A 55,609-nucleotide genomic window follows, 5' to 3' on the forward strand; every position below is an offset into this window, starting at 1 on the left:
AGGTCCCGGTGCGGTAGGCAGCGGTGATGCCGCGCCCGATGTAGGAATCGCTGACGACCGTGCCGTTGGTGGTCGTCACGCAGGAGTTGACCTCTTCCGCGCTGCCCACCCACAGCGCCTGGCCATCGGGATAGGCGAACCGGACGAGGTAGTTGGTCATCGGCCCGCCCACCAACGTGCACATCTTTTCGACGCGATCGGTGGTGACCGGAAGATAGCCCAGGTCGTAGGCCATCGACCTGGCCTGATCGGTCAGCATCCGCGATCCGGCAAGTGACTCCCCACCCGGATCCGAGTTCTGCCCCGGGTAGGCGCAGATCAACGCGCTCATGGGCGTACCGGGCACCAGAGAGTCCTCAACCCCGTCGACGTCGGCGGCAGCCGGCACCCAATGGCCGATCTCGTCGCTGTCCCATCGTTGCGGACATGAGGCCGGCACCGGAGGCGCAGGCTCACCGAGCCTGCCGGAAACCAGGACGACCGTGGCGAGCAGCAGGACCGCCGCCAGGACGATGAGCCAAGGGAGAGGTTTCACACGTTGATGACGTTGCCCGCCCGCCACCGGTTCACCGAACCCCGCCCGCGTCAACCCTGGGGCCTCCGGGCGACCAGCACCTCAGTGTCCAGTCCCTGCTCCCACCGGCCTGCCGGATTGTCGGCGAGCAGCGCCTGTCGAAGCCGCTTGATGAAGGCGGGCAGATCGTCGCCGAGCCTGGCGGGCGAGCTGTAGGAGTAGGAGAGCTGGAGTCCGACCAGCCCGTCCACGTCCCACGTCAGCCGTCGGCTGAATACCCGGGATGTCAGGCTGCTGAAGGGTGAGGCGGCCAGGATGTCGTGGTGGTGCTGACCGGTCGCGTGAAAGCACGTGGCGGCGGTGCGGATGTCGAGGCCGAACTCTTCGCACACCTGCCGCTCTATCGGCTGCCACGGTTGCGCGTCGGGCTGCCACGGCTCGCCCGCCTGTGGCGCGGGGCCGACCAGAGCCACAGCGCCGCGGGGCGGCAGCAGTCCGTCCAGCTCCGTCAGCACGGACCTGCGGTCCATCCAGTGAAACGACCGACCCATGACCACGTGCTTGAACGGCGGCAGTGTCCGCAGCGTGGTCGAGTCGCCGAGCATCCATGCGATGTCGGTGGTGCCGTCGGCGAGCCGCCTGCCCTCCGCGAGCATCTCCTGCGCCGGATCGACAGCGAGTACCGACTTCACCCGCCGGGCCAGCGGGATCGCGATCGTCCCAGGGCCACAGCCGAGGTCCAGGACTCGGCTGTCCGCCCCGAGCGTTTCCGCCAGGTGGTCGATCGCCGCCTGGCCGTGGCCGGGGCGGTAGCTGGCGTAGTACGGCGCAGCGCCGCCGAACAGGTCCTCCACGGAGGGACCATAGACGAGCCCACGAGGAAGCTGCCGATCGAGCGTTTCAGCGGCCGGGAACGGCTCGCTCCAACTCGACCAGGGCCAGCGGGGGACCTTCGTCGAATTCGTGGTCGTGGGTCCTGCCGGTCTCGGAGAAGCCGTTCTTGGCATAGAAGCGGCGCGCTTGGGCGGAGTCACGGAGCGTCCACAGATGCACGTCGTCGTAACCGTCGTCTCGCACTCGGTCCAGGACAGCCGTCAACAGGACCTTCGCGATGCCGCTGCCCCAGACGTCCGGGTGGGCGAAGAAGGTATGGATCTCCGCGATGCCAGGGCGGGAAGTGGAGGCCCCGAATCGGGCGAAGGCCCCCGGCCGATCGTTCAGGCGCGCCAGCAGGATCGAGTCCGCGTCCTCCGCCAGAATGCCGTGCCACTTGGTGCGCCGCTCCTCGACTCCGGCGGCGGCGACCTTCGGCGTGCAGAACGGCCCGTGCGAGACGTCCCAGGACAGGGCGTGGATCTCGCCGAGAACGTCCCCGTCGCCGGGTTCCGCAGGATGGACCGTGATCACATCGGGCATGGCGTCGACACTACAGAGGTACGGGAGAGCACCCTTCCCCGGGAGGTCTGCACGTCAGGCAGGCGGCTCCGGTCGACCTACCCGATCAAGATTGGAAGACGCCCCGGCTCGCGCGCTCTACGACAAGGTGGGCAAGTTTCACAAGGGGCTCATCCTCTCCACCTACCGGCGTGACGAGTCTCGTCTGCGCACGTGAAGTACGCAGGACTTCCCGGTGCGTCTCTGCAGGGAGGGGCATGGCTCTTCAGGATGCGGCGCCTCAGAGGCCAGGAGCACGCGCTGGTTCTACAAGCTCGGCCGACGGCACCCGGGCGACGGTGGTTAAGCAGATTGACGGCCTGCTCCGGGATGCAGCCCTCCGAAGAAGCCAACTGAGGATGGACACGACGAAGGGGCCGACTTGGATGGGGTCGGCCCCTTCGCGTTTACTGCCTCAACCAGGCGCGGAGGATAGGGGATTTGAACCCCTGATAGGTTGCCCTATACACGCTTTCCAAGCGTGCGCCCTCGGCCACTAGGCGAATCCTCCGCGGACGAGCTTACCTGACTCCGAGGGGTACGGAGACCACGTTTTTCTCCGAGCCTGCGGGGATGGAGCGAGCACTGCGGCATGCGGCTAGACTGTCAACGGACCCCTCGCGCGGCGTCATCCTGTGAACCTCCCCAGGGCCGGAAGGCAGCAAGGATAAGCGGGCTCTGGCGGGTGTGCGGGGGGTCTCTTCGTTGAGAGCCCCCTCGCAGGCGGGATGGTCGCATGAGCCTTGCGCTTTACCGCAAGTACCGACCCGGGACCTTCGCCGAGGTCAAGGGTCAGGAACACGTCACGGATCCGCTGCGACAGGCCCTGCGTACGGGCCGGATCAACCACGCCTACCTGTTCAGCGGCCCTCGTGGATGCGGTAAGACCTCCAGCGCCCGCATCCTGGCGCGCTCTCTCAACTGCGAGCAGGGTCCGACGCCCGACCCCTGCGGCGCCTGCGAGTCGTGTGTCGCGCTCGCTCCCACGGGCCCTGGCCACCTCGACGTCATCGAGATCGACGCCGCCTCGCACGGTGGTGTCGACGACGCGCGCGACCTGCGTGAGCGGGCGTTCTTCGCCCCCGTCTCCGCGCGCTACAAGATCTACATCATCGACGAGGCGCACATGGTGACCCGCGAGGGGTTCAATGCGCTGCTCAAGCTCGTCGAGGAGCCTCCGCCGCACCTGAAGTTCATCTTCGCGACGACCGAGCCGGAAAAGGTCATCGGTACGATCAAGTCGCGCACGCACCACTACCCGTTCCGGCTGATGCCGCCCGCGACGTTGCGCGCGCTGCTGGAGGAGATCCTCACCTCGGAGAGCGTGCCCTTCGAGCCGACCGCGCTGCCGCTGGTCGTCAGGGCGGGCGCCGGGTCCGCGCGTGACTCGCTCTCGATCCTCGACCAGCTCCTCGCCGGGGCCGACGACGACGGCATCACCTACGCCAAGGCCGTCTCCCTGCTCGGCTACACCGACGGTGACCTGCTCGACGAGGTCGTCAACGCGTTCGCGGCCCGTGACGGCGGCCAGGTGTTCCACACGGTCAACCGGGTCATCGAGGGCGGCCACGATCCACGCCGCTTCGCCTCCGACCTGCTCGAACGCTTCCGCGACCTGGTGATTCTGGCCAACGTGCCCGAGGCGGCGTCGAGCGGGTTGCTCGACCGGCCGGCCGACGAGCTGGAGCGTCTCGCCCAGCAGGCCGCCTCTATGGGGCCGGCCGAGCTCACGCGCGCCGCCGAGGTGTTCAACGCCGGTCTCACCGAGATGCGTGGCGCCACCTCGCCGCGCCTGCTGCTGGAGCTGATGTGCGCGCGGGTCCTGCTGCCTGGTGCGGCGCAGGGTGAGGAGGCGCTGCTCGCCCGCCTCGAACGCCTCGAACGCGGCGGCGCGGTCGCCCAGATGGCCGCCCGAGCCGCAGCGACTCCGCCGGCGGCTCCCGGCATCCCCGGAGGTTCCGGTACGTCCGCGGGTCCTGCTACGCCGGTGGGTCCCGGTGCCTCCGAGGTGGCGGGCCACGGTCGGGTTGCTGCTTCGCCGGTCGCCGAGGGCGGTACAACGGTGGCTCAGCCATCCGCCCCCTCGCCGGATGCCGGGGATGACTGGCCTACGCCCGTTCGTCCCGGCGCGGGCGGCGGGCAACAGGCCGGCTCCCAGGCAGAGAGCGCGTACGGCGGTGGCGCCGCCCAGCCGTCAGCCGGCGCCGGGGACGGTTCGCAGGACGCTCCGGCCTCGGGCGCTCCCGCCGCAGGGGGACCGGGCGCGATCCAGGCGCAGTGGGCCACCGTACTGGCCGCTCTCAAGCAGCGCAGCATCGTCGTCTGGGCCAACGTGAGCACCAACGCCCAGGTGGTCGGCGTGGAGGGCAACCTGGTGACGCTCGGCTTCACCCAGGTCGGTGCGATGAAGAACTTCACGGGCGGCGGCAAGGACGCCGTCGTGGCCGCCGCGCTCGGCGACGTGCTGGGTGGCACGTGGCGGGTCGAGGCGGTCGTGGGCGGGTCCCCTGTCCCGTCCGCTCCGCGCGGTCCCGCACGTCCGCAGCAGCCCTCTCACGGCGGTGGTCAGGGGCCGACCGGTCCGCAGGGATCGCAGGCCGTGCCCGCCGCGTCCCAGGGCACGCCGGGCTCCCAGGGCCGGACGGCGTCACACGGCGCCTCCCACGGCTCGTCCAACGGCGCCTCCCACGGCGACCAGGGAGCCGCGGCGCAGGATCCCGGCCAACCTCCGGCCGGCCCTTCGTCCGCCCTTCCCGGCCCTCCGACCACCGACGAGTCGTGGCCGGACGCCCCTGACGACCTCGCCCCCGGCGCGCCTCCGTCCCCCGACCCCACCCGTACGGTCGCAGTCGCCCAGCCGGCGGGCGCCGGGCTGGCCGCCGCTCGGTCAGCGGCCAAGGCGGCGGCGCAGGCCGGTCCTCGCGTCCCTTCCCCCCGTGGCGGGGCCGCGGCGTGGCCGGACGCGATCCCCGGCCGCTCCAAGGGCCCGGACGCCGACGAGGTCGACCCGCTCAACGACGCGGACGCCGATGTGGACTCGGTCTCGGGCATGGCGCTGCTGCAGCGCGAGCTCGGCGCCCAGGTGATCGGTGAGATCGACCACACCTGACCGCACCTCTGCGCACAGACGGCTGACTCGCCGAACGGGGGGTCAGAGGAGGAGGCGGGCGCGGGCGGCGGCGGAGCGGGAGTCGGTGGGGGGCAGCGCGGCGAGGCGTTCGAGCACTTCGTAGTCGTCGCGCCCGTTGCAGGTCTGCGCGTACGCCCAAAGGTCGCCGGGTGTGCCGCGCCGCAGCAGGCAGGCCCGTACCTGGGCCTCCAGCTCGTCGCGTTCCCTGCGGATCTCCGGTGACTCCGAGCGCAGCAGCAGGGGGCCGCGGTAGGCGCGGGCCAGCGAGCCCGGATCGCCCGCGGCGAGGTGGCGGCGCAACTCCAGGAAGTCGGCCTCGATCGGGCAGGTCAGCCGGTACGGTTTGGCCGCGATCGCGTTCCCGAACTGGGCCCGCAGCCGGTGGATCTCCGCCCTGATCGTCACGGGGTTGCCGTCGTCGCCGTAGAGCAGGAACGACAGTTGTTCGGCCGTCAGCCCGTGGGGGTGGAGCGCCAGGAGGGCGAGGAGCTCGGCGTGCCGGAGCGACAGGGGGCGTTCGCGGTCGTCGAAGGTGGCGGTGGGCGTGCCTTCGCCGAGGAACGTCATGGTCAGGGTCGGTGGCGTGGTGGCCGGCGAGGGCCGCAGGAGGAAGCCGCTCGAGAAGGGCTCCATCAGGGCGATGGAGCCGTCTTTGAGGAGCATGCGCTGGGTCTGGTTGCCGAGGGGGATGCGCTTGCCTAGGCAGCCCGACGGGTCGCCGGAGATGACGCGGCCGGTGGACGACAGCAGGATGCCGGGCCGCCCGCGCAGCGCTTCGTAGCGGCGCCGGAGGTGTTCGTCGCGTTCGTGCATGCGCAGGGCGAGCTGGGCTTCGGCGAGCTTGGCCGTGGCGGCGACCAGGGCGACGGTGGCGGGGTGAAGGGTGCGGGCGGTGCCGCTGACGTCGACGCAGCCGATGATCTGGCCGGAGTCGGGGTCGCTGATCGGGGCGGCGCTGCACGACCAGACGTGGAGCACGCGCATGAGGTGCTCCTCGGAGTAGACGTGCATGGGCCGGCGGATCGCGAGGGCGGTGCCGATGCCGTTGGTGCCGACGTTGTGCTCGGCCCACTGGTGGCCGTCGGCGAGGCCGATCTGGTCGGCGCGGCGGATGATGGCCGGGTTGCCCCGCCGCCACAACACGCGCCCGTTGTCGTCGGTGACGACCATCACGTGGTCGATCTCGTCGGCCAGGCCGGACAGGGTTTGGACGAGGAGAGGGAGGAGTGGCCGCAGCGGGTGGGCCTGGCGGACGTCCTCGATGTGGGAGGGGTCTAAGACGGAGGGCGCGGTCAACCTCTCCGGGTCGATGTCGGCTTCGAGAGAGCGACGCCACGATGCTGCGATCAGACGGCGTGGGGATTCCGGCCAGTCCTGGCCGGTCGCCACCGCTTCGTGTGCCCCGCGCAGGGCGCGGGAGTATTCGTCGAGACGGGCGTAACTCATCGGTCACTCCAAGTAGTCAGCTCGACTATCCGTCTTGGAGACCCTTCGCGCAACCCGTTCGCGAAGATTGCACAGAGTGATCAGATAGACGCAACCTGTGCGCAACGTTCGCCCCAATAGCGTTCCCGGCCAGCGCGTCGGTTCGCCCGGCGCGAGGCCGGGTCTCGGACGCTGGAGGGGGGCCTGAGACCCGGCCGGACTCGTTCGAAGCATCGATGAACGCCCGGCGGGGGACACGCCGGACAGCGAGCGGATCATCCGGGCAGAGGCCCTGGGACGAAACATGGGGACGCCACCAGTACATGACGCCGCCCAAACACCGTAGGCTCGTGGCAGTCAAGAACGCGGAGCCACGAGGAGCGCACGACGGTGAACCCAGGGGATGTCAACCTGCAGCAGCTGCTGGAGCAGGCACAGCTCATGCAGCAGCAGCTTGTGAGCGCCCAGCAGGAGCTCAACGATGCGCAGATCGAGGGCTCAGCAGGCGGCGGCATGGTCACCGCCGTCGTCAACGGCTCGGGCGAGCTGCTCGAGCTCAAGATCGACCCGAGCGTGATCGACGCCGGCGACGCGCAGGACACCGCTGACACGATCGCCGACCTGGTGATCGCGGCCGTCCGCGACGCCGTGCGCGCGGCCGCCGATCTGCAGCAGGAAAAGCTCGGCCCGCTCGCCCAGGGGCTGGGCGGCGGCGGCCTCGGACAGTTGCCAGGGTTCTAGGCATGTACGAAGGGGTCGTCCAGAATCTGATCGACGAGCTGGGTTTGTTGCCCGGTGTCGGTCCCAAGAGCGCGCAACGGATCGCGTTCCACCTGCTGGCGGCCGACCCGGCCGATGTCAAACGGCTGGCGCACGCGTTGCTGGAGGTCAAGGAGAAGGTCCGTTTCTGCCGCACGTGCGGAAACGTGGCCTCCGAGGAGGAGTGCCGCATCTGCCGCGACGCGCGCCGCGACACCCACGTGATCTGCGTGGTCGAGGAGCCCAAGGACGTCGTGGCGATCGAGAAGACGCGCGAGTTCCGCGGCACCTACCACGTGCTCGGTGGCGCGATCAGCCCGATCGACGGTGTCGGCCCCGACGACCTGCGCATTCGTGAGCTCATGACGCGCCTGGCCGACGGTCGCGTCACCGAGCTCATCCTCGCCACTGACCCCAACCTGGAAGGGGAGGCGACGGCGACCTACCTCGCCCGTCTGGTCAAGCCGATGGGTGTGAAAGTGACACGACTGGCCAGCGGTCTGCCTGTGGGCGGTGACCTCGAATATGCCGACGAGGTCACCTTGGGCCGCGCGTTCGAGGGACGGAGGCTGCTGGATGTCTGACGAGTGGAGCGCGCTGGCGCAAGAGATCTCCGGACACGCACAAGACTACGTCGACGGGCTGACGAGGGTGGCGGGCGGCGAGGGCGGTGACGCCATCTGGTCGCTGCTGCTGGTGGAGGTCGCCCAGGTGAGCCTTGCGGGCGCGAAGCTCGGCGCCAACCGTGACGTGATCCTTTCCGGCAACTACGAGCCGCCGATGAGCGAGGACCCCGACATCGACGGCGTGCGCACGGCGCTGGCCGAGCGGCTCGAGGCGGTCGACGACTACGCCGAGGTGTTCGACCCGTACAAGGACACGGGGGTCACCCCCTACCGGCTGTCCGACGACCTGACGGCGGTCGCCGCCGACCTCATCCACGGGTTGCGCCACTACCACGCGGGCCGCCCGCACGAGGCGCTCTGGTGGTGGCAATATTCCTATTTCAACACCTGGGGCAACCACGCGGGCGCCGCCATGCGGGCGCTGCAGGCGCTGGCCGCGCACTCGCGGCTCGACGTGGCGGAGGAGACCACCGCGGTCTGAAGACATCCACAGAGGGGCATGGCCCATCAGGCGCATGAGACGGCTTCAGTAGACTGGCAGCTCACAGTCCAGACCGGGAGACTTCTTGTGGCCCTCGTTGTGCAAAAGTACGGTGGTTCGTCCGTCGCCGACGCGTCCTGCATCAAGCGGGTCGCGCAACGGATCGTCGCGACGAAAAAAGCCGGCAACGACGTGGCCGTGATCGTCTCCGCGATGGGCGACACGACGGACGAGCTGCTCGATCTGGCCGAGCAGGTGTCGCCGCTGCCTCCGGGCCGCGAGCTCGACATGCTGCTGACCTCGGGTGAGCGCATCTCGATGGCCCTGCTGGCGATGGCGATCGCCAACCTCGGCCACGAGGCCCGCTCGTTCACCGGCTCGCAGGCGGGTCTGATCACCAATTCCGCCCACGGCAAGGCGCGCATCATCGATGTGACGCCGAGCCGCATCAGTGAGGCGATCGACCAGGGCCACATCGCGATCGTGGCGGGCTTCCAGGGTGTCTCGCAGGACACGAAGGACATCACCACGCTGGGCCGCGGCGGCTCCGACACCACGGCGGTGGCCCTGGCGGCGGCGCTCGAGGCCGACGTGTGCGAGATCTACACCGACGTCGACGGCGTCTACACCGCCGATCCGCGCATCGTGCCCGCGGCGCGGCAGATCCCCAGGATCTCCTACGACGAGATGATGGAGATGGCCGCCTGCGGGGCCAAGATCCTGCACCTGCGCTGCGTCGAGTATGCTCGCCGCTTCAGCCTGCCGATTCACGTACGCAGCTCTTTCAGCACCAAGGAAGGCACGTGGGTCGTCTCCGACCCTTACAACGAAGGAACCGAGATGGAGCAGCCGATCATCTCCGGCGTCGCGCACGACCGGAGCGAGGCCAAGATCACTGTTGTCGGGGTGCCCGACAAGGTCGGCGAGGCTGCCTCGATCTTCAAAACGCTGGCCGACGCCGAGATCAACATCGACATGATCGTGCAGAACGTCTCGGCCGCGGCCACCGGTCGCACCGACATCTCCTTCACGCTGCCCACGGCCGACAGCCAGGCCGCGCTGACGGCGCTGAAGAAGATCCAGGAGCGGATCGGTTACGAGTCGCTGCTCTTCGACGACCAGATCGGAAAGGTGTCGCTGATCGGAGCGGGCATGCGCTCGCACCCCGGCGTCACGGCGACGTTCTTCGCGGCCCTCGCCGACGCGGGGGTCAACATCGAGATGATCTCCACGTCGGAGATCCGCATCTCTGTGGTGGTCGGGCAGGACGGTGTCGACGCGGCCGTGGCGGCCGCCCACCGTGCGTTCGATCTCGACGCCGACCAGGTCGAAGCCGTGGTGTATGGAGGTTCAGGACGATGAGCAGCAGGCCCAACCTGGCCCTGATCGGCGCGACCGGCGCCGTGGGCACCGTGATGCGCGACATCGTGTCGACGCGTGAGGACATCTGGGGCGAGATCCGCCTCGTCGCCTCGGCCCGTTCTGCGGGCAAGGTCCTGCGCGTACGCGGCGAGGACGTCGTGGTCCAGGCGCTCGCGCCCGAGGTGTTCGACGGCATCGACGTGGCCATCTTCGACGTGCCCGACGAGGTGTCGGCCGAGTGGGTGCCGATCGCGGCCGCGCGCGGCCCGGTGGTGATCGACAAGTCGGGCACGTTCCGCATGGAGCCCGACGTGCCGCTGGTGGTGCCCGAGGTCAATCCGCTCGACGCGCGCAACCGGCCGCGCAACATCATCTCCACGCCCAACTGCACGACGTTGTCGATGATGGCGGCCATGGGCGCGCTGCACGCCGAGTTCACGCTCACCGAGCTGGTCGTCGCCTCCTACCAGGCGGTGTCGGGCGCCGGCGTGGCCGGTTCCGCGCGGCTCTACGACGAGGTCGAGGCCCTGGCGGGCGACCGCAGTCTCGGTCAGGTGGCCGGCGACGTGAGCAGGGTGCTGGCCGACAAGCTGCCCGGCGAGTCGCCGTTCCCGGCGCCGATCGCGTTCAACGTGGTTCCGTGGGCCGGCTCCTACAAGGACGGCGGCTGGGCCTCCGAGGAGCTCAAGCTCCGCAACGAGTCCCGCAAGATCCTCGGCATCCCCGGCCTCAAGGTCTCCGCGACCTGCGTGCGCGTCCCCGTGGTGACGACTCACTCGCTGGCCGTGCACGCGCGGTTCGAGCGCGAGATCACGGTGGCCGACGCGCATCGTGTGCTGGAGGCGGCGCCGACGGTGGTCCTCATGGACGACCCGGCCAACGGGGTGTTCCCGACGCCGCTCGACGTGGTGGGCAACGACCCGACCTACGTCGGCCGTGTCCGCCAGGCGGTCGACTTCCCCAACACGCTCGACCTGTTCGTGTGCGGCGACAACCTGCGCAAGGGGGCGGCGCTGAACGCGGCGGAGATCGCCGAGCTGGTCGCGTCCGAGAAGTGACCGGATGAGGTGGTGTGACGCCGTGGGTGCCGCACGGCGTCCGCCGCAGGGCACGTCACCGGAAGAGGATGTCCCAGTGGTCGCCTTCGTCGGCGAAGACGGTGCCTGATCCGGATCGGTAGAGCCGGGCGCCGTCGCTGCGGACTCCGGCCGGGTCGCTGACCTTCTTGATGTGCCGGTCGATGCAAGAATTGTGTGAAATATCCAGCTTGTAGCCGTTGCCGTGGCTGTACTGGCCCGGCGCGTGGCCGGTCTCCGTGCCGCCCGTCACCATGATCGGGCAGCCGCTCTCGCGCTTCAGCTGGATGATGCCGGCGACGGTTCCGGCGCGCACGGAGTCGAACGAGGTGCAGTGGTGCCGGTGCTTGCTCGTGCAGTTGCCGGTCGACTTCGTGCGCAGGCCCGAGCTCCGCAGCCAGCCGGCGGCGGTGGCGTGGGTCAGCTGCGCGGCCGCCTGCCGGGGCATCACGCGCGCCAGGTCCACGCTGGCGCGCTTGTGAGCCTTGTGCTGCCGTGCGTGGCGCTTCTTGGCCACCTTGGTGCGTTTTCGTGCCTTGGCGGCCTGTGGCCGGCGTTCGGCGGGCGACAGGTTCGCCCGCGGCTGGGCCGGCCACGGCTGCGCGTGTGTCATGTCCGGCACGTGCCTGCCTTCCGTGAGCCACCGCAGGTCGTCCAGCGGCCAGTTCCGCAGGGCCGCCAGATCGTCACGGTTCATCATGTTCTCGCGCGCCCAGGGTCCGGCGGGAAGCGGCCAGTTCTCGGAGACGCTGGACTGCGTCTCCGCCATGGCCGCCCACAGCGGTTGCGGGAGGGGATCCTCCCACCCGCCGGGCCCGGCCTCGTTGGGCCCGCTTCCTGTCCGCTCCCCATCGGGGTGGGAAGCGGCGGAGGCGGCCGAGGCCAGCGCGATGATGGTGATCTCTATGCCGAGGAGCGCGACTACCATGAGGCGCACTGTTCCACGTATCCACATGTCGATGCCTTTTCGCGGAAATAGCCCTTCCGCCTGAAACGACAATCCCACCATTCACAGGAGATAACTCATGCCGCGGATGCAACTTTGCCGTGGATCGGCGATCACCGTGCGGCTCCATGACCTAACCAGCTTTTCCGACGTACAGTGACGAACGTGTCCGAAGCCCGAAACCGCGGATCGGAGAGCACCCGGGAGCTCATCGTCGAGACGGCGTTGCGGCTGTTCAGGGAGCGCGGCTTCGACGCGACCACCATGCGCGCCATCGCCGCGGAGGCCGGGGTGTCCGTGGGCAACGCCTACTACTACTTCGAGAGCAAGGAGGCGTTGATCCAGGCGTACTACGACCGCGCCCAGGCCGAGCACGAGGCGGCCTGCATGGAGTTCCTGGCGACCGAGGAGGCGTTCGCGGCCCGGTTGAGCGGGGTGCTGCGCGAGTGGGTACGCGTTTCCGAGCCCTACCACGAGTTCGCCGTGAAGTTCTTCAAGCACGCGGCCGAGCCGACCAACCCGCTGAGCCCGTTCAGCGAGCAGTCGTCCCCGGCGCGGGAGGCGTCCATCGCGATCTACCGCCAGGTCGTCGAGGGGTCGCGCGACCGCATGAACGCCGAACTGCGTGAGGAGCTGCCCGAGCTGCTGTGGTTGTTGTCCATGGGGATGGTGCTGTTCTGGGTGCACGACACCTCGCCGGGGTGCGCCCGTACGTACCGGCTGATCGAGGTCACGGTGCCGCTGGTGGACCGGCTGGTCGGGCTGTCGCACCTGCCGGGGCTGCGGGGGATCACGAAGGACTTCATCGCGGCGGTCCACGAACTCCGCGCCTAGCTCCCATACCGAGCGGTTGGTAGGGTTGACGCGTCCAGCTCCCAACCACAGGCGGAACCGAGCCGGAGGCCGTGCATGACGCAGAAGTGGGGCATGACCATTCCCTTCTACGACCGTTCGCTCGCGCGGTCGCAGGAGCTGATCGCGCAGTTGCCCGGGCTCGGCTACACCGACGCCTGGTCGGCCGAGGTCAACGGCGTCGACGGGTTCACGCCGCTGGCGCTGGCCGCGCAGTGGGCGCCGGGGATCAGGCTGGGCAGCGCCATCGTGCCCGTCTCGACGCGCGGCCCGGGGCTGCTGGCCATGTCCGCGGCCACGCTGGCCGATCTGGCGCCCGAACGGTTCGTGCTGGGCATCGGGGCGTCCTCCCCGGCCATCGTCGAGCGGTGGAACGCCGGCACCTTCGACAAGCCGTACGCGCGCACCCGCGACACCCTGCGGTTCCTCAGGAGGGCGCTGGCCGGCGAGAAGGTCTCGGAGGCGTACGAGACGTTCGAGGTCAAGGGGTTCCGGCTGGAGCGGGCTCCGAAGGCGCCGCCGAAGATCGTGCTGGCGGCGCTGCGGCCGGGCATGTTGCGGCTGGCCGCCGCCGAGGCCGACGGCGCCATCACCAACTGGCTCTCCCCGCAGGACGTACGCCGCGTGCGCGCCGAGATCGGCCCCGGCGCCGAGCTGATCGCCCGCCTGTTCGTCTGCGTGAGCGAGGACGCCGCCCAGGTGCGCGAGATGGCCAGGCGGATGCTGGCCGGCTACCTGACCGTCCCGGTCTACGCCGCCTTCCACGACTGGCTGGGGCGCGGCGAGACGTTGCGGCCGATGCACGAGGCCTGGGCGGCCGGCGACCGGCAGGCGGCGCTGAAGGCCATTCCCGACGAGGTGGTCGACGACCTCGTCGTGCACGGCGACGCGGCCACCTGCCGCGCCAGGATCCAGCAGTACGTGGACAACGGGCTCGACACTCCCGTCCTCGCCCCCATCCCCGGTGGCGAGGTCTCCATCGACCAGGCGGTGCGCGACCTGGCTCCCCAGGCGTAGGAGGCGACGTGGACGACGTACTGAGGCTGGACGCGGTCGCCCAGGCGCGGGCGGTCAGGGAGGGACAGGTCTCGGCGCGCGAGCTGGCCGAGGCCGCGATCGCCCGCATCGAGGCCCGCGACGGCGAGCTGAACGCGGTCATCCACCGCCGTTTCGAACGCGCGCTGGCCGAGATCGACGCCATTCCTGCGGGCGCGCCCTTCAGAGGGGTGCCGATCCTGCTCAAGGACCTGGGCTGGCGGCAGGCGGGGGAGCCGTACAGCGCGGGCTCCTCGGTGCGTGACGGCGTCGTGGACGCCCCCGACGGGTACGGCGTCGTCAGCCTGCGCGAGGCCGGGTTCGTCGTGCTCGGGCGGACCAACACCCCGGAGTTCGGCTCCACGGTCACCACGGAGCCGCTGGCGTTCGGGCCCACGCGGAACCCGTACGATCCGGCGTACTCCGCGGGCGGGTCGAGCGGCGGCTCGGCGGCGGCGGTGGCGGCCGGGATGGTGGCGCTGGCCACCGCCAGCGACGGAGGCGGCTCGATCCGCATCCCCGCGTCCATGTGCGGCCTGGTGGGGCTCAAGCCGACGCGCGGGCGGGTCAGCATGGGCCCGGCCATGGGAGAGGGGTGGAGCGGGTTCTCGTGCCCGGGCTTCGTCAGCAGGAGCGTGCGGGACACGGCGGCGGCGCTCGACGTCGTCGCGGGCATGCGTCCCGGCGACCCGTACGACGCCCCGGCGTTGCCGGGCCCGCTGGCCGCGGAGGTGGGGGCGGATCCCGGGCGGTTGCGGATCGGGTTCCTCGCCACGCATCCCAGAGGTGACGTGCCGGAGGCGCCCGAGGTCGCCGAGGCCGTCACGAGGGCCGCGCAGCTGCTGGAGTCGCTGGGCCACGACGTCGCGCCAGGAGGCCCCGAGGCGCTCGCCGAGCCGGACTTCACCCGGCACTTCGGCGCCATCGTGGCCGACCACCTGGCCGCGCAGGTCGCGGGCCTGGGCGTGGCGCGCGGCAAGCCCGTGGACGTGGAGGAGCTGGAGCCGCGTAACGCCGCCATGGTAGGCGCGGCCCAGGGGCACAGCGCGGCCGACCACATCCTGGCCACGCAGTGGATCGACGGCTTCCGCCGGCGCATGTCCGCCTGGTGGGCCGCCGGGCACGATCTGCTGCTGATGCCGTCGCTGGGGGTCGCGCCGTTCCCGCTGGGCTGGATCCCGCCGGACGACCTCAGCGTGAGCCTCGGCAGGACGATGCACGCCGTGTCCTACACCTCGCCGGTCAACGCGACCGGGCAGCCCGCCGTCTCGCTGCCCCTGCACAGGACCGCGGCGGGGCTGCCGGTGGGCGTGCAGCTGGTGGCGGCGGCCGGCCGGGAGGACCTGCTCATCAGGGTGGCCGCGCAGGTCGAGCGGGCTCGCCCGTTCGAGCATGCGGCGCTGGCCTGATCGGCAGGAACTCGTGGCCGCGGCGACGCGTTATGTCGTGAAGAGCCAGGGGTAGGGGGTTGTCATGATGGCTAAGGCAGCACGCGCGGCGGCGGCGTGGCGGACCTACCGCGAGGTGACCAAACCCGGGTCCCCCGCGTTGATGACCAGGGTCCGGGCGATCCCGCGGATGATCGGCGCGGTCATGCGCGGTCAGTACGACGGCATGGGCAAGGGCAAGCTGGGCCTGCTCGCGCTCGGCGTGGTCTACATCCTGTCACCGGTCGACGTCCTGCCCGACTTCCTCATGCTGATCGGCGTCGCCGACGACTTCGGCGTCTTCCTGTGGCTGACCGCCTCCCTGCTGGGCGAGAGCGGGCGCTACGTCCAGCACGAGCGCAGTGTCATCCAGGGCCGCGTCGAGGGCCTCGAACAGGCCTAGATCTCCTCCATCCGCAACCAGGCGCGCGACGGCAGCGGGTGGCCGAAGAGGCGGGCCGCGTTGCCGTACGCGACCCGGGCGATGTCGGCGGGCGGCAGCGTGCCGAGGTTGTGCGCGACCGACTTCTGGGTGTCGGGCCAGGTCGAGTCGGAGTGGGGATAGCCGCTCTCCTGGAGCACGTGGTCGAGGCCGACGGCGAGCCGCACCCCCGACAGCGCGTGGTCGTCGCGCGTGCCGAAGAAGAAGTTGCGGCGCAGCACCTCGCTGGGCTTGAGCCCGCCCTCCCATGACGCCTCACCGGCGACCGGGTGGTCGAGGGCGTAGTCGGCCCGCTCGGCCAGCATCGGCAGCCAGCCGACGCCGCCCTCCACGATGAGGATGCGCAGCGCGGGGAAGCGCAGCGGCAGCCCCGACCAGAGCCAGTCGGCGCAGGCGAACATGGCGCTGGTCGGCATCAGCGTGGTGATGGCCTCAAGGGGCGTGTCGGGGGAGGGCACGGGCGACCACGACGCGTCGCCCGTGTGCAGGGCGACGACGGTGCCGGTCTCCTCGCAGGCCGCGAAGAACGGATCCCAGTGGCCGGAGTGGATCGAGGGCAGCCGCAGCCGGGTCGGGAACTCGGGGAACACCACGGCCTTGAAGCCCTTGGCGGCGTTGGCGCGGATCTCCTTGGCGGCGAGGTCGGGATCGGGCAGCCACGGGAGCTGCAGGCCGATGACGCGCTCGGGGTAGGTGCCGGCCCAGACGTCGATGTGCCACTCGTTCCACGCCTTGACCAGGGCCAGGCCGAGCTCCTGGTCGCGGGTCCTGGCGAACGGCATGCCCGACTGCCCGGCCAGCATGCCGGGGAAGCAGAGCGCGGCCCAGATGCCCGCGACGTCCATGTCCTTGATGCGTGCCTCGATGTCGTGGCAGCCCGGGCGCATGTTGTCGAACCTGACGGGGTCGAGGGTCCACTGCTCGCGCGGCAGCCCCGCGCCGACGTCGATGCCGGCGCACGGGTAGGTGGCCCCGCCGTAGCGCCAGACCTGGTGACCCGCCTCCGTCTCCACGACCTTGGGCGCGACCTCGGCGTATTTCTCCGGCAACCGGTCATCGAACAGGTCGGGCGGCTCGATCAGGTGATCGTCGGCGGAGATGATCACGTAGTCGCGCCGCCTCGGGTCTGGGTCGGGGAGCAGCGGCGTAGTCACGCACGTAACCGTACGACGAGGGGATAACGTCGAACAAGCTGCGACGTATCCGTTGGGTCTCCGAGATCAACACATCGGGAGCCGACTCGTGTCAAGACGCCTCCGTCAACAGGTGGTGGCGCAGCTCGTCGACGGTGTCCTGGGCGAGGCCGAGCACCTGGTCGGCGTACGACTCGACCGAGCCGTGCCGGTGCACGAGGTCGGTCAGGAAGAGCCGCATGGTCTCGGCGGGGGCCAGACCGAACCCGGGCCACGGAGAGGCGCCCGGGTGTCTCCTGCTCCAGTCGGCGAGGAAGCGGTCGGTGGCCAGCCCGGTGAGCGCGTAGTCGGCCACGATGTCGTCCTCGGCGACCCCCGCCAGCGACAGGACCAGCGCGGTGAGCACGCCGGTGCGGTCCTTGCCGGCGGCGCAGTGGATGACGGTGGGGGCGTTGTCGGCCCGCGCGATGGTCTCCAGCGCGTTCCTGAGGTTCGCCACGCCGTCCTCGGCCATCTCCAGGTAGCGGTCGGCGAGGTAACGCTCGATGCCGATCTCCTCGTTGTAGGTGGTGGCGGTGTCCCAGCGGCGGCCCTCGATGGGGAGGTGCTGGTAGCGCAGGCCGTCGGACTCGGGCACGCGGCCGTACTTCTCGATCTCGAACGCGTGCCGCAGGTCGATGACGGCGCGTACGCCCAGGTCGCGGAAGGTCGTGAGATCGTCGCCCGCCAGCCAGCCGAGTGAGTCGGCCCGGTAGAGCCGCTGCCACCGGACGACGCGCCCATCTCTCGTGAAATATCCGCCTACGTCGCGGAAATTGCAGAGGTTGGTGAACTTGATGTGCCGCACTTCACCACCTTAGCGGGGTGCGTTCTCCGCTTCCCCGGCCTGCGACGCCTTCTCCGGCTCCTCCGAGCCCTCCGAGGCCGCCGCCTTCCGCTCGGCCACCTCGCGGCGGATCAGCAGGATCCACCCGCCGACGGCGATGCCGATGAACAACCACCACTGGACGCCGTAGGCCAGGTTGAGCCCGCCGCCGGCGCCCACGTCGGGCTCCGGCACCGGGGCGGGCGCCGCGGCCGGCCGCGGCTGCTGCTCGGTCAGCTCCACGTAGCCGCCCACCAGCGTGTACGGCAGCCCTTTCCCGATCCTGTCGACGTCGATCAGCAGCACCTGGCCAGGAGGCAGCCCTGAGCGCTCGCGGATGCCGCTGGACTCCTCGGTCTCGCCGGGACGCAGCCTGCCGGTGACGGTCACCTGCCCGGCAGGGGGCGGCGGGACCTCGGGCGGGGTGTCGGCGGTGGCGCCCGCCTTGACCCAGCCCCTGTTGACGATCACGGCCGTGCCGGGGCCGGTGACGAGCGGGGTCAGGACGTAGTAGCCGGGCCTGCCCTCCTGGGGGCGCCGGCGGACGAGCAGGGCGTGGGACGGGTCGTACGTGCCCGCCACCGTCACCCTCCTGAACCGGTCGTCCTCGCGGACCGGCCGCCCGGGGGCCGCCAGCCGCTCCAGCGTCACCGGCGCGGCTTCGATGTTGGCGGTGACCCGCTCGCTGTCGGCGGACCGTTCTTCGAACCGCCCGAACTGCCACCGCCCGAGGAACACGAAGGCGGGGATGACCAGCAGCACCACCACGTGGAGCGCGAGCCACCGAGGCGTCAGAAGGAACCGGTACACGCTCTCAAGACTAGGCGCAAGGAGGGGTGCCACCTGCGGCGGGCCGCTCACACAGTCCTGAGTTCGGCTCCCTCGCCGGGGATGGGCGTGACCTCCCGCGGGCCGTTCACCTCGTGGCCGTCGGCGCAGCGGAACTGCAGTTCGACGGGTGCGCCGCACCCGCGGTGGGTGAGCCGGACGGGCGGCCCTTCGTCGTCGGCCAGGTATTTGTCGCCCCAGTGCATGAGCGCGACCATCAGCGGATAGAGGTCGCGGCCCTTGTCGGTGAGCCGGTATTCGTCGCGCTGGCGCTGCCCCGGCTCGCGGTAGGGCTCTTTGCGCAGCAGGCCCTCGTCGACCAGCCGGGCCAGGCGGGCGCTGAGCACCTGGCGGGGGGCGCCGGTGATGGCCTGCATGTCGGCGAAGCGCCGCACGCCGCTGAACGCCTCGCGCAGCACGAGGAAGGTCCACTTCTCCCCGACGATGTCCAGGGTGCGCTCGATCGAGCAGTTGTCCGCTCGGAAACCCATGCGAGACGGCACGTTCATCTCCCTATCATACCTGAGTTCAATTGACAGACTCAGGTGTGACCGGGCAGGCTGAGTTCATGCATGGAACTCAGATCCGTCAGGCCTGCTCCGATGACGAGGAGCGGATCAGGCGCTTCCTGGCGGATTTGTCGCTGCACACGCAGACGCTCCGCTTCTTCACCGGCGTCGCCAACCCCGCCGCCGGGCTGGTGCGCGCGCTGCTCGCGGTGGACGAACGCCGCGACGCCCTCATCGCCACCGCCGAGGACGGGGAGATCATCGGCCATGCCATGAGCTACCAGGGCGAGTGCAGCGACGTGGAGATCGCCGTGGTGGTGGCCGACCGGTGGCAGGGATTCGGGCTCGGGCCGCGGCTGGTCGACATGCTGCTGATGCGGGCCGTCGTACGCGGGGCGAAGACCGTTGGGATGGACGTCCTGGGCGAGAACCGGCGGGTGCTCAGGCTCATCCGCAGGCTCTGGCCGGACGCCGAGATGACCGTCGCCTCCGGGTCCGTGGCGGTGACCGCTATGATCAATCAGGCCGGGCTATTTGCGGAATAACGTTCTGGTGGCACACCATTGACAGCGTGAAGAGTGTCAAGAACGGACGCGACGGCCGGACCCGCATCATCGAGGGTGCCCTTCGCCGGTTCAGCCAGGACGGGGTCTCCGCCACCACGCTGGCCAGCCTCCGCGAGGAAAGCGGCGTGAGCGTCGGCAGCTTCTACCACCACTTCGCCAGCAAAGAACACGTCTTCGGCGTGCTGTACGCCGAGATCCTCACGGCCTACCAGAGCGCCTTTCTCGCCGAGCTGGTCAGCCACGAGGACGCCCGCGACGGCATCGAGGCCGTGGTGGCCTTCCACATGCGCTGGGCGGGCGAGCACCCCGAGCGGGCCAGGCTGCTGGTCAGCGAGCGACCGCCCCGCAAGAACGAGCCTGGCGGCGCCGAGGTGGCCGAGGAGCGCCGCGCGTTCTTCCGCAAGGTCTCCGACTGGTGGCGCCCGCACATGAAGAACGGGCTGCTGCAGCCCGTCCATCCGACCATGTGCTACGTGTTGTGGCTGGGGCCCGCACAGGAGATGTGCCGCCTGTGGTTCGCGGGCGCCCACACGCCGACCGACGAGGAGATCAAGGGCCTGGGCGAGGCGGCCTGGCAGAGCCTGCGCCAGCGACCCGAATAGCGGGCACCCGCCAGTTGCCCCTGCCGAGCGAGATGTCGAGCCGCAGGTCGCCGCGCTGCCTGCGCAGGCCCGGCACGCGTACGCGGGCGAGCACGGCATACCTGCCCTGGTGCGGATAGCCGAACCCGAGCTCGCCCGGCAGCACGCGCAGGTCGTCGCGGTTGCCGCACCGCGGGCAGGTCCACGAGACCAGGTCCATGCCGCGGTGGTAGCTGGAGCAGGCGCGGAAGTAATCGTCGGGAACAAACCGGGAATCGCAGGCCAAACAGGGGATCAGCATGAGTCCGCTCCTCCGGATGACGCGCTGGCCTCTCTAGACAGATCGCGTCCCGGATGCCCGGCGCAGGCAGAATGCCGGGGCGAACCGGTAACAGTATGAACACTCTCGGTATCGGATCATGCGTTGGAGTCCGCGATGAAAGGATGGACTTGTGGAACGACTGCGTGATCACCTCCTGGAGACCGGTTACACGATCGACGGCGTACGCGAGCGCCTCGGCGCGATGGCCGCCTCCGCGCTGTCCCGGGAGGAACTGGTCCCGGCGCTGCGCGCCACCGCCGACGGTGACCCGCTGGCGACGCTGATCAGGTTGTGGTGGCTCGGCGTTCCCGTGCCGGCGAGCGCGCTCCCGCCGGCCGTCACGCGGTCCGGGCTGGTCGAGACCGACGGCGACGAGGTCCGCGCGACCGTCCACCTGCAACCCTGGGAGACCGGCGGCTACCTCGTCTCCGACCGCAAGGTCCGGCCGGGCGATCCCGCGCTGCGGCCCGACCACGTCGTGGGGGCCGGTGGCGCCTCTGCCAACCTGGCCCAGCTCGTCACCCGCCGCCCGGTCGGGCGCGCGCTCGACCTCGGCACCGGGTGCGGGGTGCAGGTGCTGCACCTGGACGGGCGGGCCGAGCACGTCATGGCCACCGACCTCAACCCGCGGGCCCTTGAGCTGGCCAGGCTCAGCTGGGAGTTGTCCGGCGTCTCGGGGGTGGACGCGCGCACCGGGTCGATGTTCGAGCCGGTCGGGGACGAGTTGTTCGACCTCGTCGTGAGCAACCCGCCGTTCGTGATCGCCCCGGAGGGGAGGCTGGCCTACCGCGAGTCGGGCGCCGAAGGCGACGGCTTCTGCCGCGACCTCCTCCGGGGGACGCCCCGCCATCTCAGCCCCGGCGGCCAGGCCCACTTCCTGGCCAACTGGCTGCACGTCGAGGGCGAGGACTGGCACGACCGCGTCGGCGGCTGGCTGCGCGAGACCGGCTGCGACGCCTGGGTGGCGCAGCGCGACGTGCAGGACCCCGCCGAGTACGTCGAGCTCTGGCTCAGGGACGCCGCCGAGCAGGGCACCAGGAGCTACACGGAGCACTACGACCACTGGTTGTCCTGGTTCGAGGAGCGCAAGGTCGAGGCCATCGGATTCGGCTGGATCACGATGCGCAACTCGGGCACGCTCGACCCGGTCGTGCGCGTGGAGCATCTCACCCACCAGGTCAGCCTTCCGGTCGGCGACTACGTCGACTCGGTGCTCGACGCCATCGCGGCCGCCCACCGGGCCGGCGACCTCGACGCCGCGCGGCCGCGTACCGTCGAAGGCCTGCTCGACGAGCGGATCGGCCTGCCGGGCGCGGAAGACCCGATCCGCATCGTGCTGCGGCAGACGCAGGGGCTGCGCCGCTCCAGGGAGGTCGGCACGGTGGAGGCCGCGCTGGCCGGCGTCTGCGACGGCGAGCTGGCGCTCGGGCCGCTGCTCAACGTGATCGCCGAGCTGGTCGGCGACGGCGAGATCCCCAACGCCGACGCGGTCAGGCCCCTCATCGCCGAGGGATACTTCCTGCTTTGATCCGGCATTGATCGGACGTTGACACCGCGGGTGGAGGCTCAGGGCCAGGACACGGCCTTGGGGGGTTCGAGGGCCGTGTCAGGTCCGGCCGGTCGTCCATGTGAGGCGGCTGCCGCCTCGCGGAGCATCCCGATGACCGGGCCCCCTAGCGACGCGTGGCGGCGAAGGATGACCGGCCGGGCCGAACTTCAGCCGATCACGAGCACATCGTGACTCCCGAAGGACAGCCTTGATCAACCATGTGTGGATGACACGTCTGGACGACGAGCTGTACTCAGGACTCGACGACGGTCTCGCCGTCGGTCCCGGCGACGGGCTCGCCAGTGGGGGCGCCAGTGGAGATGCCGGCGGGCTCGTCGGCGGGCTCATCGACGGGCTCATCGACGGGCACATCGACGGGGACGCCGTCGAGCAGGACCTTGAGATCCCCGGCCTCGGGAGCGCCGAGCCGGGAGAAGATCTCGAAGGCCTGCCGTAGGCAGTCGAGACTCCTCCCCACGCTGCCGGGCACGTGATCGAGACCGCGCAGCGCCTTGCCGAGGACGGTGAGCGAGAGCGCCTCGCCGTAGGGGTGGCCGATCTCGCGGGAGACCACGAGGGCCTGCTCGGCGTGGCGTACGGCCTCGGGGTAACGCTCGGCGGCGATGAAGGTCTCGGCCAGCCTGGAGCACACGCGCTGCTCCCAGACCCGTTGCCTGCTGGCCCGGAAGAAGGCCAGGCACTCGGCGTGGTGGTGCACGGCCTCGGTGAGCCGGCCGACCCGGGAGAGCACGATGCCGAGGTGGTAGCGGGCGCGTGCGGTGCCGGCGCCGCTGCCGATCTCGGTGAAGATGGCCAGGCCCTTCTCCGCGGCGGCGATCGCGTCGTCAGGGCGGCCCAGGCCCAGGTGGTCGCGGGCCGAGTAGCTGAGCACCAGAGCCTCGCCGGCCGGCACGCCGTTCTCGCGGTAGAAGCGCATCGCGGAGTCGAACAGGGACAGCGCCTCGGTGTGGCGGCGCTGCCTGCCGACCACGACGGCCAGGGCGTTCAGCACCTCGCCGGTGACGACCATCTCGCCGCGCTCGCGCGACAGCTCGTCCACGCGCCTGAAGTGCTCCTCGGCCTCCCTCAGCCGGTTGCCCGCGAACAACACCCGGCCGAGCACGTAGCGGGCGCGCAGCTCGCCCGCGGTGTCGCCCAGGGCCAGCGCGGCCGCCAGCACCGCCCGCGTGCTCTGGTCGAACTCGCGCGTGTGCGTGCCCGACTCCAGCAGCGGCTCCATCGCCACCAGCAGGTCGGCGGCGGGCAGGAGGTGCTCGGCGGCACGCGCGGACGCGGCGGCCTGGTTGATGGCGGCGAACAACGAGTCGCCTTCGGCGATCAGCCACGCCACGGCCTCGTCCACAGTCGTGAACGTGCGCCCGCTCCCCACCACGACCAGGTTGGCCGAGATCATGCTGCCCTCGTACGCCAGCCGGTGCGCGGACTGGGCGGAGGCCAGGTAGAAACCCAGCAGCCGGCGCAGCGTCATGGTCCTGGCCTGGGGCCGCTCCGTCTTCTCCAGCTCCCGCCTGGCGAAGAGCTTGAGCAGGTCGTGGAAGCGGTAGCGGCCCGGCGCGGGCGCCTCCAGCAGGCTGGCGTCCACGAGCGACTCCAGCACCTCCTCGGCCTCGAACGCGCTCATCGACAACACGGCCGCCGCGGCACCCGCGGAGATGTCGGGGCCGTTGGGCAGCGCGAGCAGCCGGAACGCGCGGGCCTGCGGGGCGTCCAGCTGCCCGTAGCCGAGCGCGAACGTGGCCTCGACCGCCAGGTTGCCCACCCGCAGCTCGTCGAGGCGGCGCTGCTCGTCGGCCAGCCTGGGCACCAGCGAGGCGACCGTCCACGACGGGCGCGCGGCCAGCCTGGCGGCCACGATCCGCACCGCCAGCGGCAGGAACCCGCAGGCGGCCACCACGTCCATGGCCGCGCCGCGCTCGGCCGAGACGCGCTCGGCCCCGGCCACGGCGGTGAACAACGACAGGGCCTCGTCCGGCTCCATCACGTCGAGGTCGATCAGCCGCGCCGACGGCAGGTCGGCCAGCTTGCCCCGGCTGGTGACGACGGCCGCGCACCCGGCGGAGCCGGGCAGCAGCGGGCTGACCTGCTCGGCGTCGCGGGCGTTGTCGAGCAGCACGAGGATGCGGCGCTCGGCGAGGATCGACCGGTAGAGGGCGGAACGTTCCGCGAGGCCCTCGGGGATGACGTCCGGCGGGATGCCGAGCGCACGCAGGAAAGCTCCGAGCGCCGACTCGGGCGCGGTGGCCTCGCCGGAGTAGCCGCGCAGGTCGGCGTAGAGCTGGCCGTCGGGGAAGACCTCGTCGACCTGGTGGGCGACGTGCACGGCCAGCGCGGTCTTGCCGACGCCGCCGATGCCGGAGATCGCCACCACCGGCACGCCCTCGGGCGACGACTGCGCGGGCGAGCCGGCCGAGACCATCGTGCGCAGGCGTACCGCGATCTCCTTGCGGCCGGTGAAGTCGCTGACGGCGGCGGGCAGTTGCGCGGGGCGCGGCAGGTCGAGCGCCTGCGGCTCCTCTTCCTCCTGCGGCTCGCCGGCGGAGGTCTCGTCGTCGGGGAAGGGCGCGGCGGCCAGCGTGGGGTCGGCGGCCAGGATGCGCTGGTGCAGCGCGGTCAGCTCGGGGCCGGGCTCGATGCCCAGCTCGTCGACGAGCGCCTCGCGCGTCTCGGTGAACACGCTGAGCGCGTCCCCCTGCCGGCCGCAGCGGTAGTAGGCGAGCATGAGCTGGGCCCGCAGCCGCTCGCGCAGCGGGTGGTCGGCGGTCAGCGCGATCAGCTCGGAGACGACCTTCGCGTGGTTGCCCAGCTCCAGGTCGACGTCCATGAGCGTCTCGACCACGCTGATGCGGCGCTCGATCAGCCGGTCGCGCTGGTGCTCGGCGTACGGCCCGACGGCCCCGGCCAGCGGCTCGCCCTCGAACAACGACAGCGCCGCCCGTAGCGCCCTGGCGGCCTCGGACAGCCTGCCCGCCTTGCGCGCGGACTCGGCCTCGCGGATGCCGCGTTCGAAGCGGGTCAGGTCGAGCGCGTCGCCGGCCAGCCGCAGCGCGTACCCCCTGCCGATCGACGTCAGCAGCTCCGGGCGGGAGCGGGCGGGGCGGTCGGGTTCGAGCACCGTACGGAGCCTGGAGACGTAGGTGCGCAGAGCGCCCAGGGCCCGCGGCGGCGCGTCCTCACCCCAGACCGCGTCGATCATCTCGTTGGGGGTGACCGCGTGCCCTTCCCGCAGCAGCAGCATGCCCAGAATGGAACGCTGGAGCGGGGTGCCGAGGTCGAGTTCCCGGCCATCACGCCATGCGCGGACAGGACCGAGCACGGCGAACCGCAGCTCGCCTGGAACGCTCTGACCAGCCATGCCGTCTGTCTCCAAGCCAATGGAACGATTTGCTACCAAATGATAGATCCATCGTTGCTCGTCACCTAGATGCCGGCTGATCGTTCACCGAGCCGTTGATCCGCCGTTAATCAGGCGTTGAGCTCGCCCCTGGATGCTGGTGGCCGGCTGGGTATGACACTCAGATCGGCACCGAGCACACCGCGGGGGCGTGTCATACAGAGCGCCGGCAGGCAGGCAAAAATACCGGCCCCGCCCAGAAAGTTTGGGCGGGGCCGTGACGGACGGATGATCGGGTCGCCTCGGCCGCTGCCGGCCCCATGGCGATCCGCCAGGAGCCCGGAGCGGGCATGGGCACATGATGAGCGGGTGTTCATGCGCGGGGAGTCTCTTTCGCCGGTGGCTGCGGACGGGGTGTCTCCGCAGGTTGACGACCCTTTGTGGAGGGTGGGGCAACCGGCTTACGGGACGTACGGGGTTGTCGGGAAAGGGATCGCCTAACCGCTGCAGGGGGCGGGGACGAGCGCGGGCGCCTGCGCGGCGGTCGCGCCGTGCCGTACGAGCGAGAGCTCTTTGAGGCCCATCGACAGGTGGTTGAGGTTGGTCGCGATCCATGGGAGCTGGAGCGGGTCGGGGCTGGTCAGAGCGGTCAGCCGCTCCTGCGCGGACTCGCCGTAGAGCAGGCTCACCGCCACCCTCATCCGGGCCGCGGCGGGGTCGTCGCCGAAGGCGTGCCCCGGCAGGACGCCGATGCCGTGGTTCTCCAGCAGAAGTTTGGTGATCTCGGCGGAGCCGCCGAGTCTCAGGTGACTGAGGTCGGGGTAGAGGTAGAACCCGCCCTGCGGGGCGGGCACGTCGGCGCCGACCTCCAGGAACCTGTCACGCACGGCCCGCGCGACCAGGCCGTGCAGCCGGCGGCTGCGGGTGATGCGCTCGGTCAGTTCGCGTGGATCGCTGAAGGCGTACGCCGCGGCCTCCTGTACGGGTGCCGCGGGCGCCGACCAGATCTCGCTGGCCACCGCGAGCAGGCGGGCCCGCAGCGCGTGACCGTCGTCGGGGAGCCGCGCGACGCCGATCCGCCAGCCGCCCAGGGCCAGGCTCTTGCTGAGGCCCGTGGTGACGATCGTGCGCTCGGGCGCGAGGTCGGCCGGGGAGGTGTACGGGAGGGCGGGGTCGTGCAGCAGGTCGCGGTAGATCTCGTCGGAAATGATCACCAGGTCGAGCTCGCGCGCGACCTCCACCAGGCGGCCCACGGTCGCCGGCGTGGCCAGCCGTCCCGTCGGGTTGTCGGGCAGCGTGACCAGCACCGAGCTCACCGTCCTGCCCTGCGCCCTGGCCAGCCGGACCTGGGCGGCCACCAGGTCGGGGTCGGGCACTCCGCCCTCTCCTGGAGGTGCGGGCACCAGGATGGGGCGTGAGCCCACGAGATCGGCCTGCGCGGCGTAGCTGACCCAGCTGGGCATGGGCAAGACGATGTCTCCGCCGATCGCCAGGAGCAGGCCGTACAGCAGTGACTTGCTGCCAGGTCCGCAGACGACCAGTTCGGGGTCGGTGATGAGCCCCCGTCGTGTCCAGTAGCCCGCCGCCGCGACCCGCAGTCCGGACGCCCCCGCGACCGGTCCGTAGCCGTTGTGCTCCGATGCGGCGGCCAGCCTCTCGCGCAGCGCCGGGTGGACGGGCAGACCTGCCTCACCGAAGGCCAGGTGCAGCACGCGCTCCCCGGCGCGCCGTCTTCGTTCGATGTCCTCGTTCGCCGCCAGAGTGGCGGACAGAGTTACCGTCATGTTTGTCACGTTCCCAGGGTGGTTGCCATGAGGCATAAGGACAAGCGAGGCTTTTCATGGGTAGGCATAAGGAAGTCTGATGCTGGAATTGCGGCGTTTGGTGCTGATCTGCGAGTTTGCACGCCGAGGAAGCATCTCGGCGACTGCCGAGTCGCTGGGGTACAGTCCTTCGGCCGTCTCGCAACAACTCGTCGCGCTCGAACGCGAGACCGGCACGGCGCTGATCGACAGGACCGCGCGCAGCGCCGAGCTCACCGACGCGGGCCGCCGGCTCGTCATGCACGCGGAGCGCATCCTGTCCATGGTCGAGGAGGCCGAGTCCGACCTGTCCGCGCACGCGGGCAAACCGGCGGGACGGGTGGTCGTCACCGCGTTCCCGACGGCGGCGGTGGCGTTCGCGCCCGCGCTCGCGCGCTCGCTGCGCCGCCACACGGAGCTCACGCTGCGGCTGGGGCAGAGCCGGTCGGGGCGCGGGCTGCGCGAGGTGCAGTCGGGCGAGGTGGACATCGCGCTCGTGGACGACTGGTACGGCCGGGTGCGTGACAGCGACAGCCTGCGAGTCTTCCCCCTGCTGCGCGACCCCCTGGTGCTCGTCGTGCCGCGCAAGCACCGCCTGGCCGACCCCGAGGTGCCGCTGGACCTGCGCGAGCTGCGGGACGAGGCGTGGATGGCCACGCCCGACGGCGAGCCGTCGCGGCTGGCCGTGGACCGCCTCCTGGTGGACGTGGGCGGCACCCGGCCGACGCCGTGGGAGTTCGAAGGGCTGGGGACCATCCTGTCGCTCGTCGCCAAGGGCATCGGCATCGCCGCCGTGCCCGCGCTCGCGCTGGCCGCCGGGGTGCGCGGGCTGGCGGTGCGGCAGTTCCCCGGCAACCCGGTGGGCCGCGACGTGCACGCCGTCGCCAGAAGCTCCAGCGTCAACCGGCCGTCGGTGTCGGTGACGCTGCGGGCCATCCACGTGGCCGCCCGCTACATCGCGGCCGATCTCGAGCCGGTACGCCCGGCGGAGCGGCGGCGCCCCGAGGACGACATGCTCGCCGACTGGCCCGACGGGCCGGTCCGCTCGACCAAGGACGTGGTGGGCCGGTCGTTCGGCGAGTGAGGCACCGGGCCCCGGCCACGACCGCGCACCGGCACGTCGTTCGGGCACGACCCGCCCTCCGGCCGGTCGTGGAGGCGATAGCGTCTGCGTCCATGGCGCCGACGTACGACATCGAGCACCTCCTGCTCTCCCAGCACAGCGTCCGCACGGTCGCGGGGGTCGACGAGGTGGGCAGGGGCGCGTGGGCGGGACCGGTCACCGTCTGCGCCGTGGTCACCGACCTGTCCGAGCCGCCGGCGGGCCTGACGGACTCCAAGCAGGTCTCCGCCGCCAGACGTCCGCCGCTGGCCGCCGAGCTGGCCGCGTGGGCGGCCGGCGTCGGCTACGGCGAGGCCACCCACGAGGAGATCGACACGCTCGGCATGACGCAGGCCCTGCGCAGGGCCGCCCGCCGGGCGCTGGAGGCGCTGCCCGTACGCCCCGACGCGGTGATCCTCGACGGCAAGCACGACTACATCGGCCCGCCCTGGCCGGTGCGGCTGGAGATCAAGGGGGACGCCGCGAGCATCTCGGTCGCGGCGGCGTCCGTGCTGGCCAAGGTGCGGCGCGACGCCTACATGGGGACGATCGGCTGCGACGAGTACGGCTTCGCCGAGAACGCCGGCTACCCGTCGCCGCTGCACCAGGAGGCCCTCGCCCGGCTGGGGCCCACCCCGCACCATCGTCTTTCGTGGTCCTACCTGGACGATCTGCCGCAGTGGCGGCATCTGAAGCAGCACCGGGATCCGCTGGCGGGCGAGGGGCAGGCGACGCTCTTCGGTTGACCGGAGGCTCAGGGTGGCGGCTCTTTCCGGATGACCGCCATGATGGATCAGGTGCGAATCGGCATTTTTCTGATCGCGGCGCAGTTTCCCGGCCAGGAGGCCGGGCGCGTGTTGTCCGACGCCGTCGAGCTGATCGTGGCGGCGGAGGAGGCGGGGTTCGACGACGCGTGGATCGCCGAGCACCATTTCATGTCCTATGGCGTGTGCCCGTCGGCGACCACCCTGGCGGCGGTCGCCGTCGGCAGGACCACGCGCATCGGGCTGGGCACGGCCGTGAGCGTGTTGTCCACCCACCATCCGGTGGCGCTGGCCGAGCAGGCGGCGATGTTGCACCACCTTTCCCGCGGGCGGTTCACGCTGGGTGTGGGCAGGGGCGGGCCGTGGGTGGACCTGGAGGTGTTCGGCACGGGGGCCGAACGGTTCGAGCGGGGCTTCGGGGAGGCGCTCGACGTGCTGCTCGACGCCCTTTCCGGGGGCCGGGTGGCGGCCGGCGGGGAGTTCTTCCGGTTCAGGGAGGTCGGGGTCGTGCCGGAGGCGGTGATGCGGCCGGTCGTCGCGTGCACCTCGGAGCCGACGGTGGGGCTGGCGGCGGCGCGCGGCCTGCCCATGTTGCTCGGCATGCACGTCGGGGACGCGGAGAAGGCGGCGCTGGTCGCGGACTACGCGGCGCGCGGGGGGACGGCGGCCGGCCACGTGGCGGCGGGGGTCGCGTACGTGGCGGACTCGACGGCCCAGGCGGTGCGGGAACTCAAGGAGTCGTTGCCGCGGTGGCTGGGGCCGGGGCTGGCGGGTTATGTGCCGGTGGACGACCGGCCCCGCCCTTCACGAGACATCCCGGCATATGCGGATCTGCTGACGCGCATCCATCCGGTCGGGTCGGCCGGGCACTGCGCGGAGACCCTGCTGCGCACCGCGGAGAAGACCGGAATCGAGCACTTCATCCTGATGGTCGAAGGGCTGGGGGAGCATCGCCGGACGCTGGAGAACATCCGGCGTTTCGGCGACGAGGTGCTGCCGCTGCTGCCCCGGTGACCCGGCGGGGTGCCGGGTCACCGGGAGGGATCAGCAGTCCACCAGCTCCGGCTTCTGGTTGAGGATCTGGGCGCGCGGAGTGACGAACTCGTGCAGGGCCTTCGTGGCCGCCGGGTCGAAGACGGCGACCCGGTGGCAGTTCTGGAAGGCCAGGCGGACCCCGAAGTGGCGCTCCAGCGCATCGCGAATCGCGTCGCTCGCCAGGCAGCGCAGGAGCTGGCCGCGGGCCTCCTCGGACGGCGGTGGCACCGTGTTGTCCGCGAACTCGGCCCCGGTCTGCTCGCGCCGGCTCGCCAGGTCGCTGATCAGCGACCACGCGTACGGCAGCGAGTCGCGGACGCACGCGACGAACGCCGCGTCGTCCACGTCACCGGCCCTGGCCTGGTCGAGCAGATCGTTCGGAACGGTCAGCGACATGCTGTCTCCTCTCGAAAGGAATCAAATGTGACGCTAGGCGGGGATGGGGGGAGCCTCCAGATGCCTGGAGGGGGACAGTCGCGTGATCAGGGCCCGTAGACGAAGTCCGGATCTATCTGCTCGGCCAGGTCGGTGCCGGTGCGCTCGTTGCCCCACGCGCGGGCGTTGCGCAGGTGGAACTCCACGGTCTGCCGGCCGAAGCGCTCCCAGTCTTTCTCCTGCTCATCGAGGGTCTTGCGGAGCAGGGCGAGCGCGTCGGCGTTGGCCGGCTCGAGGTCGTCGAGCGTGAAGTGGCGGCCCTGCTCCATGGCCCGGACGGCTGCGGAGTGCTCCATCCAGGTGAGCAGATCGTCACCCACATGCTCGCGCAGGAAGTCGACGTCGGACTCGCCGTGCACCTTGTTGCCGACCACGGCGAGTGCCACGTCGTACTGGGCGGCGTAGTCGCGGTACTGCCGGTAGACGCTCACGCCCTGCCTGGTCGGCTCGGCCACGAGGAACGTCAGGTCGAACCGGGTGAACAGGCCGGAGGCGAAGGAGTCGGCGCCGGCGGTCATGTCGACCACGACGTAGGAGCCGGCGCCGTCGACCAGGTGGTTGAGCAGCAGCTCGACCGCGCCGACCTTCGAGTGGTAGCAGGCCACGCCGAGATCGTCCTCGCTGAACGGGCCGGTCGCGAGCAGGCGCAGGCCGTCGGTCGTGGTGAGCCCGAGCGGGTCGGCGGCGAGGTCGTCGAAGCTCAGCAGCGTGGAGCCGCGGCCGGGCGGGGTGGTCTTGACCATGGACTCCGCCGAGGGGATGCGCGGATTGGCGCCGCGCAGGCGCTCCTTGATCTCGGTGAGGTGGGCGCCGAGCGGCTCGGGCTGCCGGTCGAGGCCGAGCACGAGGGCGAGGTGCTGGTTGATGTCGGCGTCGATGGCGACCACGGGGCCGCCCTGGCTCGCCACATGCCTCGCGAACAGCGCAGACATCGTCGTCTTGCCGCTGCCGCCCTTTCCGACGAACGCCACTCTCACGGCGCCTCCTTGTGGGGATGAAAATCGTTACCGTTCCTGTCGAGCCTCATCATGCCACACTCGCTCCATGCGGAACGACGATTTGGCACACGCCGTACGCCTGCGTGAGGAAGGCCAGGGCGAGCAGGCCCGGCAGCTCCTCGTCGAGCTGGCCCGGCGGCACCCTGACGACGCCGAGGTGGCCTACCAGGCGGCATGGGCGCACGACGCGCTCGGGCTCGAGGCCGAGGCGGTCCCCTACTACGAACGCGCGCTGGCGGGCGAAGGGCTGAGCGACGCCGACCGGCTGGGGGCCTTCACGGGGTACGGCAGCACCCTGCGGGTGCTCGGCAGGCCCGCCGAGGCGCTGGAGACGTTCGAGCGAGGGCTGAAGGAATTCCCCGGCGACGGGGCGTTGCGCACGTTCATGGCGATGGCGCTGCACAACGCCGGGCGCTCCGCCGAGGCGGTCACGACGCTGCTCCAGGTGGTCGCCGAGTCAGACCGGGCCGGCGGGTACGCACGCGCCATCGCCTACTACGCCGACCACCTGGACGAGACGGTCTAACCGCAGGTGGCGTCGAGGTTGATCGGGCTGTCCGGCTTCGGCGTCGCGGGCGGCTTCTCGCGCGTCGGCACGGTCTTGGTAGACGGGCGCTCCCTCAGGGCGTCGGAGACCGTGTCACGGATGAGGCGCCAGTCGGGGTTCGCCGTGTCGATCAGCGGCGGCACGAAGCTGAGGCTGCGGATTCTCGCGTTCTTCACCTTCTGCGACAGGTCCACGACGGCCGGCAGGAGGTCCTGGGGCAGGTCGGTGGAGATGGTCCGCTTGGCGGCCGCGGCCAGCCGCTCGAAACTGTTGATCACGGTCATCGGCTCGGCCTGCTTGACGACCGCGTTGATCAGGCACTTCTGCCGTCCCATGCGGACATAGTCGTCGCTGTCGGTGCGCGAGCGGCCGTACCACAGGGCCTCCTCGCCGGAGAGCCTGCGCGTGCCGGGCGGAAGCAGGCCCTCGCGGTTGCGGCCGTACACGATGGGGTCCTTGATGGTGACCCGCACGCCGCCCATGGCGTCGACGAGTTCCGCGAAGCCCTTCATGTCGACCAGGACGTGATACTGCACGGGAAGGCCGATGATGCCGCTGATCGTCTGCTTGAGCAGGGTGGGGCCGCGCTCGCCCTTCGGCACGCCCGGCACCATGTCCGGGTGGTTCTCGGCGTACTGGAAGATCTCGTTGAGCAGGCCGGGCGTGTCGGGGCCCGCGCCGGTGAAGCCGAACGGGAAGCGGCTGCCGGCCGGGCCATGGGGGAGCGGCACGCGCTGGAGGTTGCGCGGCAGGCCGAACAGCGTGGTCGCGCCGGTCGTGGTGTCCACGCTGGCCACGGTCATGCTGTCGGTGCGCACGCCGGGCCTGCCGGGCGCCGAGTCGCCGCCGAGGAGCAGGAACTGCACGCGCGCCGCGCCGTTCCACGGATCATGGGCCATGATGGGCGTGCTGTCGGCGCTGGACGGGAACAACGTGTTCACGACGTCCCGCGACAGGTAGGCGATCCTGGCGGCGTAGGCGGTGGGAGCCAGGATGAGAGCACAGAGGGCGACGGTCAGCGTCGTGGTCAGGAAGCGGCCGATCCGGTCCGAGCGCGGGGGGCGTACGAGGACGAACGACCAGACGATCACGCCGGTCCAGGCCAGGGCGATCGTCACCAGCGCTACGGTGAGCACGGTCAGCCAGCGGGGCTGGACGGCCAGAGACAGGAGGTTGGCGCTGTACGCGGTGAAGACGGTGAGCACGCCGGCCAGCATCAGCACGTACGCCACCATGAGCGCGAGACCGGATCGGCGGCGCTCGACCGCCAGGTGTGCCACTCCCCACAACATCGCCGCTCCCATGGTCAGGGCGATGCTCGCTCCCAGGCCAAAACCTCGTTCTCTCTCCGTCATGCCTGGTCAAACCCCCAATGTGTGCCCATCCAGGTCACCCTAGTAATGATCAATGTGCTGTGATGGTGCGTCAGGGCAGGGTTCGGTCAATTCCCGGTCAAGACGAGCTTGAGATATAACGTGAATGTGGGCAAGCGACACGGTAGATACGGGTTCGACGCACCCTGGGCGCTGGCGGGCCTGCTCCTCGGAGTGATCATGCTGGCGGCGCTCACGGTGTTGTCGTTCGCGTACGACGTCCCCGAGGCGGGGGTCGCCTTCCTGTTCGGCGGCACCTACACGCTGGCCAGCGCGGGCAGCCACCTCTACACCACCCGGCGCGGCAAGCCGGCCGTCTGGGCGGCGGAGCTGGACCGCCTGGAGGGCGGCGAGCGCCTGCTGGATCTGGGCTGCGGGCGCGGCGCCGTCCTCACGCTGGCCGCACGGCGGCTGGACGAGGGCCACGCGACCGGCCTCGACCAGCGCTCCAAGGAGGCGCCGCGGGCCAGGGCGAACGCCGAGCGGGAGGGCGTCGCCGACCGCGTGTCGCTGGTGGTGGGCGACCTGCGTGACCTGCCGTTCGAGGACGGCGCGTTCGACGTGGTCGTCACCGACCAGGCCATCCACACCATCGCGCGCCCCGACGGGAGGGAACAGGCCGTGCGCGAGGCGCTGCGGGTGTTGCGGCCCGGAGGGCTGATGTTGATCGCCGACCCGCACCACACCCGCGCGTACGAGGACACGCTGCGCTCGCTCGGCGTCGTCGACGTACGGCGGCGCGACGCCGGCTGGCGATTCTGGTACGGCGGGCCGTGGTCCCGCACGGAGATCCTCGAGGCCAGAAGCCCCGCCGTATAGCGTCTTTCGGCTCAGGCGGGACGGTTGTGCTGTTCGATGTACTGGTTCAGGACGCTGATCGGGGCTCCGTCCACCGATCCGGCGAAGTAGGAGCCCGACCACAGTTTGCTGGCCCGGTAGTAGTGGCGGGCCAGTTCGGGGAACTCCTGGCGCATCCGCCGCGAGGAAACGCCTTTGAGGCTGTTGACCAGCTTGGACAGGGCGACCTTGGGCGGGAAGTCGACCAGCAGGTGGACATGGTTGTCCTCGCCGTTGAACTCGCGCAGTTCGGTCTCGAAGCCGGCGCAGACCGCGCGCATGATCTCTTCCAGCCGGGTCAGGTGCTCGCCGGCGAAGACCCGATGCCGGAACTTGGTCACGAAAACCAAATGCGCGTGCAGGACGAAAACACAGTGCCTGCCAGTTCTGATATCGCTGTACCCGGCCATAAGCCAACTGTAGGATGATCTCGTGCAGTTGCGGTACTCCTTCCGGATCGACCCGACCCCTGGCCAGCGCATCGCGCTCGCGCAGGCGTTCGGGTGCGCCCGGGTGGTGTTCAACGACGCGCTCGCCCTGCGCGACCACGCCCACCGGCAGGGCCTGCCGTTCATCACCGACGCGCAACTGTCCCGCCTGGTGATCACCCAGGCGAAGCAGACACCGCAACGCTGCTGGCTTGGCGAGGTGTCGGCGGTGGTGCTCCAGCAGGCGCTGGCCGACGCTTGCGCGGCGTTCCGGAACTTCTTCGCCTGCCTGACCGGCAGGCGTCAGGGGCCGAAACTCGGGCCGCCCCGGTTCCGGTCCCGCAAGGATGCCCGGCAGGCGATTCGCTTCACCAAGAACGCCCGCTTCGCCATCACAGCGGGCGGGAAACTGCGCCTGCCGAAGATAGGGGACGTGGCAGTGCGCTGGTCGCGCAGTCTGCCGTCCGAGCCGTCCAGCGTCACGGTCGTCAAAGACGCGGCTGGACGCTTTTCGCCTCCTTTGTGGTCGAGGTGACCGCCCCGCCACCGACCGCCCCGCCACTGACCGCCACCGGGACCGAGGTCGGGACCGAGGTGGGGATCGACCTGGGGCTGTCGCATATCGCGGTCCTGTCGGACGGGCGGAAAATCGGCAGCCCGCAGTTCCTGCGCCGGGCGGAGAAGAAACTCAAGCGGCTTGGGCGCATGCTGAGCCGCAAGCAGAAGGGATCACGCAATCGGGCCAAGGCCCGTGTGGCTGTGGCCCGGCAGCACGCCAAGGTCGCCGACGCGCGCCGCGAGTTCTGTCACCAGACCTCCACCCGCATCATCCGTGAAAGCCAAACGGTGGTCGTGGAGGACCTGGCGGTCAAGGCACTGGCGCGCACGAAGCTGGCCAAGAGCGTGCACGATGCGGGCTGGTCGCAGTTCGTCGGCATGCTGGAGTACAAGGCGAAACTCCATGGCCGGGTCTTTGCGAAGATCGGCAGGTTCTTCCCCTCCTCCAAGCTGTGTTCGGCCTGTGGGAGTCTCGCTGAGCGTATGCCGTTGGACGTGCGGGAGTGGACCTGCCGGTGTGGGGTGACCCATGACCGGGATGTCAACGCCGCGCTCAATATCCGGGCCGAGGGGCTGCGGATCGTCGCCGCTGGACGGAAACCCGTGCCACACAGGGGCGGGAAGCGGAGACGGAAAACGCCTGCCGAGACCGGTAAGACCCCTCAGCCTGCTCCTCGGGGCAGGCGGAAGGGCACGGTCGATGAAACAGGAAGCCACAGAAGTGCCGCGTGATACAACGCGGCACAGGCTGAATCTCCGGCGTTCACGTTCACGCCTGGGAGCGCGTCAACAGTGGTACATCGGCACCGGCGAGCGCCGCCAGTACGAAGGCATCGGCAACGGCGGCCAGCGACTGCTCGCGGTGCCGGAGGAGGACCTGGTCGTGGCGGTGACGGCCGGCGAGTACGACCGGGACATGGCCAGCGCCACGACCGTGCTCGACGCCGTGCTCGGCAGGTGAGAGTCAGGGAACCAGCATGACCCGCCGGGCTCAGCGGGGCAGGATGTCCCGGTCGAAGATGTCGATCGGGAGGTAGAGCGTCACCGTCGGGTTCGGGATCGTGACGATGCAGCTGATGCGGATCTCGACGGGCGCCCTCGCCGCAGGGCTTGCGGAGAGGTGAAACGCCTGTGGAGCTGGTGTAAGACCTCAACGAGAGTTTCCTCTCGGGCGGGCGACCGGCGGTGAAGCAGGAAGGCCAGTCGGCGACGGCTGGAATCCCGGTCCTTCATGGCCGGGAGGATGTCAAGTTCCTCCCTGATCGGGGGTGGCGGTGAAGCGCACGCCGGTGAATGGCGCGCGCCAGGCGGTGACCTCGGCCGCGAGCGCGGCCGGCGCCGCGCTCGGATCCAGGGCGCGGGCGAGGAACGCGGCCAGCATGGGCATGTCGTCCGCGTCCATGCCGATGCGGGTGATCTCCGGGGTGCCGAGCCGCAGGCCGTTCATGTCGCCGGCCACCGGCTCCATCGGCAGACCGATGCCACATGCGAGCAGGTTGGCGGCGCGCAGCCGGCGTGCGGCGCGCTGCCCGCCGCCGTACGCGCGGGAGGGCAGCGCGAATTGGTGCGAGCTCGTCCCGCCACGTTCCGCGGCGAACACCGGCACGTTCAGCGCTTGCAACTCGGCCGCGAGCCTGGCCGCGTTCGCCGCCATCGCCCGCGCATAGGCGAACCCCTCGGCCTTCCAATCGAGCATCGTGACCGCCAGCGCGGCGATGCGGCCCGCGTCGGAGTTCGCGGTCAGGCCCGGGTAGGCGATGGCGTCCAGGCGTCCCGCCAGTTCTTCGTCGTCGGTGACGATCAGCCCGCCCGGCGGCCCGCCGAGGCTCTTGTAGGTGCTCATCGTGACCACGTGCGCACCCTCGCGCAGCGGGTTCGGCCAGAGTCGGCCGGCGATCAGGCCGCACATGTGGGCGGCGTCGCAGAGCACGCGCGCTCCGACGGAGTCGGCGATCTCCCGGACGGCGGCGATCGGGTGCGGGAAGAGGTTGAGGCTCCCGCCGATGGTGATCAGCGCGGGGCGCAGCCGTACGGCCAGCTCGCGCAGCGCGGGCAGGTCCACCGTGTATCCGTCGCGGGCGGCGGGAGCGGGGACGGTGGTGAGCCCGTACAGGCCGGCGGCTCCTTCGGCGTGGTGGGTGACGTGGCCACCGATGCTCGCGGGTGGGGCGATGATCGTGTCACCGGGACGGCAGACCGCCATGAAGGCGTACAGGTTGGCCAGGGCGCCGGACCCGACGCGGACCTCGGCGAAGTCCGCGTCGAAGACCTGCGCGGCCAGCTCGGCGGTGATGATCTCGATCCGCTCGATGGCCTCCAGCCCTGTCTCGTACTTCTCGCCCGGATGGCCGAGCGAGGCACGCGAGCCGAGCCCGGCCGACAACAGGGCCTCGGCGTGGGGATTCATGACGTTCGTCGCCGGGTTCAGGTTGACCGCCTCGGCACCGTGGATGTGCTTGTTCCACAACACCAGCCGGGTGATGTCCTCGAGCGTGGCGGCGGGCGGCTGCCCGGCCAGGCGACCCGCGACCTCACGCGTCAGCCGCTCGCCGGCGGTGGAAACCCATGGGCGGGGAAACTCGGCACGCATCACGGTGTCATCTCCGGGTTCGGGACTTCCGTGCTTCGACGGTAGGCGGAGACCGACGGCGGGCGCATCGGATCAGCGACGAGACCGGGCCCGCCCCGGCTTCTACATTTGTCGCAAGAAAGGAGTCGCGCATGGATCGCGGGGACGGCACTTTCCAGTACATGCTCGAAGAACTCGCCGAGCGGCTGGGCCACGGATTGACCGTCGACTCGGTGGACGGCCGGGTGATCGGCTACAGCGCGCATGACGCGCACGCCGACCCGGCCCGCGTCGCCTCGATCCTGTCGCGCCGGGTCGCCCCGGAGATCCGGGCGTGGCAGAACCGCCACGGCATCGCCAAGGCCACCGTCCCGGTCCGCCTTCCTGAGAACGCCGAGCTGGGCATGCAGGCCCGCCTGTGCGTCCCCATCAGGCACGGCGGGCAGTGTCTCGGCCATCTGTGGGTCCAGGAGGGTGGCGAGGCACTCCAAGGCGCCGCTCTCGACGCGGTCGTCGACGCCGCCGCCGAGCTGGCCCGCTACCTCGACGGGCAGGCCGAAGGGCGTGACGAGCTGATCCGCCGCCTGCTCGAACCGGGCCGCGGCGGCACGGGCGCGCGCGATCGACTGGCCGAGCTCGCCCCGTCACTTCTCGACGCCGAGATCCTCGTCCGCGCCGCCGTGCCGATCGGCCGCGACCGTGAGCGGATCCCCACCCTGTCCGCCACCGAGTTCCAGCGCCTGGGCATCGCCCTGCCCCCGGCGATCCGGGCCGACCCCGCGTGCGCCGGCGGTTTCGTCAGTCCCACGCACGTGACCGCGCTGTCCCGCCGGCACACCGGCGGTCCCGGCGCCCTGGACCGTGCGTTACGCACGGCCGCCCGCCGCTCTTTCGCCATCGGTGTCAGCGACCCGGCGCGCTTCGAGGTGGACGCGGTACGCGAGGCGTACCGCCAGGCCAGGACAGCGGCCGAGGTCGCCGCGCTGGATCCGGCGCTGCCGCGGATCCTGCCCTGGTCAGGTGCCGGGCCATACCGCATGTTGTCGCGGATGTCGCCTCCGGGACCTGACTCCGTGCTCGACCCGCTGGAGCACGCCGCAGACTCGGCCGCGATGCTGCGCACTCTGGAGACGTATCTCGACCTGGGCTGCGACGTTCAGCGCACGGCAGCGTCACTGCACCTGCACCGGACCACGGTGTACTACCGGCTCGGCCGCATAGCCGTGATCCTCGGCACGGACCTGCGCGACGGGTTGGTGCGCTCGCACCTCCACCTGGCGCTGAAGGCCCGCCGGATCGGCCGGGTCGCTCATCGATCATGAACTCACCTGGTCGTTGAGGTGGGTGACGGCCGTGCGGAAGGCGGAGACGGCCGCTCTGACCGCCGGGTGCTCGCCGTACCCTCGCCTGAAGGCCGCCAGCGTGCGGCGGCTCAGCGGCAGGCGGGTGAGCGACACGTCAGGTGGCGGGTCGATGGCCGCCAGGCGGGGCACGAGCGCCACCCCCTGACCGGCCGCCACGAAGGCGAGCACGGTGTCGAAGTCGTCGATGTGGTGGCGCACCATCGGCTCGAACCCGGCCGCCTGGCAGGCCCTGATCGCCATCGTGTGGCAGAGGGTGCCCGGTTTGTTGGTGATCCACGCGTCGGCGCGGGCGGCGGTGATCGAGGGTCGGTCGGTGAGGTAGATCGGCTCGCTGAACAGCGGCTCGGTCTCGATGGACGCGTCCGTGACCGGCGGCACGAAGTCGTATTCGTGCACGAGCGCCACGTCCAGCTCGCCCGCCCGCAGCGCGGCCGAGACGTCGGCGGGGTCGATCTCCGAGACCCTCGGCTCCAGACCCGGGTGGGCGCCGGTCAGGGCGGCGAGCGCGGGCGGCAGGAGCACGCGGGCCGCCGTGGGGAACGCGCCGACGCGCAGCGGCCCCGAGGGCCCGGCGCGGGCGGCGGCGAGCGCCGCCGACGCGCGTTCGAGCTGTTCGAGTACGGCCTGCGCGTGCTCGACGAGGAGGTGGCCCGCGGGCGTCAGCGTCACCGTGCGGCCCGTGCGTTCGAGCAGCGGCACGCCCGCCTCCCGTTCCAGGGCGGAGAGCTGCTGGGAGACGGCCGAGGGCGTGAACGTCACGGCCTGCGCCACCGCGGCGATCGTGCCGCGCCTGGCGAGCTCGCGGAGCAGGAGGAGCTTGCGCGGGTCGAGCATAAGTTGAGCTTAACGTGTGGCCAAGAAATCAGTGCTGGACCTAACGGGTTCGCGCGGGTCACCCTCGAAGCATGCTGAGAGGAATCCACGTACCGCTGATCACCCCGTTCACCTCCTCGGGGGAGGTGGCCGCGGACGCGGTCGAGAAGCTCGCGGGCCACGTGCTCGACCAGGGCGCGGCCGGCCTGGTCGCGCTGGGCACCACCGGCGAGGTGGCCGCGCTCGACTCGGAGGAGCGGGCGCTGGTGATCGACGTCTGCGCGCGGGTCTGCGCCGAGCGGCAGGCGCTGCTGACGGTGGGGGTGACGGGGAACGACACCCGATCGACGGCCGGGGCGCTGCGGCGCCTGCCGGAGGGGGTGGGGGCGGCGCTGGTGACCGTGCCGTACTTCCTGCGGCCGGGGGAGCGCGGCGTGGTCGCGCACTTCGAGGCGCTGGCGGAAGAGACGCCGGTGCCGCTGGTGATCTACCACATCCCCTACAGGACCGGGCAGGCGGTCGGGGCCGCCACGCTGCGCCGCCTGGGCGCTCATCCGATGATCGCCGGCGTGAAGTACGCGGCGGGCCTCGACCAGGACGCCGTGGCGCTGCTCGGGGACCTGCCCGCCGGGTTCGAGGTGCTCGGCGGCGACGACGCGTTCATCTCGCCGCTGCTGGCGCTGGGCGCGGCCGGCGGGATCCTGGCCTCCGCGCATCTGGAGACCGCGAGCTTCGCCGAACTGGCCGCCGCCTGGCACGCCGGGGACGTCACCCGGGCCAGGGCGCTCGGGCACCGGCTGGCCCGCCTCTCGGCGACGCTCTTCGCCGAGCCCAACCCCACCGTGCTCAAGGGCGTGCTGCACGCCCAGGGCGTGATCCCGACCCCGGACGTGCGGTTGCCGCTCGTGCCCGCGAGCGCCGGCGCGGTGTCACAGGCCCTGGCGGTGCAACCATGAAGGCGATCCCGCACGCGCGGTCGGCAGATCCCCCGAGGTCGCCGGCCACCCCCGCTGTCGCGGATCCGCACGTGCGGTCGTGGGTCAGCGTTCGGACTCCCTGATGGCCGTGCCGACGTCGCCGACGCGGTCGGCCAGCAGCCCGATCGCGCCGACGGCCCTCGTCATCGGGTCGTCCTCGGCTCCCCCGAGCGCCTTGGCCCTGAGGTAGGCCGCCTTGATCGCCGCCCACCGTTCGGCCTGGGCGGGGGTCAGGCGGCCACGGAGCTCGGCCAGCTTGAGCAGGTTGGCCTCGGCGTCCGAGGTCAGGGTCTGGGCCTCGCCCAGGTAGTGGTCGTCGATCAGCGCTTCGAGCTCGTCGTCGTTCATCGCGGGCACGATGCGTTCGGCCAGCTTGTTCATGTTCCGGTACGACCCCTGCAGCCGGTACGGCGGCTCGGTGCGGGCGGCGTCGGACTGGGCGGCCGAGGCGATGTAGGCCTGGTTGTTGGCCAGGACCACCTCCTGCACCCGCACCAGCTTGGTCAGCACGCTGAGGACCTGGTCGAGCTCCGGCTTGGTGTACGGGTGACCGAGCTGGTCGGGCCGTACCGTCGTGTCGCCCCTGGCCAGCCGCACCAGCAGCTCCACGTCCGCACGGTCGCGGCCGGCGAGCGGCGCGAGCACGGGGTTGGAGGTGAGGGCGTTGTCGATGTAGCTGAGCGCGAACAGGTGGTCCTTGCCGGACAGCACGTCGCCCAGGTTCCACACGTCGGCCCGGTTGGCCAGCATGTCGGGGATGCGGAACCGCTGGCCCGACTCGGTGTACGGGTTGCCCGCCATGCACACGGCGAACCGCTTGCCGCGCAGGTCGTACGTGCGGGTGCGGCCGTTCCACACGCCCTCGATGCGGCGCTGGGCGTCGCAGAGCGAGATGAACTTCTGCAGCAGCTCCGGCGAGGTGTGCTGGATGTCGTCGAGGTAGAGCAGCGTGTTGTTGCCCGTCTCCAGCGCGAACGAGATCTTCTCGACCTCCTGCCTGGCCGTGGCGTCGGGCGCGTCGGCCGGGTCGAGCGAGGTGACGTCGTGGCCCAGCGCCGGGCCGTTGACCTTGACGAACACCAGGCCGAGCCGGCTGGCGACGTACTCCATGAGGGTGGTCTTGCCGTAGCCGGGCGGCGAGATGAGCAGCAGCAGGCCCATCTGGTCGGTGCGCTTGCCCGCGCCGGTGGCGCCGAGCTGTTTGGCCAGGTTGTCGCCGATCAGTGGCAGGTACACCTCGTCCAGCAGGCGGTTGCGGACGAAGGCGCTCATGACCTTGGGGCGGTACTCGTCCAGGCGCAGCCGCCGCCGTTCCGCCTCGACCAGCTCGCTCCTGCGGCGCTGGAAGGCGCGGTAGGCGGGCACCCGCTCCTGCCGGAACCGGCGCGCCCTGGTGAGCAGCTCGTCGAGCCTGATCTCCAGCTTGCGTCCGGCGACGCGGGGGTGGGATCCCAGCAGCCCGTCCACGGTCTCGGTCGTGGCGGCGCTCGAGTCGTGGCGGGGCAGGTCGCACAGGTGTACGGCGATGGCCTCGGTGACCTCTGGGCCCTCGCGGAAGGCGGACATCCACGCCTGCGCGAGCTGGAGGCGTTCGGGCAGGGCGAGCGCCTGGAGGTCCTCCTCGAACTCGCGCGCCTTGGCCGGGCCCAGCTCGTGGTGGAACGCGTCGAGCAGGTCACGCGCGCCCTTGCTGGTCACGAACCCGGCCGGGCCGCCGCCCAGTTCCTCGACGAGGTATTCGCCGGCCAGGCCCGCGTCCGGCGCGGCGCCCGTACGCAGGCCGGCCATGAACTCCGCGATCGCGGCGCCCAGCTCGGCGGCCAGCGCGCCCAGGGCGGAGGTGCCGCCGAAGACCGTGCGCGCCCGCACCAGCGACACTGCCCGGGTCGTCGATGTTTTACGTGAAACCTCGTCCAGCCCGAACGCCCAGAACAGCTGGGCGGCCGCGCGGACGTCGGCCGGGTAGCGCAGCAGCCCGGCTCCCTCGCGCAGCCGTACGAGCGCGTCCAGGATGATCGTGGCGTCGTGGTCGTGCACGCCCCGCTCGTAACCCTCGTCGTACCGCGACTCGGCCGCCTGCCTGACCAGGTCGGCCAGGGGAGCGCCGGCCGTGACGGAGTCGAGCAGCGAGGCGGCCAGGTGCTCGGCCCGGTAGACGTCGGGCGTCTCCGAGACCAGCAACTGGTCCCAGAAGGGCCGGGTGTCGGCGAACGACTCGGGCACGGGCGCGCGGTAGTCGGTGCCGGTGATCGCGAAGTACATGGAGGTGCGGTCGTCGCCGCGCTCCACGTGCGGCACCAGCGTCAGGTCGATCGGCTGGGTGTTGACGGCGAAGCGGTGGTGGCCGAGTCGCAGGGTCTCGCCGCCGTCCGAGAACAGGTCGAGGCGGTCCCGCAGGGAACGCGCGGCCTCCTGCTGCGCCGACTTGACCCGCCCGTCCAGCTCCTCCGCGCGTACGGCGTCCCCGAGCGCGCGCAGCTCGTCGGCGACCGAGCGGACCTTGGCCACCATCGGGTCGGTCGCGAAGTAGGTGTTCACCTCGTCGAGCGACGACAACGAGCCGAGGCGGCGGGTGACGCTGGCGAGGACCCGCTCGGCGGAGGCGAAGATGCGGTCGGCGCGGCGGGCCAGCTCGTCCAGCTGCGTCTGCTTGCGGGACGAGAACGCCTCATAGACGTCGTCCCGCTTGGCCGACAGCTGCGCGGCGAAGTCGTCGAACTCGCCGAAGCGCGACTCCAGGTTCTCCAGCTGGAGCATCAGCCGGCCGAGCTGCTCGTCGCACTTCTCGGGGCTGTCGGCGACCGCCAGCGCACCCGTGATGGCCTGCCCCAGCAGGGCGAACTCGGCGGCGAACGCGGCCCGCCCCTCGGCCCCCAGCAACTCGCGGCGGCGGCCGTCCAGCACGGCCCTGGCCCGGTTGACGCCGCCGAGGACCTCGGCGATGCGGCTCAGGATGGAGGTGCGCACGGTGGCGTCGGCGATCTCCAGCGAGCCGACGACCTCCGTCACCACCTCCAGCCCTTCCGACTGCTCGGCCAGCCGGTCGGCGACGGGCTCGGCCTCGGCGGCCGTGGTGATCGCGGCGGCTTCGGCGGCCAGCTGCTCGACGGCGGCGTGGTAGGCGGTGAACGCGTCCGCGCCCTCCAGGAACGCGACCGCCCGCCGGCCCACCGAGTCCAGTTCCTCCGCCACCGACGCGGCCAGCGCGTCGAGCGCGGCCAGGTCGATGTAGCGGACCTCGCGCAGCGTCACCAGGTGGCCCTGGGCCCTGCGCAGCGTGGCCAGCAGGCTCACCCAGGCGTCGGCGGTGACCGGGTCGTCGGCCTGGGCGCGGCGTACCAGGCGGGTGGTCTCCTCCGTCGCCGTGGCGAGCGTCTGCTCGGCCTGCCTGGTGAGCTGCTCGACGTTCTCGTACTCGTCGAGGACCTGTTCGGCGGTGGCGCGTACGTCGGAGAGCGGGCCGCGCAGGCCGTGGTCGCCGAGCCAGTGGTAGGAGTCGAACGCCCGCGTGCACGCGGCGATGAGCCCCTCGAACGTCCCGGCGGACGGCGCCATCTCCTCGACCATGCGGGACACCGACAGGCAGTCGGAGATGCCGCGCACCAGCTCGGCGTTGCCGATGCGCTCCAGCGGCCCGGTGCCGGCGGGCTGGGCGGCGGCGTAGGTGTCGGAGACGTACGGGGTCTGCCAGACCTGCATCGGGTGGACCCGGGTCGGCTCCTCGGAGGTGGCGCGGAAGACGACCATCGTGCCGTCCTCGAACAACGAGTATCCGTGGCAGACGATGGGCGTGGCCACCTCCTTCCTGATCACGTTGTACGGCAGCAGCAGCGAGCGCCCGTCGCCCATGGCGTGGAAGACGTACAGGACGTCCTCGCCGTTGGGGGAGCGGACCACCCGCTCGAACTCCAGGTCGGTCACGTCCGTGTCGAACGTCTTGCTGACCCCGGTCGCCAGGTAGTAGCCGCCGGGGAAGATCAGCCCCTGGTCCTCGGGCAGCCGCTGGCAGGCCTGCCCGATGCCGTCGAGCCGCACGACGGACCTGGTGCGCACGTTGAACACCAGGTGCCGCCAGTCGGTCTCCTTGTACGGCTTGATCCGCATGAGGATGAGCGGCCCGACCCGGGCGTACTCGACGTCGGCGTCGGCGAGGCTCTGCAGGGGTTCGGTGACCGGCTCGGAGTAGATGCCCGCGCCGGTCTCCGTGTTGTCCTCGATCTTGATGGTGAGGTCGCCGCCGACGGTCTCGACGAAGACCTCGCCGTCGATGGAGATGTGCGGGTGGCGGCCGAGCACGTGGTCGTCGCGGGTGGTGGGGGTCCACTCGAAGTCGTGGGACGGGGGGAAGACGTGGTCACGCTCACCCCTGTTATCCAGATATTTCGGGACTCCGCCGGTGCTGACCGCCCACCGGAGCACCCGCAGATCCGCAGGACCCGTCTGGAACACCGCCAGCAGCTTGCCCTCCACCCGCCGGAGCTGCTGCAGCCGCGTCTCCTTGTAGTAGCGGTAGAGCTCGGCGAAGTCCTTCCTGAACGCCGGATCCTCCAGCGCCTCCAGCTTGTCGGCGTCGAACCGGAAGGCGTCGCCGTCCCTGGAGAACCGGTGCACCGCGAACACGTCGGCCACCGTCGTCTCCGGCTTGAGCCCGATGAAGACGTTGTAGCCGAACAACATCACGTCACCCAGGGAGACGATGTCCCTGGGGACGCAGTTGTTCTCCGTACGGATCCGCTCGGTGCCCAGCAGGCGCAGCTCCGCGCCGCCGAACACGCGCAGCCGCTCCTGGTTGACCGCCTCGGCCGTCGCCGCGAGGGCCTTGGCCTGGGCCTGGAGCCGGTTCCTGAGGACTTCGTACGTCCCCGCCTCCAGCCCAGGCCCGGCTTCGAGCGCAGTCACAGACGGTCAGCCCCTCGCCCCGGCGAGCGCGGCCACCGGCGAGTCGGCCACCCCCAGCCGGCGGGCCGTCTCCAGCAACTCGCCGAGCGCCGACGACTGCGGGCCGCCGTTGTTGATGAGCTGCATGAGCAGGGCGGACACGGTCAGGTTCTTCAGATCCTCGGTACGCACGCCGCTCACCACGCCGGCGAGGTCGGCCGCCAGGCTGGCCGTCCCGTTGACGTACGGCTCGGCCAGGGCGCCCGCGACCTGGGAGTGCCCGATGAACCCGTCGACCGCCTTGCCCGCGGTGATCGAGCCGACCACCTTGTCGAAGAACATCGTGTCGCCGCCGACGATGTCGATGTTCGCCTTGGCCAGCCCGGCGGCCAGGACGCTCGCCTGCGACTCGGCCACGTGCCGCGACACGTCGATGTGCTTGAGACGGATCTCCTTGTCGGCCTCCAGGCGCAGGCGGTACTCCTCGTGCTCCCTGCTGGCCTCGTCGAGCGCGGCCATCGCGGCCGCCTTCTCGGTGAGACCCTCGGCCTCGGCCTTAAGCTTCTCGCCGACCGCGGCGGCGCCGGCCAGCGCCATCGCCTGCTCGCCCTCGGCCTGCGCCTTGAGCCGGTCGCCCTCGACCAGCGCCATGGCCCTGGCGCCGTCGGCCTCGGCGGCCAGCTTCTCCTTCAGCGCCAGCGCCTCCGCACGGCCGACCTTCTCGATGGCGTCCGCGTCGCGCTCCTTGACCTGGACCTGCGCCAGGCCGTCGGCGGCGGACTCGGCCTGGATGCCCTCGGCCAGCCGGATCTTGGCCCGCGCGTCCAGATCGGCGGCCTGCTGCCTGGCCTCGGCGAGCACGAGCTCCTCGCGGGCCCTGAACTTGCTGGCGGCCTCCGCGGCCTCGGCGGCCTTGATGTCCTTGACCAGGTTCTCCTGCGCCTCGGCCTCGGCGGCGATGATCACCTGCTGGCGGGTGCGCTCGGCCTCCTCGACCACGCGCAGCCGCTTGATGCTCTCCTCCTGCTCGGCCACGGTCCTGTCGACCGCGATGCGCTCGCGGATGACCTCGGCGATCGCGCGCTTCTCGGTCTCGACCTCCTTGTCCTTCGCGATGCGCGACAGCTCGGTCTCCCGCTCCTTGGCGATGACCTCCAGCAGGCGGTCCTTCTCGATCCGCTCGGACTCGATGGCGATCACGCGCTCGCGGTTCTTCTCGGCGACCGCGATCTCGCGGTGCTGGTTCTCCCGCTGCACGCCGATCTGCTCGTCGGTCTTGATGCCGGCGGTCTGGGCGCGCAGCCGCTCCTCGGCCTGCACGCGGGCGATCTCCGCCTCCTCGCGGGCCTTGACGGTCTCGATCTCGCGGCGCTGCTTGAGCTCGGCGTCGGCCTGGCGGCGCTCCAGTTCGAGGATGGCCTCGCGGGCGTCCACGTTCTGGCGGGTGATCTCCTTCTCCTCGTTGCGCCGGAACTCGTTCGTGCGCACGTGCTCGAGGGCCGTCAGCTCGGTGATCTTGCGGATGCCCTGCGCGTCGAGGATGTTGCTCTTGTCGAGCTGAACCAGGGAGGTCTGCTCCAGGTAGTCGATGGCGGCGTCTTCGAGGCTGTAGCCGTTGAGGTCCGTGCCGATGAGCCGGATGATCTCGTCGCGGAACTCGTCGCGCTTGGTGTAGAGGTCGACGAAGTCCAGGTGCTTGCCGGCCGTCTTCAGCGCTTCTGAGAACTTCGCGTTGAACAGCTCCTGCAGCGTCTGCTCGTCGCTGGCCCTGGCCGTGCCGATGGCCTGGGCGACCTTGATGACGTCTTCCGTGGTCTTGTTCACGCGTACGAAGAACGTGATCTTGATGTCTGCCCTGATGTTGTCGCGGCAGATCAGGCCCTCGCGACCGGTGCGGTGGATCTCGATCGTCTTCACCGAGATGTCCATGACCTCGGCCTTGTGGACGACGGGCAGGACGATCTTGCCGGTGAACGTCACGTCGACCTTGTTGATCTTCGAAACGATCAGCGCCTTGCCCTGTTCGACCTTACGGAAAAGGCGGCCGATGAGGACGAGGAGCCCGATGGCAATGATCGCGATAACTGCTATGAGTATGCCGAGTCCGGTAGAGATGACGTCCATCAATGCTCACTTTCGTACGGCATGACCAAGAAGAATTCGCCGTCTTTGTCGTAGTCGAAGATGAGTGCGGTGGCGCCGCGGTCCAGGCGGTCCAGCCCGGTCGTGCGCACCTGCACGATCGCGGACGCGCCGTCCGCTGCGCTGACCTCGGCCTGGCCGAAGTCGGGCGTGGCCTCGCCGGTGCGGATCACGCACATCTGGCCGATGAAGTCCTTCCGCGAGGCCCGGTCCCCTTCGCGGAAGAGCGGCCGCAGCGGAAGCAGCAGGCCACGGGCGGCGAACCAGCCGCCGGCCACGGCGACGACCGGCACGGCGACCAGCAGGTCGCCGCCCACCATCTGGCTGCCGATCAAGCACAGCGTCCATGCCACCGCGATCAGCACCGAGAGCGTGATCCCTGCGGGAACTCCCCCGAGTCCCAGCCAGGCCGCGTCGTCATCCACGTGGAACAGGCCGGTGATGACAGCCAGCCAATACCCCACGACCACGATGAGAAGGATGCTGAAAATGACAGTTGGAAAGCTGAATGCGGCGTCTGTGAACTCGGTCATCCCACCTAGGTGCCCCGTCCCCGTGTGTGTCCCCTGTCGCACTATATCTAGATAAAGACCGAGTAAAAGGAAAAGTTCCCATAACAGTATGTGACTTGACCTCAACTTCGGTTGAGGTAGCAGGCTCTGTCCCATGACCGAACTGATGAGGGCGGCGGCCTGCGCCGAGCCCGGCGGCCCTGACGTGCTGAAGGTGATGGAGCTGCCCGCGCCCCAGGCGGGCCGGGGAGAGGTACGGGTGCGGGTGCGGGCGGCCGGCGTACAGCCCTTCGACGCGGCCGTACGGGCGGGGTGGCTCCCTCCGTACATGCCGGACGCCGGCTACCCGCGCATCCCCGGCAACGAGTTCGCCGGCGTGGTGGACCAGGTGGGACCCGGCGTGACGGGGGTGGCGCTGGGCGGCGAGGTGCTCGGGTTCTCGCGGCTGCACGCCTACGCCGAGTACATCGTGGTGCCCGCCGCGGACGTGGCCCCCAAACCCGCGAAAGTGCCCTGGGAGGTGGCGGGCGGGATGACCGCGGGCGTGCAGACCGCCGAGCTGGCCCTCGACGGCCTGCGCGTCGCGGCGGGCGAGACGCTGCTCGTGCACGGCGCGGCCGGATCGGTGGGCACCGCGGCGGTGCAGATCGCCAGGAGGCGCGGGGCCACCGTGATCGGCACCGCCCGCGAGGTCAACCACGACCATCTACGCGAACTCGGCGCCATCCCCGTCGCCTACGGGGAGGGGCTGTCCGATCGGGTGCGCGAGCTCGCGCCCGGCGGGATCGACGCCGCCCTGGACGGGGCAGGAGGTCACGCGCTGGAGGTGTCGATCGAGCTGGTCGAAGACCGCACCCGCATCGTCACGCTGGTCGAGCACGGCAAGGCCGCCGAGCTGGGCGTCCAGGTCGTCCAGGGGGAGCGTACGGCGGAACGGCTCGGGCGCTATGCCGCGCTGTACGCCGCGGGCGAGTTCGTGTTCCCGGTGCGGCGGGCGTACCGGCTGGAGGAGGCCGCGGACGCGCACCGGGAGATCGAGACCGGCCACGGCCGCGGGAAGATCGTGCTGACCATGTGAGTCACTGCCGGTGCCGTACGGCCTCGGCCACCGCGAGCTGGATGCGCATCCACTCGCTCTCGGCATGGGTGCCGTCCTCGACCTCCCAGAGCATGTTCTGCAGCGCCCGGCCCAGCGTCCAGCCCGCGGCCCGCTGGGGGTCGAGGCCGAGCCGGTCGACCATCAGGTCGAAGCGCCTGAGCACCGTCCGCGTCACGTCACCCGACGCGACCACGTCGTCCCACCGGTTGTCCAGGGCGGGCATCAGGTCGAACCCCGGGTCGCCGGCCAGCGGCTTGGGGTCGATGCTCAGCCACGGCTCCCGCCCGGCCGCCAGCACGTTGTCGTAGTGCAGGTCCCAGTGCAGCAGGCGGTCGCCGGGCTCGTGGACGAGCTCGGCGACCGCCGAGGCGCACCACGTCATCCAGTGGCGGTGGTGTTCGTCCGTCAGCCGCGTGAGCGCCTTGTCCACGTCGTCGAGCATGGCCTGCGCGATGTCGCCCAGCCGGCGCATCCCCGCGGGGGCGGGATGGGCCACCAGGCGGGCCAGCAGGTCGGTGAGGATGCCCAGCGCCTCCGTGTCGTCCGGCACGGCGGACAACGACCGGTCGGCCTCCAGCCGTTCGAGCAGCATGGTGCCGGTCGCCGGGTCGGATTCGAGCAACAACACCGACGCGTCACCCGCCCACGCGGCCAGCCCCATGGCCTCGGTGGCGTTCTCGTCGGTGACGGGCTGCAGCTTGAGCGCGGCCTTCGTGTCGTCGTCGCGGACGACGGGCAGCACGAGCGACACCACGCCGTGCCTGGGCTCGCCGTCGAGCCGCAGCCCCCACTCCTCCAGGTAACGCTCGGCGAGCGCTGGCAGCCCGGCCGACCAGGCACGCCCGGCCTCCCCGTCGTACTTCACATGGGACGCCGTCAACGCCTCCGGCACCTTGATCCTCATGCCCCCAGTCTGCACAGGGGGCGGGATGCGCGGGACGGCTCAGTAGTGCCAGGGGAACGGCGACCAGTCGGGCTCGCGCTTCTGCAGGAACGAGTCGCGCCCCTCGGCCGCCTCGTCCGTCATGTAGGCCAGCCGCGTGGCCTCGCCCGCGAACACCTGCTGGCCCACCATGCCGTCGTCGATCGCGTTGAAGGCGAACTTGAGCATCCGCTGCGCCGTCGGCGACTTGCCGTTGATCTTCCGGCCCCACTCCAGGGCCGTGGCCTCCAGCTCGTCGTGCGGGACCACGGCGTTGACCATGCCCATGCGGTGGGCGTCGGCCGCGGAGTAGGTGTCGCCGAGGAAGAAGATCTCGCGGGCGAACTTCTGTCCGACCTGCCGCGCCAGGTAGGCCGAGCCGAACCCGCCGTCGAAGCTGGCCACGTCGGCGTCGGTCTGCTTGAACCGGGCGTGCTCCGCGCTGGCCAGTGTGAGATCCGCCACAACGTGCAGGCTGTGGCCGCCGCCCGCGGCCCAGCCGGGCACCACGCAGATCACAACCTTGGGCATGAAGCGGATCAGCCGCTGCACCTCAAGGATGTGCAGGCGCCCGGTGGCCGGCGTGCCGTCGGCGTACTGGTAGCCGTCCTTGCCCCTGATGCGCTGGTCGCCGCCCGAGCAGAAGGCCCAGCCGCCGTCCTTGGGCGACGGGCCGTTGCCGGTGAGCAGCACGCAGCCGACGTCGGTGGTCTGCCGGGCGTGGTCGAGCGCGCGGTAGAGCTCGTCGACCGTCTGCGGGCGGAAGGCGTTGCGTACGTCGGGCCGGTCGAACGCAATGCGCACGGTGCCCTGGTCGACGGCTCGGTGGTAGGTGATGTCGGTGAACTCGAATCCCTCGACCGCCTGCCACGCCTTGGGATCGAACAGCTCGGAGACCATGCCCGAAGCCTAACGGATCTGTCCTTTCCGCCCGCCTTGTCGATCCCAGGGCGGCTAGGTGACCTCGGCTCTCAGCTCCGCGAGGAGCTCGCCCTGGTCGGCCAGCATGTCGGTGAGGATGCGCCGGGCGGCGCCGAGCAGGTCGGCGAGCTCCGGAGTGGCCAGGGTGTAGACCACCGTGCTGCCTTCGCGGATGGCGCTCACGATTCCCGCCCGGCGCAGGACCGCGAGCTGTTGTGAGAGGCTCGAAGCCTCGATGTCGATCTGGGCCAGCAGGTCCCTGACGGGAAGTGGCCCTTCTTGGAGCAGCTCCAACACTCGGATGCGAGCGGGGTGGCCGAGCGTTCGGAAGAAGTCGGCCTTGGCCTGATGGACCTCCACGTGCATGTTGCCAGACTAATCGAGTTCAGTTGCATAATTCTTCAAGTCGTAACGTTGTTGGATAGCATGGCAGCGGGGACGAGGGAGAGTAGCCATGGGCCGAGGTAGAGCCAAGGCGAAGCAGACGAAGGTCGCTCGCCAGCTGAAGTACACCAACCATCACATCGACTACGACCGGCTCCGCGAGGAGCTGGGCGCCGACCCGCGACGCGAGGACTCTCCTACTCCGTCCGAGCAGGAGTCCGAGCGCGGGCGATGACCCTGGTCAGCCGCGCGGGCGCGAGCGTCACGTTCGCCAGCCGCCTGGCCTCCGGCGCCTGATCGGGCGCCGCGAGTTCCAGGCGGCGCAGCACCTCCCGGACGATGACGCGCATCTCCAGGAGCGCCAGCTGCGCTCCGACGCAGAAGCGCCGCCCGCCGCCGAAGGGCATCCAGCCCCTGTTCTGGTGCCCCGCCAGGAAACGTTCCGGACGAAACTCTCCGGGCTCGGCGAAGGCGGCGGGATCACGGTGCACGAGCGGGATGTACGGTCCCGCGTACCACCCGGCCGGGATCTCGTAGTCGCCCAGCCGCAGGGGTGAGTCGAGCAGCCGTGGCGCCTCATAGACGACGGGCCGGACGCGCAGCACCTCCTTGACCACCGCGTCGAGGTAGGGCTCGTCGTCCGGCAGGCGTTCCAGCACCTCGGGCATCCGCAGGATCCGCTCGAACGCCCAGGCCAGACCGGTCGCGGTCGTCTCATGACCGGCGATCAGCATGGTGATCAGCTCGTCGCGGATCTCCTGGTCGTCCAGCCCGGTGTCCAGCAGCCGCCCGAGCACGTCGGTGCCGCCGGAAGTGCCGCGCCGGCGGCCGATCTCGTCGAACAGGATCGTGTCCACGGCGGCGCGCAGCCGCAGGAATCGCGCGTACGGCGTGATCGGCACCCGCGCGGCGGGGCCGCGCAACCGGTCGGGCAACATCGCCACCTGCATGGAGCCGCCGGTCTGGATCAGCGCCGGCAGCAGCGCCCGCAGCCTGCCGACGCGCTCGGCGTCGCGGATCCCGAAGATCAGCCGGATGATGATCTCCAGCGTGATCTCCTGCATACGATCGCGCAGCGCGAAGGGCCTGCCCAGCGGCCACGTCGCGATCTTCTCCGCCGCGATCGCCGCGATGTCGTCGTGGTAGCCGGCGACCTGCCTGGCGCGCAGCGGCGGGTTGAGCGTCTTGCGGTGGCGCCACCACGGGTCGCCGTCCAGCGTGAGCACCGAATGCTCGCCGACCAGATGTGCGAGGAAGTCGCGGCGCGCCGCGCCGGCGTGCCCGCCGCCCTGGTCGGTCCGGTAGACCTGCTCGGCCAGCTCCGCGGTGGTCACGTAGACCTCCGGGGGGAAACCGGCGTAGCGAACCGTGAAGATCGGGCCGTACCTGCGGTGATAGGCCTCGAACGCGCTCGGTGCCGCGGTCATGAAACGCGCGGTCTGCACCAGCGCGGGAACTCTCGGTCCCGGAGGGATCACTGTTCGTCCTCCATGTAGATATACGTACGTCATATACGGACGTATATCTGGATACCATGGATCGCGTGTCGCGAACAGAGGCCGGTGGATACCGGGAGAGACTGCTGGCGGGAGCCGTGAGCTGCCTGCAGGAGAAGGGCTACGCCCGCACGACCGCACGAGACCTGGTCGCCGCCTCCGGCACCAACCTGGCCTCCATCGGCTACCACTTCGGCGGCAAGGACGCGCTGCTCAACGAGGCCATCGCCGAGATCTTCGAGCAGTGGACGGAGCGGGTCGAGCGATCCATGTTCGGCACCGAGCTCGGCACCGGCAGGGAGATGCTCGAACGCGCCATGAGGGAGCTGGTCGACGTCTTCGAGGAGCTGGGGCCGCAGCTCGTACTCCTCGTCGAGGGCTATCCCGCGGCGCTTCGCGAGCCCGTGCTGAAGGAGAAGCTGGCCCAGGCCTACGCCCGCGCCCGCACCGCCGGGGCCGGCATGATGCGCAGGGCCGCCGGCGAGCTCGGGGTCGAGCTGCCGACGAACCCCGAGGTGTTCGTGTCGGTGGTGGTGGCGATCGCCGACGGGCTGATGCTCCAGTGGCTGCTCGACCCGTCGGCCACCCCCGACGCCCGCCAGGTCGTCGACGCCCTCGCCGCGCTCTCCGCCATCATCACCTAGCCTCCGCGCCGCCTGCGCCGATCAGGCGGCGCAGGAGTCGTGGGTCGCGTCGAAGCCCTTGATCGCCTCGTGGTCGTCGACGCGCAGCGGCTTGACGCCCTTCCAGTCGTCGCCGATCACCAGCACCAGCCGGTTGGTCCTGGCGGCGGGCACGTGCCTGGGCGCGGCCGTCACGAGGTCGCGGGCGAGGGTGGGCACGCGGGTCTCGCCGTTCGGGCCGTAGAGGATCGTGGTCTTCGCCTGCGGCTTGCGGGCTGTGTCGCCGATCTTGGCGATGTGGTAGCCGCGCTGTTCGAGGGAGGCGGCCACCTCCCGGGCCAGCCCGCTGCGCCAGGTGCCGTTGCGGAGCTCGACCTGCACCTTCGACCGGGCCACCTTGGCCTGGCCGCTCTTGACGCCATCCACGCTCTGGTCTCTGGCCACCACCTGGAACAATCTGTCGGCCTGGGGCTGCACCCACTCGACCCGGCCCGGCTGGGTGACGGAGTAGTGCCACGGCGTGGTGATGAAACGGATGCGCCCGGCGTCCAGCCCGCGCAGGCTGAGCGCGAGGTCCCTCATCACGGACGGGGTCAGGCCGCGGTCCGTCGTGACCGCCTTGGTGCCGGCGTCGAGGACGGCGAACAACCTGGCCGGGTCGGCCAGCGTCTCGCCGCTCATCACCTTCTTGACCATCGAGGCGATGAACATCTGCTGCCGCTGGATCCGCCCGATGTCGGAGCCGTCACCCATGCTGTAGCGGGCGCGCACGTAGCCGAGCGCCTGCTCGCCGTTGAGGGTCTGCCGGCCCGCGGGCAGGTGCAGCAGGGCCTTCTTGTCGCGCACGGGCTCGGGCAGGCAGACCTCCACGCCGCCGACGGCGTCGACCAGGCTCTTGAAGCCGGAGAAGTCGACCTTCACGAAGTGGTCGATGTGGATGCGGGTGAGCGCCTCGATCGTCTTCCAGGTGCAGCCGATGCCGCCGGAGTTGAACGACTCGTTGATCATGCCGAGGTGCGGCCGCTGTCCCGGCAGGCCGCCGGTGGCCCGGCAGGCGGGCAACTGCACGAGCGAGTCGCGCGGGAAGCTGACGACCATCGCCTGGTCACGCTGGGACGACACGTGGACCAGCATGATCGTGTCGGTGCGCTCACCCGCGACGCGGCCGTATTTCGCGTTGGCGCCGTCGCGCTGGTCCGAGCCGACGACCAGGACGTTGAGCGCGGTGCCGGCCACCTTGGCCGGCCGGGCGGTGCCGAGGTCGTCGGCGGTCACGTCGACGTGCTTGACGTTGCCGGTCAGCCTGGCCCAGACGCCCACGACCACGCCGACCACCAGCAGGACGACCGCCGCGGTGATGGCGATCACCCGGCGCAGCCAGGGACGGCGCCGCCGGCGGTGCGATCGTCTGCTCCGGTGGGAGGGCGGCACATCGCTCACGTGACTCCAGAAGGACGGGGCCGAGGGCCGCCGCCCATGGCCAAGAGCCTCGCCGTTCAGATCTCGGCCGGTTGGACGTGCCTGAGTGTACTCAGCCGAACACGCTCCGGGGCTCAGTCGGGGACGTTCCTCCGCGGGGCCACCAGCCCCGACTCGTAGGCGAACACCACGAGCTGGGCGCGGTCGCGGGCGCGCAGCTTGGTCATCGCCCTGCTGACGTGCGTCTTGGCGGTGGTCGGGCTGATCACCATGTGGGCGGCGATCTCGTCGTTGGACAGGCCGCGGGCCACCAGGGCGGTCACCTCGCGCTCGCGGTTGGTGAGCACGCCGAGGCCCTCCGGCCGTGGCTCGGGGCGGCGGGCGACGTACTCGCCGA

Annotated in this window: 52 protein-coding genes, 1 tRNA gene, 1 other RNA gene and 2 pseudogenes (2 of these 56 cut by a window edge); 27 read left to right on the top strand and 29 right to left on the bottom strand. The window is 70.8% G+C overall.

Translation table 11 applies throughout. The features are described 5' to 3' along the window. From ABGA98_RS36460 to ABGA98_RS36475, 4 genes are all read right to left on the bottom strand, one after another. Window positions 1-535, bottom strand: partial view of a hypothetical protein gene (locus ABGA98_RS36460; RefSeq protein WP_347622994.1) — the 5' portion only. It extends 398 nt beyond the left edge of the window; only the first 535 of its 933 coding nucleotides appear in the window; the start codon lies at window positions 533-535; the stop codon falls past the left edge of the window. A 50-nt stretch (window positions 536-585) separates the two neighbouring features. Continuing rightward, window positions 586-1,368 carry a class I SAM-dependent methyltransferase gene (locus ABGA98_RS36465; protein WP_347622995.1) on the bottom strand — a complete coding sequence of 261 codons (783 nt, stop codon included), beginning with the start codon at window positions 1,366-1,368 and terminating at the stop codon, window positions 586-588. A 46-nt stretch (window positions 1,369-1,414) separates the two neighbouring features. Continuing rightward, window positions 1,415-1,930, bottom strand: coding sequence for a GNAT family N-acetyltransferase (locus ABGA98_RS36470; protein ID WP_347622996.1), 516 nt, complete (start codon window positions 1,928-1,930; stop codon window positions 1,415-1,417). Window positions 1,931-2,374: 444 nt separating this feature from the next. Further along, a tRNA-Ser gene (locus ABGA98_RS36475) sits at window positions 2,375-2,459 on the bottom strand. A gap of 98 nt (window positions 2,460-2,557) precedes the next feature. Between ABGA98_RS36475 and ffs the strand changes: the two genes are divergently transcribed. Together ffs and ABGA98_RS36485 are read left to right on the top strand one after the other, a co-directional pair. Then, an RNA gene (gene ffs / locus ABGA98_RS36480) (signal recognition particle sRNA small type) lies at window positions 2,558-2,653 on the top strand. 31 nt (window positions 2,654-2,684) lie between these two features. Next, window positions 2,685-5,057, top strand: a complete 2,373-nt coding sequence (locus ABGA98_RS36485) for a DNA polymerase III subunit gamma and tau (protein ID WP_347622997.1) — start codon at window positions 2,685-2,687, stop codon at window positions 5,055-5,057. Between the two features lie 42 nt (window positions 5,058-5,099). On the opposite strand, the gene ABGA98_RS36490 is transcribed toward ABGA98_RS36485, so the two are convergent. Further along, window positions 5,100-6,524: a GAF domain-containing protein gene (locus ABGA98_RS36490; RefSeq protein ID WP_347622998.1), complete on the bottom strand. Its 1,425-nt coding sequence runs from the start codon at window positions 6,522-6,524 to the stop codon at window positions 5,100-5,102. A gap of 369 nt (window positions 6,525-6,893) precedes the next feature. On the opposite strand from ABGA98_RS36490, the gene ABGA98_RS36495 reads away from it, so the two are divergent. The 5 genes from ABGA98_RS36495 to ABGA98_RS36515 all read left to right on the top strand — a co-directional run bounded on the left by ABGA98_RS36495 (window position 6,894) and on the right by ABGA98_RS36515 (window position 10,789). Further along, window positions 6,894-7,244: a YbaB/EbfC family nucleoid-associated protein gene (locus ABGA98_RS36495; protein WP_171055572.1), complete on the top strand. Its 351-nt coding sequence runs from the start codon at window positions 6,894-6,896 to the stop codon at window positions 7,242-7,244. Window positions 7,245-7,246: 2 nt separating this feature from the next. Then, the gene (gene recR, locus ABGA98_RS36500; protein ID WP_347622999.1) at window positions 7,247-7,846 is read left to right on the top strand and encodes a recombination mediator RecR; all 600 of its coding nucleotides are present in this window, start codon (window positions 7,247-7,249) and stop codon (window positions 7,844-7,846) included. After that, window positions 7,839-8,369, top strand: coding sequence for a DUF5063 domain-containing protein (locus ABGA98_RS36505; protein WP_347623000.1), 531 nt, complete (start codon window positions 7,839-7,841; stop codon window positions 8,367-8,369). Before recR ends, ABGA98_RS36505 begins: the two co-directional genes overlap by 8 nt. Before the next feature lie 87 nt (window positions 8,370-8,456). Beyond that, complete coding sequence (locus ABGA98_RS36510; protein ID WP_347623001.1) at window positions 8,457-9,731, top strand: aspartate kinase; 1,275 nt, start codon at window positions 8,457-8,459, stop codon at window positions 9,729-9,731. Beyond that, a complete protein-coding gene (locus ABGA98_RS36515) occupies window positions 9,728-10,789 on the top strand; it encodes an aspartate-semialdehyde dehydrogenase (RefSeq protein ID WP_347623002.1) in 1,062 nt (353 codons plus the stop codon). The genes ABGA98_RS36510 and ABGA98_RS36515 overlap by 4 nt, the downstream gene beginning before the upstream one ends. A 55-nt stretch (window positions 10,790-10,844) precedes the next feature. Here the strand turns inward: ABGA98_RS36515 and ABGA98_RS36520 are convergent, their stop codons facing one another. Next, on the bottom strand, window positions 10,845-11,735 hold the full coding sequence (locus tag ABGA98_RS36520) for a hypothetical protein (RefSeq protein WP_347623003.1): 891 nt from the start codon (window positions 11,733-11,735) through the stop codon (window positions 10,845-10,847). A 183-nt stretch (window positions 11,736-11,918) separates the two neighbouring features. Between ABGA98_RS36520 and ABGA98_RS36525 the strand changes: the two genes are divergently transcribed. The 4 genes from ABGA98_RS36525 (at window position 11,919) to ABGA98_RS36540 (ending at window position 15,470) form a co-directional block, all read left to right on the top strand. Then, window positions 11,919-12,587: a TetR family transcriptional regulator gene (locus ABGA98_RS36525; RefSeq protein ID WP_347623004.1), complete on the top strand. Its 669-nt coding sequence runs from the start codon at window positions 11,919-11,921 to the stop codon at window positions 12,585-12,587. Between the two features lie 75 nt (window positions 12,588-12,662). After that, the gene (locus tag ABGA98_RS36530; RefSeq protein WP_347623005.1) at window positions 12,663-13,622 is read left to right on the top strand and encodes an LLM class F420-dependent oxidoreductase; all 960 of its coding nucleotides are present in this window, start codon (window positions 12,663-12,665) and stop codon (window positions 13,620-13,622) included. Between the two features lie 8 nt (window positions 13,623-13,630). Then, the gene (locus tag ABGA98_RS36535; protein ID WP_347623006.1) at window positions 13,631-15,049 is read left to right on the top strand and encodes an amidase; all 1,419 of its coding nucleotides are present in this window, start codon (window positions 13,631-13,633) and stop codon (window positions 15,047-15,049) included. 64 nt (window positions 15,050-15,113) lie between these two features. Beyond that, window positions 15,114-15,470: a YkvA family protein gene (locus ABGA98_RS36540; RefSeq protein WP_347623007.1), complete on the top strand. Its 357-nt coding sequence runs from the start codon at window positions 15,114-15,116 to the stop codon at window positions 15,468-15,470. On the opposite strand, the gene ABGA98_RS36545 is transcribed toward ABGA98_RS36540, so the two are convergent. The 4 genes from ABGA98_RS36545 to ABGA98_RS36560 all read right to left on the bottom strand — a co-directional run bounded on the left by ABGA98_RS36545 (window position 15,467) and on the right by ABGA98_RS36560 (window position 18,844). Then, on the bottom strand, window positions 15,467-16,663 hold the full coding sequence (locus ABGA98_RS36545; protein ID WP_347623008.1) for an amidohydrolase family protein: 1,197 nt from the start codon (window positions 16,661-16,663) through the stop codon (window positions 15,467-15,469). The genes ABGA98_RS36540 and ABGA98_RS36545 overlap by 4 nt on opposite strands. 91 nt (window positions 16,664-16,754) lie before the next feature. Beyond that, complete coding sequence (locus ABGA98_RS36550) at window positions 16,755-17,489, bottom strand: tyrosine-protein phosphatase (RefSeq protein WP_347623009.1); 735 nt, start codon at window positions 17,487-17,489, stop codon at window positions 16,755-16,757. A 9-nt stretch (window positions 17,490-17,498) separates the two neighbouring features. Beyond that, a complete protein-coding gene (locus ABGA98_RS36555; protein WP_347623010.1) occupies window positions 17,499-18,317 on the bottom strand; it encodes an SURF1 family protein in 819 nt (272 codons plus the stop codon). Window positions 18,318-18,364: 47 nt separating this feature from the next. Then, entirely contained in the window at window positions 18,365-18,844 is a 480-nt protein-coding gene (locus ABGA98_RS36560) for a helix-turn-helix domain-containing protein (RefSeq protein WP_347623011.1), read from the bottom strand. Between the two features lie 59 nt (window positions 18,845-18,903). Here ABGA98_RS36560 and ABGA98_RS36565 point away from each other — a divergent pair, with 59 nt between their 5' ends. Both ABGA98_RS36565 and ABGA98_RS36570 read left to right on the top strand, forming a co-directional pair. Then, window positions 18,904-19,389, top strand: a complete 486-nt coding sequence (locus ABGA98_RS36565) for a GNAT family N-acetyltransferase (RefSeq protein WP_347623012.1) — start codon at window positions 18,904-18,906, stop codon at window positions 19,387-19,389. Window positions 19,390-19,415: 26 nt separating this feature from the next. Next, window positions 19,416-20,012 carry a TetR/AcrR family transcriptional regulator gene (locus ABGA98_RS36570; protein WP_347623013.1) on the top strand — a complete coding sequence of 199 codons (597 nt, stop codon included), beginning with the start codon at window positions 19,416-19,418 and terminating at the stop codon, window positions 20,010-20,012. Here ABGA98_RS36570 and ABGA98_RS36575 read toward each other — a convergent pair. After that, a complete protein-coding gene (locus ABGA98_RS36575; protein ID WP_347623014.1) occupies window positions 19,960-20,292 on the bottom strand; it encodes a hypothetical protein in 333 nt (110 codons plus the stop codon). The genes ABGA98_RS36570 and ABGA98_RS36575 overlap by 53 nt on opposite strands. A gap of 151 nt (window positions 20,293-20,443) precedes the next feature. Between ABGA98_RS36575 and ABGA98_RS36580 the strand changes: the two genes are divergently transcribed. Next, a complete protein-coding gene (locus tag ABGA98_RS36580; protein WP_347623015.1) occupies window positions 20,444-21,841 on the top strand; it encodes a methyltransferase in 1,398 nt (465 codons plus the stop codon). A gap of 274 nt (window positions 21,842-22,115) precedes the next feature. Here the strand turns inward: ABGA98_RS36580 and ABGA98_RS36585 are convergent, their stop codons facing one another. After that, the gene (locus ABGA98_RS36585) at window positions 22,116-25,235 is read right to left on the bottom strand and encodes a BTAD domain-containing putative transcriptional regulator (RefSeq protein WP_347623016.1); all 3,120 of its coding nucleotides are present in this window, start codon (window positions 25,233-25,235) and stop codon (window positions 22,116-22,118) included. A 476-nt stretch (window positions 25,236-25,711) separates the two neighbouring features. Beyond that, on the bottom strand, window positions 25,712-26,998 hold the full coding sequence (locus ABGA98_RS36590) for a pyridoxal phosphate-dependent aminotransferase (protein WP_347623017.1): 1,287 nt from the start codon (window positions 26,996-26,998) through the stop codon (window positions 25,712-25,714). Window positions 26,999-27,077: 79 nt separating this feature from the next. Here ABGA98_RS36590 and ABGA98_RS36595 point away from each other — a divergent pair, with 79 nt between their 5' ends. The 3 genes from ABGA98_RS36595 to ABGA98_RS36605 all read left to right on the top strand — a co-directional run bounded on the left by ABGA98_RS36595 (window position 27,078) and on the right by ABGA98_RS36605 (window position 29,896). Continuing rightward, window positions 27,078-28,100: a LysR family transcriptional regulator gene (locus ABGA98_RS36595; RefSeq protein ID WP_347623018.1), complete on the top strand. Its 1,023-nt coding sequence runs from the start codon at window positions 27,078-27,080 to the stop codon at window positions 28,098-28,100. A 92-nt stretch (window positions 28,101-28,192) separates the two neighbouring features. Continuing rightward, window positions 28,193-28,864: a ribonuclease HII gene (locus ABGA98_RS36600; RefSeq protein ID WP_347623019.1), complete on the top strand. Its 672-nt coding sequence runs from the start codon at window positions 28,193-28,195 to the stop codon at window positions 28,862-28,864. A 42-nt stretch (window positions 28,865-28,906) separates the two neighbouring features. Beyond that, complete coding sequence (locus ABGA98_RS36605; protein ID WP_347623020.1) at window positions 28,907-29,896, top strand: LLM class flavin-dependent oxidoreductase; 990 nt, start codon at window positions 28,907-28,909, stop codon at window positions 29,894-29,896. A gap of 30 nt (window positions 29,897-29,926) precedes the next feature. On the opposite strand, the gene ABGA98_RS36610 is transcribed toward ABGA98_RS36605, so the two are convergent. Beyond that, entirely contained in the window at window positions 29,927-30,313 is a 387-nt protein-coding gene (locus tag ABGA98_RS36610; protein ID WP_347623021.1) for an SCO5389 family protein, read from the bottom strand. 86 nt (window positions 30,314-30,399) lie between these two features. Beyond that, on the bottom strand, window positions 30,400-31,329 hold the full coding sequence (locus tag ABGA98_RS36615) for an ATP-binding protein (RefSeq protein WP_347623022.1): 930 nt from the start codon (window positions 31,327-31,329) through the stop codon (window positions 30,400-30,402). A gap of 67 nt (window positions 31,330-31,396) precedes the next feature. On the opposite strand from ABGA98_RS36615, the gene ABGA98_RS36620 reads away from it, so the two are divergent. Continuing rightward, window positions 31,397-31,876, top strand: coding sequence for a tetratricopeptide repeat protein (locus tag ABGA98_RS36620; RefSeq protein ID WP_347623023.1), 480 nt, complete (start codon window positions 31,397-31,399; stop codon window positions 31,874-31,876). Here the strand turns inward: ABGA98_RS36620 and ABGA98_RS36625 are convergent. Then, complete coding sequence (locus ABGA98_RS36625; RefSeq protein WP_347623024.1) at window positions 31,873-33,252, bottom strand: LCP family protein; 1,380 nt, start codon at window positions 33,250-33,252, stop codon at window positions 31,873-31,875. The two genes, ABGA98_RS36620 and ABGA98_RS36625, sit on opposite strands and share 4 nt — an antisense overlap. A gap of 126 nt (window positions 33,253-33,378) precedes the next feature. Here ABGA98_RS36625 and ABGA98_RS36630 point away from each other — a divergent pair, with 126 nt between their 5' ends. Then, window positions 33,379-34,089, top strand: coding sequence for a class I SAM-dependent methyltransferase (locus ABGA98_RS36630; protein WP_347623025.1), 711 nt, complete (start codon window positions 33,379-33,381; stop codon window positions 34,087-34,089). An 11-nt stretch (window positions 34,090-34,100) separates the two neighbouring features. Here ABGA98_RS36630 and tnpA read toward each other — a convergent pair whose 3' ends face one another. Continuing rightward, window positions 34,101-34,517 (bottom strand): IS200/IS605 family transposase, encoded by a 417-nt coding sequence (gene tnpA, locus ABGA98_RS36635; protein ID WP_347623026.1) that lies wholly within the window; start codon window positions 34,515-34,517, stop codon window positions 34,101-34,103. A gap of 22 nt (window positions 34,518-34,539) precedes the next feature. Here tnpA and ABGA98_RS36640 point away from each other — a divergent pair, with 22 nt between their 5' ends. Genes ABGA98_RS36640 through ABGA98_RS36650 form a run of 3 tightly spaced genes read left to right on the top strand, consistent with a single transcriptional unit; the run spans window position 34,540 to window position 36,054 of the window. Next, a complete protein-coding gene (locus ABGA98_RS36640; RefSeq protein WP_347623027.1) occupies window positions 34,540-35,070 on the top strand; it encodes a transposase in 531 nt (176 codons plus the stop codon). Continuing rightward, on the top strand, window positions 35,058-35,825 hold the full coding sequence (locus tag ABGA98_RS36645; RefSeq protein ID WP_347623028.1) for a transposase: 768 nt from the start codon (window positions 35,058-35,060) through the stop codon (window positions 35,823-35,825). The genes ABGA98_RS36640 and ABGA98_RS36645 overlap by 13 nt, the downstream gene beginning before the upstream one ends. Beyond that, window positions 35,815-36,054 (top strand): hypothetical protein, encoded by a 240-nt coding sequence (locus tag ABGA98_RS36650; RefSeq protein ID WP_347623029.1) that lies wholly within the window; start codon window positions 35,815-35,817, stop codon window positions 36,052-36,054. The genes ABGA98_RS36645 and ABGA98_RS36650 overlap by 11 nt, the downstream gene beginning before the upstream one ends. A gap of 30 nt (window positions 36,055-36,084) precedes the next feature. Here the strand turns inward: ABGA98_RS36650 and ABGA98_RS36655 are convergent. Then, window positions 36,085-36,183, bottom strand: a pseudogene (locus ABGA98_RS36655) (hypothetical protein); the annotation flags it as partial. Between the two features lie 156 nt (window positions 36,184-36,339). Further along, entirely contained in the window at window positions 36,340-37,683 is a 1,344-nt protein-coding gene (locus ABGA98_RS36660) for an aminotransferase class I/II-fold pyridoxal phosphate-dependent enzyme (RefSeq protein ID WP_347623132.1), read from the bottom strand. Window positions 37,684-37,814: 131 nt separating this feature from the next. Here ABGA98_RS36660 and ABGA98_RS36665 point away from each other — a divergent pair, with 131 nt between their 5' ends. Beyond that, complete coding sequence (locus tag ABGA98_RS36665; protein ID WP_347623030.1) at window positions 37,815-38,984, top strand: helix-turn-helix domain-containing protein; 1,170 nt, start codon at window positions 37,815-37,817, stop codon at window positions 38,982-38,984. Here ABGA98_RS36665 and ABGA98_RS36670 read toward each other — a convergent pair. Continuing rightward, a complete protein-coding gene (locus ABGA98_RS36670; RefSeq protein WP_347623031.1) occupies window positions 38,979-39,860 on the bottom strand; it encodes a LysR family transcriptional regulator in 882 nt (293 codons plus the stop codon). The two genes, ABGA98_RS36665 and ABGA98_RS36670, sit on opposite strands and share 6 nt — an antisense overlap. 71 nt (window positions 39,861-39,931) lie before the next feature. Here ABGA98_RS36670 and ABGA98_RS36675 point away from each other — a divergent pair, with 71 nt between their 5' ends. Beyond that, entirely contained in the window at window positions 39,932-40,795 is an 864-nt protein-coding gene (locus tag ABGA98_RS36675) for a 4-hydroxy-tetrahydrodipicolinate synthase (RefSeq protein WP_347623032.1), read from the top strand. 84 nt (window positions 40,796-40,879) lie between these two features. Here the strand turns inward: ABGA98_RS36675 and ABGA98_RS36680 are convergent, their stop codons facing one another. From ABGA98_RS36680 to ABGA98_RS36690, 3 genes are read right to left on the bottom strand one after another with little or no spacing between them, the layout of a single operon-like run. After that, window positions 40,880-45,715 (bottom strand): DNA repair ATPase, encoded by a 4,836-nt coding sequence (locus ABGA98_RS36680; protein ID WP_347623033.1) that lies wholly within the window; start codon window positions 45,713-45,715, stop codon window positions 40,880-40,882. Window positions 45,716-45,721: 6 nt separating this feature from the next. Then, window positions 45,722-47,818 carry a flotillin family protein gene (locus tag ABGA98_RS36685; protein ID WP_347623034.1) on the bottom strand — a complete coding sequence of 699 codons (2,097 nt, stop codon included), beginning with the start codon at window positions 47,816-47,818 and terminating at the stop codon, window positions 45,722-45,724. Continuing rightward, window positions 47,818-48,369, bottom strand: coding sequence for a hypothetical protein (locus ABGA98_RS36690; protein ID WP_347623035.1), 552 nt, complete (start codon window positions 48,367-48,369; stop codon window positions 47,818-47,820). Before ABGA98_RS36690 ends, ABGA98_RS36685 begins: the two co-directional genes overlap by 1 nt. 133 nt (window positions 48,370-48,502) lie before the next feature. Here ABGA98_RS36690 and ABGA98_RS36695 point away from each other — a divergent pair, with 133 nt between their 5' ends. Further along, window positions 48,503-49,426, top strand: a complete 924-nt coding sequence (locus ABGA98_RS36695) for an NADP-dependent oxidoreductase (protein WP_347623036.1) — start codon at window positions 48,503-48,505, stop codon at window positions 49,424-49,426. A 1-nt stretch (window position 49,427) separates the two neighbouring features. On the opposite strand, the gene ABGA98_RS36700 is transcribed toward ABGA98_RS36695, so the two are convergent. Genes ABGA98_RS36700 through ABGA98_RS36710 form a run of 3 tightly spaced genes read right to left on the bottom strand, consistent with a single transcriptional unit; the run spans window position 49,428 to window position 51,656 of the window. Beyond that, window positions 49,428-50,351: an aminoglycoside phosphotransferase family protein gene (locus tag ABGA98_RS36700; protein ID WP_347623037.1), complete on the bottom strand. Its 924-nt coding sequence runs from the start codon at window positions 50,349-50,351 to the stop codon at window positions 49,428-49,430. A 39-nt stretch (window positions 50,352-50,390) separates the two neighbouring features. Further along, window positions 50,391-51,269 (bottom strand): 1,4-dihydroxy-2-naphthoyl-CoA synthase, encoded by an 879-nt coding sequence (locus ABGA98_RS36705; RefSeq protein WP_132515730.1) that lies wholly within the window; start codon window positions 51,267-51,269, stop codon window positions 50,391-50,393. A gap of 54 nt (window positions 51,270-51,323) precedes the next feature. Further along, on the bottom strand, window positions 51,324-51,656 hold the full coding sequence (locus ABGA98_RS36710; RefSeq protein WP_090938046.1) for a metalloregulator ArsR/SmtB family transcription factor: 333 nt from the start codon (window positions 51,654-51,656) through the stop codon (window positions 51,324-51,326). Between the two features lie 88 nt (window positions 51,657-51,744). On the opposite strand from ABGA98_RS36710, the pseudogene ABGA98_RS36715 reads away from it, so the two are divergent. Then, a pseudogene (locus ABGA98_RS36715) lies at window positions 51,745-51,846 on the top strand (DUF3073 family protein); the annotation flags it as partial. A gap of 25 nt (window positions 51,847-51,871) precedes the next feature. On the opposite strand, the gene ABGA98_RS36720 reads toward ABGA98_RS36715, so the two are convergent. Further along, a complete protein-coding gene (locus ABGA98_RS36720; protein WP_347623038.1) occupies window positions 51,872-53,185 on the bottom strand; it encodes a cytochrome P450 in 1,314 nt (437 codons plus the stop codon). 32 nt (window positions 53,186-53,217) lie between these two features. Here ABGA98_RS36720 and ABGA98_RS36725 point away from each other — a divergent pair, with 32 nt between their 5' ends. Beyond that, on the top strand, window positions 53,218-53,814 hold the full coding sequence (locus ABGA98_RS36725) for a TetR family transcriptional regulator (RefSeq protein WP_347623039.1): 597 nt from the start codon (window positions 53,218-53,220) through the stop codon (window positions 53,812-53,814). A 21-nt stretch (window positions 53,815-53,835) separates the two neighbouring features. Here ABGA98_RS36725 and ABGA98_RS36730 read toward each other — a convergent pair whose 3' ends face one another. Both ABGA98_RS36730 and ABGA98_RS36735 read right to left on the bottom strand, forming a co-directional pair. After that, window positions 53,836-55,233, bottom strand: coding sequence for an LCP family protein (locus ABGA98_RS36730; protein WP_347623040.1), 1,398 nt, complete (start codon window positions 55,231-55,233; stop codon window positions 53,836-53,838). Between the two features lie 113 nt (window positions 55,234-55,346). Beyond that, window positions 55,347-55,609, bottom strand: the 3' portion of a protein-coding gene (locus ABGA98_RS36735) for a response regulator transcription factor (protein ID WP_347623041.1). It continues 406 nt past the right edge of the window; only the last 263 of its 669 coding nucleotides appear in the window; its start codon lies off the right edge, out of view; the stop codon is at window positions 55,347-55,349.

It is taken from the genome of Nonomuraea sp. B1E8 (assembly GCF_039871515.1).
Classification (GTDB): Bacteria; Actinomycetota; Actinomycetes; order Streptosporangiales; family Streptosporangiaceae; genus Nonomuraea.

Bases quoted from the DNA above. Each gene is read 5' to 3' on its own strand.
- ABGA98_RS36720 (WP_347623038.1), bottom strand. From the start codon at position 53,185: ATGACGTACGTATATCTACATGGAGGACGAACAGTGATCCCTCCGGGA.
- ABGA98_RS36490 (WP_347622998.1), bottom strand. From the start codon at position 6,524: ATGAGTTACGCCCGTCTCGACGAATACTCCCGCGCCCTGCGCGGGGCA.
- tnpA (WP_347623026.1), bottom strand. From the start codon at position 34,517: ATGGCCGGGTACAGCGATATCAGAACTGGCAGGCACTGTGTTTTCGTC.
- ABGA98_RS36695 (WP_347623036.1), top strand. From the start codon at position 48,503: ATGACCGAACTGATGAGGGCGGCGGCCTGCGCCGAGCCCGGCGGCCCT.
- ABGA98_RS36660 (WP_347623132.1), bottom strand. From the start codon at position 37,683: ATGCGTGCCGAGTTTCCCCGCCCATGGGTTTCCACCGCCGGCGAGCGG.
- ABGA98_RS36600 (WP_347623019.1), top strand. From the start codon at position 28,193: ATGGCGCCGACGTACGACATCGAGCACCTCCTGCTCTCCCAGCACAGC.
- ABGA98_RS36515 (WP_347623002.1), top strand. From the start codon at position 9,728: ATGAGCAGCAGGCCCAACCTGGCCCTGATCGGCGCGACCGGCGCCGTG.
- ABGA98_RS36670 (WP_347623031.1), bottom strand. From the start codon at position 39,860: ATGCTCGACCCGCGCAAGCTCCTCCTGCTCCGCGAGCTCGCCAGGCGC.
- recR (WP_347622999.1), top strand. From the start codon at position 7,247: ATGTACGAAGGGGTCGTCCAGAATCTGATCGACGAGCTGGGTTTGTTG.
- ABGA98_RS36665 (WP_347623030.1), top strand. From the start codon at position 37,815: ATGGATCGCGGGGACGGCACTTTCCAGTACATGCTCGAAGAACTCGCC.
- ABGA98_RS36690 (WP_347623035.1), bottom strand. From the start codon at position 48,369: ATGACCGAGTTCACAGACGCCGCATTCAGCTTTCCAACTGTCATTTTC.
- ABGA98_RS36705 (WP_132515730.1), bottom strand. From the start codon at position 51,269: ATGGTCTCCGAGCTGTTCGATCCCAAGGCGTGGCAGGCGGTCGAGGGA.
- ABGA98_RS36700 (WP_347623037.1), bottom strand. From the start codon at position 50,351: ATGAGGATCAAGGTGCCGGAGGCGTTGACGGCGTCCCATGTGAAGTAC.
- ABGA98_RS36485 (WP_347622997.1), top strand. From the start codon at position 2,685: ATGAGCCTTGCGCTTTACCGCAAGTACCGACCCGGGACCTTCGCCGAG.
- ABGA98_RS36590 (WP_347623017.1), bottom strand. From the start codon at position 26,998: ATGACGGTAACTCTGTCCGCCACTCTGGCGGCGAACGAGGACATCGAA.
- ABGA98_RS36675 (WP_347623032.1), top strand. From the start codon at position 39,932: ATGCTGAGAGGAATCCACGTACCGCTGATCACCCCGTTCACCTCCTCG.
- ABGA98_RS36595 (WP_347623018.1), top strand. From the start codon at position 27,078: ATGCTGGAATTGCGGCGTTTGGTGCTGATCTGCGAGTTTGCACGCCGA.
- ABGA98_RS36585 (WP_347623016.1), bottom strand. From the start codon at position 25,235: ATGGCTGGTCAGAGCGTTCCAGGCGAGCTGCGGTTCGCCGTGCTCGGT.
- ABGA98_RS36560 (WP_347623011.1), bottom strand. From the start codon at position 18,844: ATGAACGTGCCGTCTCGCATGGGTTTCCGAGCGGACAACTGCTCGATC.
- ABGA98_RS36540 (WP_347623007.1), top strand. From the start codon at position 15,114: ATGATGGCTAAGGCAGCACGCGCGGCGGCGGCGTGGCGGACCTACCGC.
- ABGA98_RS36505 (WP_347623000.1), top strand. From the start codon at position 7,839: ATGTCTGACGAGTGGAGCGCGCTGGCGCAAGAGATCTCCGGACACGCA.
- ABGA98_RS36625 (WP_347623024.1), bottom strand. From the start codon at position 33,252: ATGACGGAGAGAGAACGAGGTTTTGGCCTGGGAGCGAGCATCGCCCTG.
- ABGA98_RS36685 (WP_347623034.1), bottom strand. From the start codon at position 47,818: ATGGACGTCATCTCTACCGGACTCGGCATACTCATAGCAGTTATCGCG.
- ABGA98_RS36710 (WP_090938046.1), bottom strand. From the start codon at position 51,656: ATGCACGTGGAGGTCCATCAGGCCAAGGCCGACTTCTTCCGAACGCTC.
- ABGA98_RS36520 (WP_347623003.1), bottom strand. From the start codon at position 11,735: ATGGTAGTCGCGCTCCTCGGCATAGAGATCACCATCATCGCGCTGGCC.
- ABGA98_RS36605 (WP_347623020.1), top strand. From the start codon at position 28,907: ATGGATCAGGTGCGAATCGGCATTTTTCTGATCGCGGCGCAGTTTCCC.
- ABGA98_RS36530 (WP_347623005.1), top strand. From the start codon at position 12,663: ATGACGCAGAAGTGGGGCATGACCATTCCCTTCTACGACCGTTCGCTC.
- ABGA98_RS36575 (WP_347623014.1), bottom strand. From the start codon at position 20,292: ATGCTGATCCCCTGTTTGGCCTGCGATTCCCGGTTTGTTCCCGACGAT.
- ABGA98_RS36470 (WP_347622996.1), bottom strand. From the start codon at position 1,930: ATGCCCGATGTGATCACGGTCCATCCTGCGGAACCCGGCGACGGGGAC.
- ABGA98_RS36620 (WP_347623023.1), top strand. From the start codon at position 31,397: ATGCGGAACGACGATTTGGCACACGCCGTACGCCTGCGTGAGGAAGGC.
- ABGA98_RS36610 (WP_347623021.1), bottom strand. From the start codon at position 30,313: ATGTCGCTGACCGTTCCGAACGATCTGCTCGACCAGGCCAGGGCCGGT.
- ABGA98_RS36565 (WP_347623012.1), top strand. From the start codon at position 18,904: ATGCATGGAACTCAGATCCGTCAGGCCTGCTCCGATGACGAGGAGCGG.